This is a genomic window from Oceanobacillus sp. FSL K6-0127 (assembly GCF_037983385.1).
In the GTDB taxonomy this organism is placed as follows: Bacteria; Bacillota; Bacilli; order Bacillales; family Amphibacillaceae; genus Oceanobacillus; species Oceanobacillus profundus.
The window spans coordinates 2,998,916-3,056,586 of sequence record NZ_CP150287.1; the positions used below are offsets into that span (position 1 = coordinate 2,998,916).

At 37.3% G+C, this 57,671-nt stretch carries 60 protein-coding genes (2 of these 60 running past the window's edge); all 60 read right to left on the reverse strand.

Annotation, left to right across the window (positions count from 1 at the left end; translation table 11 throughout):
• A protein-coding gene (locus tag MHH64_RS14885; RefSeq protein ID WP_118888907.1) for an ABC transporter ATP-binding protein crosses the window boundary here: on the reverse strand, positions 1-1,005 show its 5' portion. Its footprint begins 534 nt before the window's first position; only the first 1,005 of its 1,539 coding nucleotides appear in the window; the start codon lies at positions 1,003-1,005; its stop codon lies off the left edge, out of view.
• A 337-nt stretch (positions 1,006-1,342) separates the two neighbouring features.
• Positions 1,343-2,458 (reverse strand): BMP family protein, encoded by a 1,116-nt coding sequence (locus MHH64_RS14890; protein ID WP_340001980.1) that lies wholly within the window; start codon positions 2,456-2,458, stop codon positions 1,343-1,345.
• A gap of 111 nt (positions 2,459-2,569) precedes the next feature.
• The gene (locus MHH64_RS14895) at positions 2,570-3,295 is read right to left on the reverse strand and encodes a GntR family transcriptional regulator (protein WP_095308738.1); all 726 of its coding nucleotides are present in this window, start codon (positions 3,293-3,295) and stop codon (positions 2,570-2,572) included.
• Between the two features lie 361 nt (positions 3,296-3,656).
• The gene (locus tag MHH64_RS14900) at positions 3,657-5,933 is read right to left on the reverse strand and encodes a DNA translocase FtsK (protein WP_340001981.1); all 2,277 of its coding nucleotides are present in this window, start codon (positions 5,931-5,933) and stop codon (positions 3,657-3,659) included.
• 199 nt (positions 5,934-6,132) lie between these two features.
• Positions 6,133-6,339: a YlzJ-like family protein gene (locus MHH64_RS14905; protein ID WP_095308734.1), complete on the reverse strand. Its 207-nt coding sequence runs from the start codon at positions 6,337-6,339 to the stop codon at positions 6,133-6,135.
• On the reverse strand, positions 6,336-7,064 hold the full coding sequence (locus MHH64_RS14910; RefSeq protein ID WP_118888909.1) for a ClpP family protease: 729 nt from the start codon (positions 7,062-7,064) through the stop codon (positions 6,336-6,338). Before MHH64_RS14910 ends, MHH64_RS14905 begins: the two co-directional genes overlap by 4 nt.
• Positions 7,065-7,154: 90 nt before the next feature.
• Entirely contained in the window at positions 7,155-8,021 is an 867-nt protein-coding gene (dapA, locus tag MHH64_RS14915; protein WP_095308730.1) for a 4-hydroxy-tetrahydrodipicolinate synthase, read from the reverse strand.
• 41 nt (positions 8,022-8,062) lie between these two features.
• Complete coding sequence (gene dapG / locus MHH64_RS14920) at positions 8,063-9,295, reverse strand: aspartate kinase (protein WP_095308728.1); 1,233 nt, start codon at positions 9,293-9,295, stop codon at positions 8,063-8,065.
• A 118-nt stretch (positions 9,296-9,413) separates the two neighbouring features.
• On the reverse strand, positions 9,414-10,460 hold the full coding sequence (locus MHH64_RS14925) for an aspartate-semialdehyde dehydrogenase (protein ID WP_095308726.1): 1,047 nt from the start codon (positions 10,458-10,460) through the stop codon (positions 9,414-9,416).
• A gap of 51 nt (positions 10,461-10,511) precedes the next feature.
• Positions 10,512-11,117, reverse strand: coding sequence for a dipicolinate synthase subunit B (dpaB, locus tag MHH64_RS14930; RefSeq protein WP_095308724.1), 606 nt, complete (start codon positions 11,115-11,117; stop codon positions 10,512-10,514).
• Positions 11,114-11,998, reverse strand: coding sequence for a dipicolinic acid synthetase subunit A (gene dpaA / locus MHH64_RS14935; protein ID WP_340001982.1), 885 nt, complete (start codon positions 11,996-11,998; stop codon positions 11,114-11,116). The genes dpaB and dpaA overlap by 4 nt, the downstream gene beginning before the upstream one ends.
• A 212-nt stretch (positions 11,999-12,210) precedes the next feature.
• Positions 12,211-13,050, reverse strand: coding sequence for a 3D domain-containing protein (locus MHH64_RS14940; protein ID WP_118888912.1), 840 nt, complete (start codon positions 13,048-13,050; stop codon positions 12,211-12,213).
• Positions 13,051-13,377: 327 nt separating this feature from the next.
• Positions 13,378-13,620: a YlmC/YmxH family sporulation protein gene (locus MHH64_RS14945; RefSeq protein ID WP_095308718.1), complete on the reverse strand. Its 243-nt coding sequence runs from the start codon at positions 13,618-13,620 to the stop codon at positions 13,378-13,380.
• Positions 13,621-14,002: 382 nt separating this feature from the next.
• Positions 14,003-15,226, reverse strand: a complete 1,224-nt coding sequence (locus MHH64_RS14950; protein WP_095308716.1) for a pitrilysin family protein — start codon at positions 15,224-15,226, stop codon at positions 14,003-14,005.
• A gap of 118 nt (positions 15,227-15,344) precedes the next feature.
• The gene (locus MHH64_RS14955; protein WP_095308714.1) at positions 15,345-16,289 is read right to left on the reverse strand and encodes a polysaccharide deacetylase family protein; all 945 of its coding nucleotides are present in this window, start codon (positions 16,287-16,289) and stop codon (positions 15,345-15,347) included.
• 221 nt (positions 16,290-16,510) lie between these two features.
• Entirely contained in the window at positions 16,511-18,622 is a 2,112-nt protein-coding gene (locus MHH64_RS14960) for a polyribonucleotide nucleotidyltransferase (RefSeq protein WP_340001983.1), read from the reverse strand.
• A 313-nt stretch (positions 18,623-18,935) separates the two neighbouring features.
• The gene (gene rpsO, locus MHH64_RS14965; RefSeq protein ID WP_067730023.1) at positions 18,936-19,205 is read right to left on the reverse strand and encodes a 30S ribosomal protein S15; all 270 of its coding nucleotides are present in this window, start codon (positions 19,203-19,205) and stop codon (positions 18,936-18,938) included.
• 146 nt (positions 19,206-19,351) lie between these two features.
• On the reverse strand, positions 19,352-20,290 hold the full coding sequence (locus MHH64_RS14970) for a bifunctional riboflavin kinase/FAD synthetase (protein ID WP_095308712.1): 939 nt from the start codon (positions 20,288-20,290) through the stop codon (positions 19,352-19,354).
• Between the two features lie 17 nt (positions 20,291-20,307).
• Positions 20,308-21,207 carry a tRNA pseudouridine(55) synthase TruB gene (gene truB / locus MHH64_RS14975; RefSeq protein ID WP_095308710.1) on the reverse strand — a complete coding sequence of 300 codons (900 nt, stop codon included), beginning with the start codon at positions 21,205-21,207 and terminating at the stop codon, positions 20,308-20,310.
• 87 nt (positions 21,208-21,294) lie between these two features.
• On the reverse strand, positions 21,295-21,639 hold the full coding sequence (gene rbfA / locus MHH64_RS14980; protein WP_095308708.1) for a 30S ribosome-binding factor RbfA: 345 nt from the start codon (positions 21,637-21,639) through the stop codon (positions 21,295-21,297).
• 47 nt (positions 21,640-21,686) lie between these two features.
• Positions 21,687-21,965 (reverse strand): DUF503 family protein, encoded by a 279-nt coding sequence (locus MHH64_RS14985; RefSeq protein WP_095308706.1) that lies wholly within the window; start codon positions 21,963-21,965, stop codon positions 21,687-21,689.
• On the reverse strand, positions 21,962-24,094 hold the full coding sequence (infB, locus tag MHH64_RS14990) for a translation initiation factor IF-2 (RefSeq protein WP_340001984.1): 2,133 nt from the start codon (positions 24,092-24,094) through the stop codon (positions 21,962-21,964). The genes MHH64_RS14985 and infB overlap by 4 nt, the downstream gene beginning before the upstream one ends.
• 20 nt (positions 24,095-24,114) lie before the next feature.
• The gene (locus tag MHH64_RS14995; RefSeq protein WP_095308702.1) at positions 24,115-24,414 is read right to left on the reverse strand and encodes a ribosomal L7Ae/L30e/S12e/Gadd45 family protein; all 300 of its coding nucleotides are present in this window, start codon (positions 24,412-24,414) and stop codon (positions 24,115-24,117) included.
• A complete protein-coding gene (locus tag MHH64_RS15000; protein ID WP_095308700.1) occupies positions 24,404-24,685 on the reverse strand; it encodes a YlxR family protein in 282 nt (93 codons plus the stop codon). Before MHH64_RS15000 ends, MHH64_RS14995 begins: the two co-directional genes overlap by 11 nt.
• Positions 24,686-24,698: 13 nt before the next feature.
• On the reverse strand, positions 24,699-25,799 hold the full coding sequence (gene nusA / locus MHH64_RS15005) for a transcription termination factor NusA (RefSeq protein ID WP_095308698.1): 1,101 nt from the start codon (positions 25,797-25,799) through the stop codon (positions 24,699-24,701).
• Positions 25,800-25,908: 109 nt separating this feature from the next.
• Entirely contained in the window at positions 25,909-26,379 is a 471-nt protein-coding gene (gene rimP, locus MHH64_RS15010; RefSeq protein ID WP_095308696.1) for a ribosome maturation factor RimP, read from the reverse strand.
• A 255-nt stretch (positions 26,380-26,634) separates the two neighbouring features.
• Entirely contained in the window at positions 26,635-30,924 is a 4,290-nt protein-coding gene (locus tag MHH64_RS15015; RefSeq protein WP_095308693.1) for a PolC-type DNA polymerase III, read from the reverse strand.
• Between the two features lie 171 nt (positions 30,925-31,095).
• Positions 31,096-32,370, reverse strand: a complete 1,275-nt coding sequence (gene rseP, locus MHH64_RS15020; RefSeq protein WP_095308691.1) for an RIP metalloprotease RseP — start codon at positions 32,368-32,370, stop codon at positions 31,096-31,098.
• Between the two features lie 288 nt (positions 32,371-32,658).
• Complete coding sequence (locus MHH64_RS15025; RefSeq protein ID WP_095308689.1) at positions 32,659-33,450, reverse strand: phosphatidate cytidylyltransferase; 792 nt, start codon at positions 33,448-33,450, stop codon at positions 32,659-32,661.
• 15 nt (positions 33,451-33,465) lie between these two features.
• The gene (locus MHH64_RS15030; protein ID WP_095308687.1) at positions 33,466-34,224 is read right to left on the reverse strand and encodes an isoprenyl transferase; all 759 of its coding nucleotides are present in this window, start codon (positions 34,222-34,224) and stop codon (positions 33,466-33,468) included.
• A gap of 245 nt (positions 34,225-34,469) precedes the next feature.
• Positions 34,470-35,027, reverse strand: coding sequence for a ribosome recycling factor (gene frr, locus MHH64_RS15035; protein WP_095308685.1), 558 nt, complete (start codon positions 35,025-35,027; stop codon positions 34,470-34,472).
• 3 nt (positions 35,028-35,030) lie between these two features.
• The gene (gene pyrH / locus MHH64_RS15040) at positions 35,031-35,753 is read right to left on the reverse strand and encodes a UMP kinase (RefSeq protein ID WP_095308683.1); all 723 of its coding nucleotides are present in this window, start codon (positions 35,751-35,753) and stop codon (positions 35,031-35,033) included.
• A gap of 306 nt (positions 35,754-36,059) precedes the next feature.
• On the reverse strand, positions 36,060-36,944 hold the full coding sequence (gene tsf, locus MHH64_RS15045; RefSeq protein ID WP_095308681.1) for a translation elongation factor Ts: 885 nt from the start codon (positions 36,942-36,944) through the stop codon (positions 36,060-36,062).
• A 97-nt stretch (positions 36,945-37,041) separates the two neighbouring features.
• Positions 37,042-37,818 (reverse strand): 30S ribosomal protein S2, encoded by a 777-nt coding sequence (rpsB, locus tag MHH64_RS15050; protein ID WP_095308679.1) that lies wholly within the window; start codon positions 37,816-37,818, stop codon positions 37,042-37,044.
• 186 nt (positions 37,819-38,004) lie between these two features.
• Positions 38,005-38,430, reverse strand: coding sequence for a hypothetical protein (locus MHH64_RS15055; protein ID WP_095308678.1), 426 nt, complete (start codon positions 38,428-38,430; stop codon positions 38,005-38,007).
• 13 nt (positions 38,431-38,443) lie between these two features.
• On the reverse strand, positions 38,444-38,683 hold the full coding sequence (locus MHH64_RS15060) for a hypothetical protein (protein ID WP_262366386.1): 240 nt from the start codon (positions 38,681-38,683) through the stop codon (positions 38,444-38,446).
• Between the two features lie 189 nt (positions 38,684-38,872).
• Positions 38,873-39,655 (reverse strand): FliA/WhiG family RNA polymerase sigma factor, encoded by a 783-nt coding sequence (locus MHH64_RS15065; RefSeq protein WP_095308674.1) that lies wholly within the window; start codon positions 39,653-39,655, stop codon positions 38,873-38,875.
• Positions 39,656-40,084: 429 nt separating this feature from the next.
• A complete protein-coding gene (locus tag MHH64_RS15070; protein ID WP_095308672.1) occupies positions 40,085-40,582 on the reverse strand; it encodes a chemotaxis protein CheD in 498 nt (165 codons plus the stop codon).
• Complete coding sequence (locus tag MHH64_RS15075) at positions 40,575-41,210, reverse strand: chemotaxis protein CheC (protein ID WP_118888915.1); 636 nt, start codon at positions 41,208-41,210, stop codon at positions 40,575-40,577. The genes MHH64_RS15070 and MHH64_RS15075 overlap by 8 nt, the downstream gene beginning before the upstream one ends.
• Before the next feature lie 3 nt (positions 41,211-41,213).
• Entirely contained in the window at positions 41,214-41,654 is a 441-nt protein-coding gene (locus MHH64_RS15080; RefSeq protein WP_095308742.1) for a chemotaxis protein CheW, read from the reverse strand.
• A gap of 52 nt (positions 41,655-41,706) precedes the next feature.
• The gene (locus MHH64_RS15085) at positions 41,707-42,750 is read right to left on the reverse strand and encodes a chemotaxis response regulator protein-glutamate methylesterase (RefSeq protein ID WP_095308668.1); all 1,044 of its coding nucleotides are present in this window, start codon (positions 42,748-42,750) and stop codon (positions 41,707-41,709) included.
• A 5-nt stretch (positions 42,751-42,755) separates the two neighbouring features.
• The gene (locus MHH64_RS15090; RefSeq protein WP_118888916.1) at positions 42,756-43,616 is read right to left on the reverse strand and encodes a MinD/ParA family protein; all 861 of its coding nucleotides are present in this window, start codon (positions 43,614-43,616) and stop codon (positions 42,756-42,758) included.
• Complete coding sequence (gene flhF, locus MHH64_RS15095) at positions 43,606-44,709, reverse strand: flagellar biosynthesis protein FlhF (RefSeq protein WP_251658739.1); 1,104 nt, start codon at positions 44,707-44,709, stop codon at positions 43,606-43,608. The genes MHH64_RS15090 and flhF overlap by 11 nt, the downstream gene beginning before the upstream one ends.
• Positions 44,706-46,742, reverse strand: a complete 2,037-nt coding sequence (gene flhA / locus MHH64_RS15100) for a flagellar biosynthesis protein FlhA (protein ID WP_303448198.1) — start codon at positions 46,740-46,742, stop codon at positions 44,706-44,708. The genes flhF and flhA overlap by 4 nt, the downstream gene beginning before the upstream one ends.
• A 98-nt stretch (positions 46,743-46,840) precedes the next feature.
• Positions 46,841-47,920 carry a flagellar biosynthesis protein FlhB gene (gene flhB, locus MHH64_RS15105; protein ID WP_095308660.1) on the reverse strand — a complete coding sequence of 360 codons (1,080 nt, stop codon included), beginning with the start codon at positions 47,918-47,920 and terminating at the stop codon, positions 46,841-46,843.
• A 1-nt stretch (position 47,921) separates the two neighbouring features.
• Positions 47,922-48,701, reverse strand: coding sequence for a flagellar biosynthetic protein FliR (gene fliR / locus MHH64_RS15110; protein WP_118888920.1), 780 nt, complete (start codon positions 48,699-48,701; stop codon positions 47,922-47,924).
• A gap of 3 nt (positions 48,702-48,704) precedes the next feature.
• Positions 48,705-48,974 (reverse strand): flagellar biosynthesis protein FliQ, encoded by a 270-nt coding sequence (gene fliQ / locus MHH64_RS15115; RefSeq protein WP_095308656.1) that lies wholly within the window; start codon positions 48,972-48,974, stop codon positions 48,705-48,707.
• A 50-nt stretch (positions 48,975-49,024) separates the two neighbouring features.
• On the reverse strand, positions 49,025-49,690 hold the full coding sequence (fliP, locus tag MHH64_RS15120) for a flagellar type III secretion system pore protein FliP (RefSeq protein WP_095308654.1): 666 nt from the start codon (positions 49,688-49,690) through the stop codon (positions 49,025-49,027).
• Positions 49,683-50,342 carry a flagellar biosynthetic protein FliO gene (locus MHH64_RS15125; protein ID WP_340001986.1) on the reverse strand — a complete coding sequence of 220 codons (660 nt, stop codon included), beginning with the start codon at positions 50,340-50,342 and terminating at the stop codon, positions 49,683-49,685. The genes fliP and MHH64_RS15125 overlap by 8 nt, the downstream gene beginning before the upstream one ends.
• A 16-nt stretch (positions 50,343-50,358) precedes the next feature.
• The gene (locus MHH64_RS15130) at positions 50,359-50,721 is read right to left on the reverse strand and encodes a response regulator (protein WP_095308650.1); all 363 of its coding nucleotides are present in this window, start codon (positions 50,719-50,721) and stop codon (positions 50,359-50,361) included.
• A 17-nt stretch (positions 50,722-50,738) separates the two neighbouring features.
• Positions 50,739-51,908, reverse strand: coding sequence for a flagellar motor switch phosphatase FliY (gene fliY / locus MHH64_RS15135; protein ID WP_303448201.1), 1,170 nt, complete (start codon positions 51,906-51,908; stop codon positions 50,739-50,741).
• Positions 51,898-52,893: a flagellar motor switch protein FliM gene (fliM, locus tag MHH64_RS15140; RefSeq protein WP_118888923.1), complete on the reverse strand. Its 996-nt coding sequence runs from the start codon at positions 52,891-52,893 to the stop codon at positions 51,898-51,900. Before fliM ends, fliY begins: the two co-directional genes overlap by 11 nt.
• Before the next feature lie 34 nt (positions 52,894-52,927).
• Positions 52,928-53,347, reverse strand: a complete 420-nt coding sequence (gene fliL / locus MHH64_RS15145; RefSeq protein ID WP_303448202.1) for a flagellar basal body-associated protein FliL — start codon at positions 53,345-53,347, stop codon at positions 52,928-52,930.
• Positions 53,340-53,558 (reverse strand): flagellar FlbD family protein, encoded by a 219-nt coding sequence (locus tag MHH64_RS15150; RefSeq protein ID WP_095308642.1) that lies wholly within the window; start codon positions 53,556-53,558, stop codon positions 53,340-53,342. The genes fliL and MHH64_RS15150 overlap by 8 nt, the downstream gene beginning before the upstream one ends.
• A 45-nt stretch (positions 53,559-53,603) precedes the next feature.
• Positions 53,604-54,395 carry a flagellar basal body rod protein FlgG gene (flgG, locus tag MHH64_RS15155; protein ID WP_095308640.1) on the reverse strand — a complete coding sequence of 264 codons (792 nt, stop codon included), beginning with the start codon at positions 54,393-54,395 and terminating at the stop codon, positions 53,604-53,606.
• Between the two features lie 84 nt (positions 54,396-54,479).
• Positions 54,480-54,851, reverse strand: a complete 372-nt coding sequence (locus tag MHH64_RS15160) for a TIGR02530 family flagellar biosynthesis protein (protein ID WP_118888925.1) — start codon at positions 54,849-54,851, stop codon at positions 54,480-54,482.
• Between the two features lie 12 nt (positions 54,852-54,863).
• A complete protein-coding gene (flgD, locus tag MHH64_RS15165) occupies positions 54,864-55,334 on the reverse strand; it encodes a flagellar hook assembly protein FlgD (RefSeq protein ID WP_118888926.1) in 471 nt (156 codons plus the stop codon).
• Between the two features lie 9 nt (positions 55,335-55,343).
• Positions 55,344-56,711 (reverse strand): flagellar hook-length control protein FliK, encoded by a 1,368-nt coding sequence (locus MHH64_RS15170; RefSeq protein WP_303448203.1) that lies wholly within the window; start codon positions 56,709-56,711, stop codon positions 55,344-55,346.
• Positions 56,712-56,737: 26 nt separating this feature from the next.
• Positions 56,738-57,325, reverse strand: a complete 588-nt coding sequence (locus MHH64_RS15175) for a hypothetical protein (protein ID WP_118888928.1) — start codon at positions 57,323-57,325, stop codon at positions 56,738-56,740.
• Between the two features lie 5 nt (positions 57,326-57,330).
• Positions 57,331-57,671, reverse strand: the 3' portion of a protein-coding gene (gene fliJ, locus MHH64_RS15180; protein ID WP_118888929.1) for a flagellar export protein FliJ. Its footprint extends 106 nt past the window's final position; only the last 341 of its 447 coding nucleotides appear in the window; the start codon falls outside the window, past its right edge; it ends in the stop codon at positions 57,331-57,333.

A 57,671-nucleotide genomic window follows, 5' to 3' on the forward strand; every position in this document is an offset into this window, starting at 1 on the left:
AACTCCACTTTCTGTTACCTTTCTTGGACTCTTATTCGTAATATTTTTATTTTTAAGCTTAATTCTCCCTGAAACTGCTTGACGCAATCCTGTTATTGCCTCAATCAGTTCTGACTGCCCATTGCCATCAACTCCGGCAATCCCGACTATTTCTCCACCACGTAATTCAAGGTTTAGTCCTTTTACTAAATCTACTTTTCTTGAATCTTTTACAACTAGATTTTCGATTGTTAAAACGGTATCTTTCGGTTCCGCCTGCTGCTTCTCCGTCTTAAAATGTACCTCTCTACCAACCATGAGGGATGCTAATTCATTCGTATTTGTCTGGGCAACATTAACAGTGCCAATCCCTTTTCCTTTACGAATAACTGTACATCTATCACAGACTTCCATTATTTCTTTGAGTTTGTGTGTTATGAGAATAATAGATTTACCTTCCTTAATAAGTGAACGCATAATTTCCATTAATTCATTAATTTCTTGAGGTGTTAATACTGCAGTTGGTTCATCAAAGATGAGTACGTCTGCACCACGATACAGTGTCTTTAAAATTTCCACGCGCTGTTGCATTCCGACTGAAATATCACTTATCTTTGCATCTGGATCGACCTTTAGACCATACCGGTCAGAAATTTCTTTAATGTCCTTTCTTGCTTTCTCGACATTAATAACACCTGTTTTTTTGGTTGGCTCATTACCAAGAACAATGTTTTGTGTAACGGTAAATGGTTCAACTAGCATAAAATGCTGATGGACCATTCCAATACCAAGATCATTTGCAATATTCGGATTTGTAATATTTGCCTTCTTTCCTTTGACCCGAATTTCTCCTTGCTCTGGTTGGTACAAACCAAATAAAACATTCATCAACGTGGATTTTCCAGCTCCATTTTCTCCTAACAGTGCATGAATTTCACCTGGCTTAAGCTGAATTGTAATATTATCATTTGCTACGATTCCAGGAAACTCCTTACGTATATTCAACATTTCAATTACATATTCCACTGGTCTTCACCCCTTTATTAACCACATCATCTTGACTGCATAGTTAGTTGTTATAAAATCATCAAATAAAAAGGACTACTGTTTCTAATCCTCTTTAGTTGAAGATCTTACTTAACATGATTGAAGAAGGCTAAAAGCGATTAGCCTTCTTCACTATTTATTAAAAGAGGTTCAAAAAGTCCGGTAAAAATGACACGTCGAGAACTAGACCATCGATTAAATACCGACACGTCCTGTGTCGAACATCGAAGTCACCACATCCTGGGGAAGCCCGGTACTCAAAACTACGCCTCCTCGAACTTCTCGGTCCTTTTTATCCTCCCTTTTGAACAGAAACTTAAAGTGCTTCAATGAATGAATCCAATTCTTCACTTGTTTGAGGTACTTTTATATCCCCACTAAGAATCTTTTCTTGCCATTCGTTAACAGCATTTTTGATATCTTCTGTATATGCATCTGTATTTGTTTCAGCAATGGAAATTCCATCTTCTTCAATTCCAAATTCTAAGTGTTCCCCACCAGGGAATTCACCTGCTTGCAGCATTTTAGCAACATCTTGAACAGCAACATCAACACGTTTAACCATGGAAGTTAATGTTACATTATGGTCGCCAATTTTACCTTCTTCATGCTGGTCAGCATCAACACCGATCACCCAAATTTCACGGTCCGGGTCATTTTGTTTAATATCTTTTGCCTGGTTAAACACACCGTTTCCAGTTCCACCAGATGCATGGTAAATTACGTCAACATCGTTGCTGTACATATTGGATGCAATTAATTTCCCTTTTGCAGCATCGTCAAATGTTTCAGCATATTGAACATCAACTTCAATATCAGGATTTACAGATTTTACACCTGCAATAAAGCCCGTTTCAAATTTTTTGATTAGAGGTGAATCAATTCCACCAACAAATCCTAGTTTATTTGTATTTGTTTTATTAGCAGCTGCAACACCAGCTAAGAAAGAACCTTCATGCTCTTTAAATGTAACACTTACTGCATTTGGAGCTTCTACCATATCATCTACGATTGCAAAATACGTTTCTGGAAATTGTTCTGCTGCTTTTTGAATATCCTCTTTCAAAAGGAAACCTGTACCAAAGATTAAGTTGTACTCATCACGAACCAGACGAGTAATGTTCGGCATAAAATCTGCTTTTGAAGCGGATTGTGCATAGTCATATCCGTTACCTTGCGATAGACCATTCTCTTCTCCCCATGCTTGGATACCTTCCCATGCAGATTGGTTAAATGATTTATCATCTACTCCACCCTGGTCTGTTACCATTGCGATACTGTAATCTTCTTCAGTTGCTGTATTATCTGCATTATCATTGTTATCGTCTGAAGCGGTTGTATCGTCCTCGTTTGAACCGCTTCCACATGCTGCTAAAACGATTCCAAAACTAAGCAATAAAGCAAACAATAGAATAAACTTACGATTCTTCATTTTAATGCCCCCTAAATTAGTTGAGATAGGTAAAACTAAAGTTGAACAAAAAATCACTGCAAACCCTTTCCTATTTTCACCCATCACCTCCTAAAAATTCAGTTTTTTAAGTCACACCCTTTTTCTAAGGACATGAAAACTAAAAACATCTGAACGAAAATAATTGGCTGAATATAGGATGGCTTCATCTTTGCTTGTATAGTGAATCTGTCTCAGCAATAGAAGTGATTGATCTGGTACACAGTCTAAAATACTGTATATTCGGTCATGATAGCTGATTGGTTCGATGTATGTAACTGCGTATGCAATTCGTTTACTTGCATAATTTTCTAAAAGTTCAAAGATAGAATCTACTTCATGCACTCGATCCAACGGTATTAAGTTTTCCGGTACCTTATCAATACAAAAAACGACGGGCTTATTATCAGCTGTACGGACTCTTTCAATTTTAGCCAGAGTATTCACTTTTCCTGGGGAAAATTTTGCTTTATCTTCATCTGTTGCTTCAATTAATTCTGTAGACAAATATTGTGAACCAGCAATTTTACCGGATTGCTCAATCATTTGAGTAACACTACTTAGCTCCTCAATACCTGATGAAAAAATTGGTTTCGAATTTACAAAGGTACCCACTCCATGTCTCCGCGTTACCACATTGTCTTCTTCAAGAATGCGAAGAGCCTCTCTTAACGTAGCTCTTGAAACGCCTAATTGTTTTGACAATTGATATTCTGATGGCAGCTTTTCTTTTTCTCTATACTTGCCATTCTCAATATCTTTTGTAATTTCGTCGATGACTTGTAAATATAGGTGCCTTGAATCCGTTTTAATCGACACAAAATCCCCTCTTTCCTCTAACTGCAATCCAAGAGATCTGACCTCTGACGTATGACTATTTGTCCGTCATTTATCTTACCACTATTAATTAAATAAATAAATAGAAATAGGATAAATTCCTTAAAAAAATCAACAAATTGTGACAAGGGAACTTAGTTTTCAACAAGTTTTTTAACGAAGACCGCGCAGGTAAGAGTTTTCTTCGTCACTATTAAAATAAGACAGGTGAGTTTACTCTTCACCTGTCTTATTAATAAAAAATACGTGGTTACTTATTTATACAATTTTGGTTTTTTGCTAGAAGCTAACACAATAGCAGAAGTGCTCGATTAGCGACGTTCGGATTGATACTAATAGAACGCTACATCGTTTTTTCCTCCGTTACCTGCGAAACTAACACAGTTCTAGGCTTACTTCCTTCGTACGGTCCAACAATACCGCGTGCTTCCATCGCATCAATCAATCGTGCTGCACGGGTATATCCAATTCGGAACCTTCGTTGCAGCATGGAGACACTAGCACTTTGCATTTCAATAATCATTTGTACCGCATCATCATATAATTCATCATCTACTTCTTCTACTGCATCATTTGTATCCTCTGGAATCATCTCTTCTTGATAAGAAGCTTTTTGCTGTTCAATACAATGGTCCACAACTCTTTCTACTTCTTCGTCGGACAAAAATGCACCCTGTACACGGGTTGGTTTAGAGGAGCCTACGGGCATAAACAACATGTCCCCCCTACCAAGCAGTTTCTCGGCTCCCCCCGAGTCAAGGATCGTCCTTGAATCCGTTTGAGAAGAAACACTAAATGCAATCCGTGACGGGATATTCGCTTTAATCACACCAGTAATGACATCAACCGATGGACGCTGTGTGGCAATTATTAAATGAATACCTGCCGCACGAGCCATTTGAGCCAATCGGGTAATCGAATCTTCCACATCATTTGAAGCGACCATCATTAAATCGGCAAGCTCATCTACGAGAACTACAATGTAAGGAAGTTGTGGCTGTGTTTCATCTGATCCTACATTATATTTGCGAATATATTCGTTATATCCTTCAATATTACGTGTCCCGGTGTCAGAAAATAAATCATATCTTCTTTCCATTTCAGAAACGACCTTTTTTAATGCTCTTGATGCCTTTTTAGGATCTGTTACTACTGGAGCCAATAGATGCGGAATACCATTATAAACATTCAATTCTACTTTCTTTGGATCAATCATCATCATTTTAACTTCATGTGGTTTTGTACGCATCAGGATACTCGTAATAATTCCGTTAACGCAAACACTTTTCCCGCTACCAGTTGCACCTGCAATTAACAGATGGGGCATCTTGTTTAATTCCCCTACTACAGCCTCACCAGATATGTCTCTACCTAATGCATAAAGTAGTTTGGAAGATTTATTATTCCACGTTTTATCGAGCACTTCTCGTAATGATACCATGGCAATCTCTTGGTTCGGCACTTCGATTCCAACTGCGGATTTTCCGGGAATTGGTGCTTCAATCCGTATATCCTTCGCTGCCAGTGCAAGTGCTAGGTCATCGTGAAGACTAACAATTTTACTTACCTTAACACCAGCTTCTGGATATACCTCATATTTTGTGACAGCTGGACCTACATGAACTTTTGTAATTCTAGCCTTAACACCAAAACTTTTAAATGTTTGTTCCAGCTTTCGAACAGTAGCTTGTATTTGTGACTTTTCCTTTTGCTGTGAATTATGAGCTGGATCAGCCAGTAAATTAGGAGATGGCAATATATATTCTGGGTTTTCTGTTTCTGTCAGTGCCATTTCCGGAACGTCGTCCGCTTCGTCCACTTCTTTCTTTTTCGCTTTTTCTTCTGCTACTGGTGCTTCATGAGCAGGCTCTTTTTCCGTATTGTCTGCGGCATAGGCAATATCTGTAAAATCATTAATTACTGGTTCTTCGTGCTGTATTGTTTCTATAACCGCTTCGTCCTGTAGTTTCCGTTCTTCCTTTTGCGGCTTTTTCGCTGCTCGAACATCCTTCCATTTGACAAACTGATTCTCAGCACTCTTTTTCATTCTCGAAAAGAGTTTAGAAAATAAGTCGCCAACGGATATATCGGTAATAAATATAAGACCAATTAATATAGAAAAAACAGCAACGATTTTTGAGCCAGCTAATGAAAATAAAAAATTACAAAATGTAAAAATGACTGCTCCTATCATTCCTCCGCCCGTTTGCACCACAGTACCGGCACCACTAACATAGTCTAAGAAATTATTCCAAGTTGTTCCGATAATGGACACATTTCCAGCTGTTACTAGTAAACTCTCAACCGTTTGTATATGTGACAATAGTAGAATACCAGCAAATAGAATATAAAAACCTACCATTTTCCTACTCCAGAAATTCGGGTATTTTCGTTTAACTAGTAGCAGAACACCAGTAATAAACAGAAAAACAGATGCAACAAAATACCAAATTCCAAGAAAGAATTGGAAGAAATGCTCCATCCATCCAGGTATTGCACCATCGCTTATTGCACTTGCTCCACTCCCGAAGATGGATAAAAAGATAAACAGCAGACCTAAAAGTTCCAACCGCATAGACCTCGTTTTTTTAGTGCTTTTTCGCTTTCTTTTTTTCGCCATTTTTTCACCTCTATCTACTCCAACATATATGAATAGTAAACCCTCACCAACAAAATGGCAAGGGTTTACTGAATAACTTAATTATACCATAAAAGTAGAGCCTCATTCAGTGGAGACTATTTCCTATCATATAATATTCGCTCTAGAAGATAGGCTAAGTCCTACTTCGCATATTAGGGTTTAAATTTCAATAGCATGTTTATGAAAGAATACTGCCAGGAGAAAATTCTTTCCGCAAATAATCTTGTGGATCAGTTGAAACAAGCTGCTGAATTTGATAAGAGCCATCCTTCGTTTTTATAGCATATATCATTCTTCCATCGTAAGCGATATGCTCCACATTTGAAAATCCTCCTTGTTCTACTGGAAAGATATCATGTTGAGCTAATGGCGTATACAATATCATTGTATGACACCGCCTTCTGCACCATTATTAGTTCCAATAAACGCTGTTAATTTACTCATGGCATCTTTTACACCACCGACCTGATCAATTAATCCGTATTCTACAGCGTCTTTTCCAACTACATTTGTACCAATATCTCTCGTTAAATTACCTTTTGCAAACATAAGATCTTTAAATTTCTCTTCCTTTATGTTTGAATGCTGGACGACAAATTGGATGACCCTTTCTTGCATCTTATCTAGATATTCGAAGGTTTGTGGTACTCCAATAACTAAGCCAGTTAACCGAACTGGATGAATCGTCATCGTAGCCGTTGGAACAATGAAGGAATAGTCTGTGGCTACTGCTATCGGTACGCCAATCGAATGGCCACCGCCAAGTACAATTGATACCGTTGGTTTTGAAATCGAAGCAATCATTTCAGCGAGAGCAAGCCCTGCCTCAACATCTCCCCCTACTGTATTCAGCAAAATAATTAATCCTTCAATTTTTGGATTTTGTTCAATAGCAATAAGCTGTGGTAATAAATGTTCATATTTAGTTGTCTTATTTTGCGGCGGCAGCTGGATATGTCCTTCTACTTGACCAATGATTGACAGAACGTGAATATTTGAATCAGGTGCTTGTGGAATATTAGATTGACCTAACTGTTGGATTTTCTCAACTATCGACGATGCATTGGGCTTGTCCTCTTGATTTTCATTTTCTTCTGGATTGTTATTCATTTACGAACACTCCTTTTTAAAAACTCACCTATAAAGGTAGTATGAACGTAAACATACAAAAAATACCGGCTAAAACCATAGCCGGTATTGTTATTTATCTAATAGAAGCTTCAACTTACTTATCTCTTCATCTGTTAAAGGAACTAGTGGCATACGTACACCGCCAGTTTCGATTCCTTTCAATTGCAGTGCTGCTTTAACAGGGCTGGGGCTTGGCGCTGTAAAAAGCCCGTTCATAATCGGGAGCAATTCACGATGTAGCGCTGCCGCTTCCTGAACCTGACCATTTTTAAATTGCTGAACCATTGTCTGCATTTCATTACCAATAACATGGGAAGCAACTGAAACGACTCCATCAGCACCAATTGCCAACATTGGTATCGTTAATCCGTCGTCTCCACTGTACACACTGAAATCATTCGGTGTATGTTCAATAATTTCCGCAACTTGATCAAGATCTCCACTTGCTTCTTTCATGGATACGATATTGTCAATTTGACTTAAATTAATAACAGTTTCTGCAGTTAAATTTACTACTGAACGTCCTGGTATATTATAAAGCATTATAGGCAAATTCGTTTCCTGGGCAATTGCAGAGAAATGTGTATACATTCCGCGTTGATCAGGCTTATTATAATAAGGTGTAACAAGCATGATCCCGTCAACACCACATTCATCTGCCTTTTTTGTCAAATCAATGGATGCCTCTGTGCTATTGCTCCCTGTTCCAGCAATAACAGGTACTCGCCTATCCACCTTCTTCACGACATACTTAAACAGATTAATTTTTTCTTCTGTACGCAGTGTGGGTGATTCTCCAGTCGTTCCTGCTATTACAAGTGCATCAGTCCCATTATCGATTAAATAATCAATCAATACGTTCGTCTGCGCAAAATCAATTTGCCCATTTTTATCAAACGGAGTGACCATCGCCGTCAATACTTCGCCAAAATTCATGAATGATCGATCACCTTTCTTATCTAAATTTGGTATCTTCTCTATCTTTGGAGTTCATTTATATGACTTAGCTCAAATACATCATGTAGTGCATTTACAGCTGTAATTAAATCAACTTGATGCACAAGAACCCAAATGGTTGTATGGCTATCGGCGGACTGTAATATTTGAACACCTGAATTCGTTAAAGCCTGAACGATTTTAGAAGCTACTCCTGGAACACCCGTCATTCCTGCCCCAACAGCCGAGACTTTCGCACAACCCTCTGTTACTTCTGGGTAGAATCCTAATACTTCCAAGATATGAACAGCTTTCTCAGTTAGTGCTTCAGGAACCGTGTAAACAACACCTGTTGGAGATATATTGATAAAATCAACTGAAATACCTGCTTCAGCCATTGACTTAAAGACTTCAGACTGTAATCGATAGGCTGATTCCTTTGTTTTTACTTTGATTTGAGTAATGGAGGACATATGAGCAATTCCAGTAATCATTCGATCTGGTATATCTACACCCATTTCAAGTACTCTTGATGAAGTAACCAACGTGCCTAGATCTTCAGAGTACGTTGATCTTATTCGCATCGGAATTTTCCCTTGCATCGCGATTTCCACTGCGCGGGGATGAATAACCTTTGCACCTTGATATGCTAAATTACATATCTCCGTATATGTGACGATTTTAAGTTGACGTGCGCTCTTAACTACACGGGGATCTGCAGTCATAATGCCATTTACGTCAGTAAAAATCTCAATTCGCTCTGCATCAAGTGCGACTCCTAGTGCAGCTGCAGTTGTATCGCTGCCCCCACGACCAATCGTTGTAATCTCACCAGCATAGCTTTGACCTTGAAAGCCTGCAACAACAACAACATCATGCGTTTCAAATTCTTTTAAAATACGTGTTGGATTTACTTCTTTAATACGTGCTTTATTGAAATCCTCTGACGTTAAAAAGCCTGCTTGTGATCCAGTTAATGCAGTTGCTGATATGCTGAATTTTTGAAGCTCATTTGAAAGTACAACAGCAGAAATTATTTCTCCACAAGACATTAGGAGATCCAATTCTCGGGCGGAGTTTTGATTACGCGGGTAATCAACTAGCCCTAATAGCGTATCTGTAGCATATGGATCCGGCTTTCTTCCTAAAGCGGAAACAACAACAACTAATTTATAACCTTTTATTAAAGCCTCTTTAATATGTTTCATTACATACTCTCTATTTTCTTCTGATTGAACAGAAGTTCCGCCAAATTTTTGAACCAATATTTGCATGATCACACCTCTATTATTACCAAATACCGGATACTTAGGAGGTCATAAACAGAAGGAACTGTATTTACATACAGATTCCCTCAATTGGTTTCGATTTAAACATTGAAATTATGACCTCTTAAAGCCAATTATTTTTTATTAAAGATTGGGCAATTTGAACCGTGTTAAGAGCAGCGCCTTTAAGAAGATTGTCAGATACGACCCAAAGATGGAATCCTTTGGCATTATCGATATCTTTACGAACGCGGCCAACAAAGACCTCTTCTTTATCTGCAGCACTTAACGGTGTTGGATATGTCTGTGTTTTGGGATTGTCTTCAAGTTCCACTCCATCAGCATTCTCAAGTTGTTTCCAAATATCCTCAACACGAACATTCTCTTGCTCGATTTCTATATAAATACTTTCTGCATGGGAGGTAAAGAATGGAAGCCTTACACATGTAGCAGCTACAGATAGTTCCGTATCATGCAGAATTTTTTTTGTTTCATTAATCATCTTCATTTCTTCAAACGTATACCCATTCTCTTCGAATATATCGATTTGAGGCAGAGCATTAAATGCAATTGGATAATGTCTCTCATCACCTGAAACAGGAAGTAAGTTTGCTTCCATTTTTTCATCATTCAGGTATTGTGCCGATTGAGTCTTTAGCTCTTCAACCGCTTGCGCTCCTGCACCCGATACTGCTTGATACGTAGAAACAATAATACGATTAATTCCATAAGCATCCTTTATCGGCTTTAATGCAGCAACCATTTGAATAGTTGAACAATTCGGATTAGCAATAATTCCGTTATGCTTCGCTATATCTTCATTGTTTACTTCCGGCACAACAAGTGGCACATTTTCTTCCATTCGAAATGCACTTGTATTATCAATTACAACTGCCCCACGCTTAACTGCTTCTGGTGCAAGTGCCTTGGATATTGAGCCTCCAGCTGAGAATAAAGCAATATCCACATCTTCAAAACTTTCCGGCTTCGCTTCTTCAATTGTAACCTCATTATTGTTAAATACTACCTTTTTACCTGCAGACCTTTTAGATGAGAGCAATTTAATTCTATTTATTGGGAAATTTTTCTCCTCTAATAATTGCATGATTTTCTGTCCTACTGCCCCTGTTGCTCCTACTACTGCGACATTAAATGCTGTTTTCTGTACCATTTACAATAACTCCCTCCAAAATCGAATATATCTTTTTTATCTTATAGCATTTTATTTTACCATATTTTCATCCATATAAGGAATAATAAGTGGTTGAAGTTGTTTTCCGTTTAATGCGTATTTCACACTATCTACAAGGTAATCTAATTTAGCTGCTAATGAGTTTGGTTTTTTAAACGGGTCATCTTGACCAAAGGGAATAAAATAAATATATTTACTGTTTAATAGCCGCATTAAGTTTATCCCATTTAACCCAAGTGCATCATTGGTCGTTACACCGAGTAAAACCGGATTTTGATTTCTCATTGTTGACTTAGCTGCCATTAAAACTGGGTTATCAGTTAATGCATTCGAAAGCTTACTTAACGAATTTCCTGTAAGTGGTGCGATTACCATACAATCAAGCGGATTTTTCGGTCCAAACGGCTCAGCTTCCGGAATTGTTTTGACTACTTTTTTCCCTGTGATAGCCTCAAGTCTTTCAATATGCTCTGTTGCTTTACCAAATTTCGTATCGGTGGTTTGAACCGTGTAGGATACAATTGGAATAACTTCTGCCTGCTCCTCGATGAGCTTCTCAATCTGCGGGAAAACCTGACTATGTGTATGATGGGATCCAGTTAAACCGAATCCAATTCGTTTCCCTGCTAAACTCATTCGGACTCCCTCGTTTCATCAAGAATCTGTGTTATAACATTCGCAAGTATTTTCCCAGCTGTTCTTGGGGCAACAATTCCAGGTAAGCTTCTCGCTAGAATTGCTTTGATTCCACGTTTTTCTGCAAAATCAAAATCCGTTCCACCAGGTTTGGATGCTAAATCGATGATAATTCCATTTGGCGGCAAATTTTGGATTACATCCTTCGTTACAATCGGGGCTGGAATTGTATTAATAAGTAAATCACAGTCATGGGTATGATCAGAAAGCTTTTCCAACGGAATCGCATGTAATCCCATTTCGGTGATTCTAGCTAAATCTCTAATACTTCTTGCACATACCGAAACCTTCGCTCCCAAAGCTGAAAACTTATTTGCCACTGTATTCCCAACCCTGCCGAACCCGACTACAACAACACGTGACGAGTGGATTGTATAATCTGTTTCTTCAAAGGCCATCATTATTGCACCTTCTGCTGTAGGTATTGAATTATAAATTGCTACGTCATCCCTATCCAGTAACGGTACCAAATCAATATTTGCCGCCGTTGTAGCTGAAGTTAAATACTCATTTGTTATTCCGGTAAAAACCAGGGTATTGCTTTTTAATTTCTTAAACCACGACTTTTCTATTTGGATCTGTTTATCTGAAAATACAGTTTCGATATTTCCGGACATATCTGTACCAGTTATTGGTAATATAATTGCATCTAACTTAGACGGTTCGAGTTCTTCAAAGTCCATTTGATTTGATCCTGTAAATCCCTGTTCCAGTTTATCAAAGCCAACTAACATCAAAGTGGTATCAGGTAATGTCTTTAGTTGCCTGATTAATTCTAAATAGCGTGCGTCTCCGCCAATTACAGCTATAAATTGACTCATTATTATATAGACCCTCCAGACATACTTCCTGTTTTCATTTTCTTTATAGCTTATGTGAACTCGCAGTGAGAGTGATTGTCTGAATAAAAAAAGAAAGCAAAAAGACAGATATCCTTATACGATATCTGTCTACACCTTTATTTCAAACCTTTTCTAACAGCTTAATTGCCTTCTATGTTATGGAAAGCTCTCTTTTGTATGTTATTCTCTAATCATTCCAAAATCGTTACTTCCACTACTTTTCTTCCCCAGTTATACGCTTGATCCTTTGTAGGTACATGAATATCTATTTTATTACCTTTTATTGCTCCTCCAGTGTCAGCAGCTACTGCATGACCATAACCTTCTACGAAAACCTTCGTACCGAGTGGAATAACATTTGGATCAACCGCAATCACCTTCTCATAAGGATTTGCTTTTAAATCAATACCTGTAGCTGTAATTCCTGAGCATCCAGAGCAATATGCAGTGTAAGCAGTTGCTTCAACTGAAATTGTTTTGCCATTCGGCTGTGTTGATTCGGATTCAGCGGTAGAATTGACCTCTTCTTCTGCTTCCAGCGTTACAACTTCATCTTCCGTTGCCTCTTCTGTTTCATTCTCTGGCACTGATTCTGCCTCTTTCATTTCAATTGTTGAGTCGGCATTTGCTTGTTCGGCTGCCACTTGTTCCGTGTTCAACTCACTAGCATCATTAACAACCAACTGCTGCCCAATGATGATTAAATCTGAATTAAGATTATTCCATGCCTTCAAATTTTCAACTGTAACATCATCACCATAACCTCTACTAATTTCACCCAAACTATCTCCTTTTTCTACGATGTAATATTCTGGTTCTGCCTCATCCAACTTTAACATTTGCTTTGGATGAATCAGCGAAGAATCCAATTCATTAATATCCTTTAATTTTTCTACAGTCGTATTGTTATGATGTGCTATTGTCCAAAGGTTATCTCCTTTTTTAACTTCATAATCAGTTGCTGCCGACACTGTTGTCGCAGTTACACCTGTAATAATTAAACCAATAATTAGAGCTACTATCTTTTTCATTATGTAGTCCCCCTCGTTTTAATTACTGTAACGTAATCGTACCACGGGGACGGATTATGTGCGGTTACGGCTTGTTTAAGAGTATATGTCTTAAATTACAAATACAAGTTTTTTCGATTAATCGGTTCTATTTGCTCTATCACGTGCATACAATAGAGTAAGGGTAGCTATGGATAGAAGAATAGAAACACAAGCACTCAGTTTTAGAGAAGTTATAATTAGAAGTCTCTTTACGTCTTTTAGTGCCTTGTGGCTGTTTCGGCTGCTCAGTACGCTAAACAAAAACAGGCATCATCTATTTGATACCTGCTCTTGCAACACAACTAACTATTCTAGCTTATCTGTTTCAATCATAATCATATCTTCTCCGATTTTCTTAATTGAGTTCCAGCGGATCTTCGTTTCTTCTCCTTCTTTTACAAGTCCAAACCACTTATAATTTGGAATAATAAATGCTTCTATCTGTCCAGTTGATTCATCGATTTCCAAATCTGTCTGCCCAAGCATGCCTAATCTTGTACCCTCATTGACATTGATTATTTCTTTATCACCCATATCACGAAACCGCATCTAATCACCTTCTCCTTTTCCTTTATACTTCATATATATGTTGTTTGAAGCAAGCTATGTATGATCATGTAGATGTTTAAAACATCATTCTTTCTATCTGGGATTAGGCGATCTAGTGGAAAACGGCAACTAATAATAAAAGAATATAACGGAAGAAAAATGTGAGTAGAATCTGGATTGGACAGAAAATTAATGACTCTATTGTCATTACACAGTATGTTTATAATAAAAACGAGCATTCCTCCTCTCACGGGGGAAATGCTCGTTTGAAAGACGTAAATTCACAAAAATTCTCGCTCAATAAGTAAATACATCTTACGTTTCATAGTAGCTTACTATGTCTCATGTATAGCTTAGAAAAATTCTCACATGTTCGAATAGCTTAAAGAACACTGGCAGGTGCGATTAATGCAGTTGAAGCTGGTTTATTAAATATTTTTTTGATAACTTTCCCAATAGAATCGTGATTCACTGCGTCAATTTCACGAATAATTTCATCTAGTGTGCGATGACGTTGTAATAACAATTCATTTCTGCCATTTCTTGACATTCTACTATTGGTGCTCTCTAAACCAAGCATTAAACTGCCTTTTAATTGCTCTTTGCTGTTTCGTAGTTCCTTATCGGTTAAACCTTTATTTATCAATATCTCCATTGTTTGATTAATTGTATCCTTTAATAAAGAAAGCTGTTCCTTGCCAGTACCCGCATAAATTGTAAGCAAACCATTATCAAGGAAAGTGGAATGATAAGAGAATACAGAGTACGCTAATCCTTGTTTTTCACGGACATCCTGGAATAATCTGGAGCTCATACTTCCACCAAGTACATTATTCATTATAATAAGGCTATAAATATGTTCGTCCCCTAATGGAAGCCCTTCAAAACCGAAACAAAGATGTGCTTGCTCCGTGTCCTTATTGCGCTCAATAGAATTTGCATAGAAAGCTGGTTTTAAAATTTTTGTTTTCTCTGCTGGTGATTCATATGCACCAAAGTAATCCTCAATCTTATAAATGAAGGAATCATCCACATTACCCGCTACGGAAACCACCACATTTTCAGGAGTGTAGCGTTGTTTTACATACTCTCTTAATGTTTCTGGCTTAAATGATTTTAAATGTGCTTCTGTCCCAAGAATGGAATACCCTAATGGATGATCTCCATAAGAAGCCTTTGCCAACAAATCATGGACAATATCATCTGGCGTATCTTCATACATTTTGATTTCTTCAAATACAACTTTTTTCTCGCGTTCCATTTCCGCTTCATCAAATGTTGAATTGAAGAACATATCTGCAAGAATTTCTAACGCATAATCCTTATGTGTATCCAATACTTTTGCATAAAAACACGTATATTCTTTGGATGTGAATGCATTTATTTGCCCGCCGATGGAATCAAACGCTTCTGCGATGTCTTGAGCAGTTCTTGTTTTTGTACCTTTAAAAAACATATGCTCTAAAAAATGGGATATCCCATTATTTTCAACTGATTCATTTCTAGAACCAGTTAATACCCAAATACCAATCGTAACTGAACGAACTGCTGGTATTTTTTCTAACACAATTCGCACACCATTTTTACTAATGTGTTTATCTATCAATATTCTTCCTCCTAAAGTAACGAGATCTATCAAAGGAGCGAAACATCATAACACTCCAGGACTAATTTATCGCTTTGGCATTTCCCTGTTTAAGCACCAAAACGTGAAAACCAACGCCTTACCTTTCTTCACTAAGCAGCATGTCAATTGTTCCTAATCTGTAACCACTTTCTCTTACTAATTGAATTAGCTGTTCTAATCCATTTGCTGTGGCAGGTGTAGGGTGCATCAATATTGTAGCACCAGGGTGAATTTTATCCTTCACCCGGTTAATCATAACAGAAACTGATGGATTCTTCCAATCAATCGTATCCACTGTCCAGAGAATCGTTTCCATATTTAAATCTTCTGCAGAATAGACAACTTGGTCATTATAACTTCCACTAGGCGGGGCAAACCATTTTGCCTTCTTACCAGTAATAGCAGTTAGAATCTGGTTTGTTTGACTTATTTGATCAATCATCGCTTGATTAGAAAGTCTAGCCATATCAGGATGATTATAAGCATGGTTACCAATGACATGACCTTGTTCATCTATCATCTTTACGATTTCTGAATTCTGTTGTGCCCATTTACCTTCAATAAAAAAAGTAGCCTTAACTTGATTTTCCTTCAATATGCGAAGCATTTCCGGTATATGCTCTTCACCCCAAGACACATTTATGAAAAAGGCCACCATATCCTTCTCTGGATGACCACGATATATAGGCGAGCCATCGAGATCCATAAGGCTAACTTCTGGAGATATTTGATCAAATACGAGCTTTGACTCATCGAATATTCCAGTTTCTTTCATCTTTTCATAAGATTTTTCGATGTTTACTTCTAAACCATTTCGACCTGCAGTTTTTTTCCAAACTCGATCAATATAAGCATCTTGTGGCTTCACTGAATATAATTCTTTCTTTTCTTGTATTTCCTGGTATAAAGCATCTTTTTGGTTAATCACTTGAGATCCCATTGCAGCTAAATTTATAGTAAATGGATTATAATCGACTTGAAATGCTGTCGCTAAAATTAATAAAAAGACACAAAGATTTACATATTTACGATAGCTTCTCATAGACACCCCTCCCCTTACATTTCTATGCAAAAGTGGGACAAGTATGAAAAAATAAATCTCGAAAAAGCGAACTCTTAAATAGAAAGAAGCATATCGCCATTATTTTTGCGTACACTTAACGTGGTGAGGTACTTATTAGTTTAACCACTATCCATCAAATAATAATGCTAGAATATAAAAAAAGAAACTGAAATCTCAGCTTCCTTCTTTTACAATTATCTTTATTTTGCTTTTTCTGCTCTTTCCTTTTCTTCTAGCAGTACAGCTTTACGGGAAAGATTTACTCGACCTTGGCGATCAATTTCTTTTACTTTTACCATAATCTGATCACCAATCGATACGGCGTCTTCGACTTTATTGGTACGTTCTTCCGCTAGTTCAGATATATGGACTAATCCATCTTTACCTTTAAATAGCTCTACAAAGGCACCAAATTTTTCAATACGTTTAACTGTACCTAAATACATTTGACCTACTTCTACCTCACGAACAAGATCTTCAATGATTTTTTTCGCTTTTTCATTCATAGAAGCATCTATAGATGAAATGAATACACTACCGTCTTGCTCGATATCAATTTTAACACCAGTTTCATCAATAATTTGATTAATCTGCTTACCGCTTGGTCCAATAACATCACGGATTTTATTCGGGTTAATAGACATGGTTAAAATTTTCGGCGCGAATTCAGAGAGCTCTGTTTTTGGTTCACCGATTGTAGCAAGCATGGAATCTAAAATCTGCATACGTCCTTTTTTAGCTTGGGTTAATGCTTCTTCTAAAATTTCTCTAGATAAGCCTTCAATTTTAATATCCATTTGCAATGCTGTAATTCCTTCTGCTGTTCCGGCAACTTTAAAGTCCATATCTCCCAAAGCGTCTTCCATTCCTTGGATATCTGTCAAAATTGTGTAGTCTTCTCCTGATTTAACAAGTCCCATTGCAATTCCAGCAACTGGTGCCTTAATTGGTACACCGGCATCCATCATCGCTAACGTACTAGCACAAATACTTGCTTGGGAAGTAGAACCATTCGATTCTAAAACCTCGGATACGAGACGAATCGTATAAGGGAAATCTTTATCTGAAGGAACAACTTTTTCAAGTGCTCGTTCACCTAATGCACCATGACCTATTTCACGACGACCAGGTCCTCTAATTGGGCCAGTTTCTCCAACGCTGTATTGTGGGAAGTTATAATGATGCATAAAGCGTTTCGTCTCTTCTAGATCTAAACCATCTAAGATTTGTACGTCACCTAAAGCTCCTAATGTACAAATACTAAGCGCTTGGGTTTGTCCACGTGTAAACAATCCTGAACCATGCGTTCTTGGAAGGACATGAATACGTGAAGAAAGCGGACGAATTTCATCTGGCTTACGACCGTCTGGACGAACTTTTTCTTTCGTAATCAGTCTACGCACTTCTTCCTTTACCATTTTATCTAAAATGTTCTTCACCTGTTTAATTTCCTCAGGCTCAGCCTCTTCATATGCCGCTAACACCTCTTGTTTTACTTCGTTAATGGCATCTTCTCTTGCATGCTTTTCTTGTACTTGAATTGCAGCAATTAGCTTATCCTTTGCATCTGCTTCAATTTTGGCTTGCAGAGCTTCATCTAGTTCAAATAAGGTAATCTCTGATTTTTCTACGCCAGCAGCTTTAACGATTTGCTCTTGAAATGCAACAAGACGTTTAATCTCCTCATGACCAAACATGATCGCCTCTAGCATTACTTCTTCCGGTACTTCATTTGCCCCAGCCTCTACCATGTTGATCGCATCTTTTGTACCTGCAACCGTTAATTCAATGTCGCTCTGCGCTTCTTGCTCAACAGTTGGATTAATAATAAATTCACCATTTACTCTACCTACATGAACACCTGCAATTGGTTCAGCAAACGGGATATTCGAAACGCTTAGTGCAATCGATGATCCAACCATTGCTGCAATTTCAGATGAACAATCCTGATCCACACTCATAACTGTACTGATCACTTGAACTTCATTTCTGAAGCCATCTGGGAAAAGTGGACGAATTGGACGGTCAATTAAACGAGATGCTAAGATTGCCTTCTCGCTCGGACGTCCCTCACGTTTAATAAATCCTCCTGGAATTTTACCTACCGCATATAATCGTTCTTCATAGTTAACGGTTAAAGGGAAAAAAGGTAAATCCTTAGGTTCTTTCGATGCAGTGGCAACAGCTAGTACCGAAGTATCGCCATAATGAACCATACATGCACCATTCGCTTGCTTTGCTAGTTCTCCAATTTCTACTGTGAATTTCTTACCAGAAATTTCAGTAGAGAAGACTTGTTTTTCTTCAGCCATTAGTCGTAGTGCTCCTTTCAATACAACTTTCCTTATAAGCATTATTAATAGATATCATCCTATAAATAGGTTTCCTCCTTTAGAATAAACTAAAGATGTTAAGGAATCAAATGCGAGAAAGCACTTGATATACTAGAAGAATCCCTATTTATACTATGTTTAGCTTTATGTAATCTAAATAGTCAATAATAGGTAAATTAAGAAATATAACCAAACCCTATTATACATATACTATTACTATTCATGTAGCTTGACATGTAAAAATACAACTTTGAATGAATAGAAAAAGCAGGATTTCTCCTGCTTTTTAAAATTATCGGCGTAAGCCAAGTTTTTTAATTAATTCACGGTAACGAGTAACGTCTTTGTTACGTAGATAAGTAAGCAAGTTACGACGTTTACCAACCATTTTCAAAAGACCACGACGTGAATGATGATCCTTTTTGTGAACACGTAAATGTTCGTTCAGCGCATTGATATCTTCCGTTAGTACAGCAATTTGTACTTCTGGAGAACCAGTATCTGTTTCGTGAACTTTGTATTCATTAATAATCTCGTTCTTACGTTCTTGTGTGATAGCCATTTGGCGCACCTCCTAATAAAATATAATAACCCCAGTCTCCTAGCAAACGTCGGAGTTACGATTTGCCAAGGGATGGTTTTACCTTACTAAGCATAACGCTTCCGCAAGAAAAAATCAAGTGTTCAAGCTAGTTTCTTTCATAAATATTAGTCCGAAAAATAGTCACGAATATTCTTCTCGTCTAGCTCTATCTGCGCAATTAATGCTTCAGCATTATCAAATTTCACTTCTTCTCGAATATATTTATGCCATTCAACCTGTAATTCTTCGCCATATAGATCATTGCTATAATCGAAAATATTAACCTCGACTGATAAATCTTTCCTGTCAGCTGTAAAAGTCGGGTTCGTACCAATACTCGCCATGCCTTCATATACTTCATTCTTATACATGACACAAACAGCATAGATTCCGGGTTTTGGCAGCAACACTTCTGCGTGCAGTTCCAAATTGGCTGTAGGATAACCTAGCTCTCGTCCTCTTTGGGCCCCTTTAATCACAATTCCACTAAATTTCAGCGGGTGGCCTAGTAAATGATTTGCCTCATCTACTAACCCATTTTGCAGTAATTTACGGATTCTTGTAGAGCTTACCTTTTCATCATTGGATATTATTTTATCAATTATTGTATAACTGAATTGTCCACGAGTAAACTCTTCAATATTTTCCATATTACCTTGCCCTTTATGACCAAATGAATAATCAAAACCACCTACTAGGTGTTTTATATTAAGTCCTATAATAAAATGGTCAATAAAAGCTTGTGGTGATAATTTTGATAGCTCTTGATTAAATTGAATAATATATACCCGATCCACCTGAAGCTTTTGCAATAACTCCTGCTTTTCCTTCATCGGGGTAATATATTGTACACGCTCTGTCCCCTTTTTTAAAACGACTGACGGATGTGGATGAAATGTAATAACAGCACTTTCCATATTTCTAGCTTTCGCTTCATCGACAGCTGTTTGAATCACTTGTTGATGTCCTCGGTGAATACCATCAAAAAAGCCAATTGCACAAACTGTCTCCGGCAATTCCCCTAACGCTAATGTATGCGGGTAGGTTAATTCAATTGTTCTCATACTTTTTCACCTGCACTTTATGATCTTTCACTGAAAACGCGAACAGGTTTTATTTGTTCAGCTTTATCAGGATGATGTTGATAGATTGCTAATAATTCATTGTGATGCATTACGACAAAAGGATCTTCGAGCTCAGTATCCTTTGGTTTAGCTAGTTTTTGTCCATTCATTACTTTCCGTTTCGTCTCCTCATTAACATATAGCCGATTCAAATGAGAAAGTCCGTCTATAATTGGGTGTAACAAACGATTCTGTTCGTTCTGTTCAACCGCCTCTTCTATCATAGCAAATGAAATTGCATTTTTCTCGGAAAATGTCCCAGTTTTAGTTCGGACAAGTGCAGACATATGTGCAGGATATCCAAGCTTTGCCCCAATATCAACACAAAGCGTTCTAATGTACGTTCCTTTAGAACAAACTACTTTTAAACGAATTGTATGAGCTATCGGATCAATTGACAGTCTTTCAATTTCGTAAATTGTAACTTTGCGCTTTGGACGTTCTACTGTTTCATTTGCTCGAGCATACTCGTATAGCTTTCTTCCATTCACTTTTACAGCAGAATACATCGGTGGGATTTGCGTAATTTCACCTGAAAAATCTTTAAGTGTCTGATTAATTATCGATTCAGCTGGAAATTCCATTACTTCTTTTTGATCAACGATGCTTCCGTGCGCATCTTCTGTGTCTGTTGCAAACCCAAGCTTCACTTCAGCAATATACGTTTTTTTTGTATCCGTAAGGAAGGGAACAATTTTCGTAGCTTGTCCTATACAAATTGGTAATATGCCTTCCACTTCTGGATCAAGTGTACCTGTGTGACCCACTTTCTTTGTTTTAAAATACCTTCTACATTTCATAACACAATCATGAGATGTATACCCTTTTGGCTTCCATAATGGTAAAATGCCTTCCACTGTACTAGCCTCCACTAACTTCTTTGTATGTATTCGAATATGGGAAAATCTGACCTGTTTCTAAGTGGACAGGTCAGATTTCGAGAATTATTCTTTATTTAAGTCTTTTAAAATGGAATCAATTCGATTTCCATACTCGAATGCTTCATCAAATTCAAATGTAAGTTCTGGTGTTTTACGTAGACGAATGCGACTACCAATTTCAGAACGGATAAATCCCTTTGCTTTTGCTAAACCAAGCAAAGTATCCTGTTTTTGTTTCTCATCACCTAATACAGAAATAAAAGCCTTTGCTTGTTGGAGATCACCCGTTACTTCTACGTCTGTTACTGTAACAAAACCAACTCTAGGATCTTTAATCTTTCTTGCTAGAATGTCACTTAATTCTTTTTTCATTTGTTCAGCTATTCTGTTTGCTCTTAATTCAGCCATTTTATTCACCTCTAGAATAACGTGAGACTTTAAAGTGGGTTTCACTCTTAAAGTCTTTCCACATTGGTAATCGTACGTTCAAGTTCGGTAAATCCATCAATCGTCCCAAGAGCAGCGTGGATTACTTTTTCTGCATGAACATAATCTGTAGAAATTGTTACAATACCAATTTTTGTTCGCTGCCACAGGTCATGGTAATCCAATTCTGTAACAGCGACATTAAAATTGTTCTGTAGTTTTGCAAGCACTTTTTTGATAATCGTTCGTTTAGCCTTTAGAGAATGCCCATCATACATGATACACTCTACTTCAGCATAGACAATCATTTGCGCTCAATTTCCTCCATAACGAAAGCTTCAATAATATCGCCTTCTTTAATATCATTGAAATTCTTAATTGTAATTCCACACTCATAGTTTTGTGCAACTTCTTTTACATCGTCTTTAAAACGTTTTAACGCAAGTAGTTCTCCTTCATAGAGGACAACACCATTACGGATTATCCTTACACTTGCATCTCGTGTGATTTTACCGTCTGTAACATAGCTTCCTGCAATGGTACCAATTTTAGAAACCTTAAACGTTTCTCGGACTTCTGCCTGTCCGATAACTTTTTCTTCGAATTCAGGATCCAGTAGACCTTTCATCGCTGCTTCAATTTCTTCAATCGCACTATAAATAACACGGTGCAGACGGATATCTACTTTCTCTGATTCTGCTGCTTTTTTCGCATTAACATCTGGTCGAACATTAAACCCAATTACAATTGCATTGGATGCAGATGCAAGAATAATATCGGATTCCGTTATAGCCCCTACACCTGTGTGAATGATTTTAATTTTTACACCCTCGACTTCAATTTTACGTAATGAGGAGGCTAGTGCTTCAACAGATCCTTGTACATCTGCTTTTACAATAATATTCAAGTCTTTCATTTCACCTTGCTTAATTTGTTCGAATAAATCATCCAAGCTAACTTTTGACTGTTCGCCGCGGCTAGCAATCAAATGTTGCTGCTGGCGAGCTTCCCCAATTTGACGTGCTTTCTTTTCATCGTCAAACACAAGGAATTGATCTCCAGCCTGTGGCACATCATGCAGTCCCGTAATTTCAACCGGTGTAGATGGACCAACTTCATTCACACGCTTACCGATATCATTTACCATTGCACGTACACGTCCATACGTATTTCCAACAACAATTGCATCTCCTACTCGTAAAGTTCCGTTTTGAACAAGTAATGTCGATACAGATCCTCTACCTTTATCTAATTGCGCATCAATAACGGTACCAAAGGCATTTGCTTTTGGATTTGCTTTTAACTCTTCTACTTCGGCAACGAGCTGAATCATCTCTAGTAAATCATCGATACCTTGATTATTTTTTGCAGAAATATTAACAAATATTGTATCTCCGCCCCAAGCCTCAGGAACCAATTCATATTCCGTTAGCTCTTGCATCACGCGATCCGGGTTAGCCGCTTCTTTATCAATTTTATTTACCGCAATAATAATTGGAACCTCTGCAGCTTTTGCGTGATTAATTGCTTCTACAGTTTGAGGCATAACACCATCATCTGCTGCTACTACAAGAATAGCAATATCTGTAACCTGTGCTCCACGGGAACGCATGCTTGTAAACGCTGCGTGACCTGGTGTATCAAGGAATGTGATTTTCTTCCCATTCGTTTCAACTTGGTATGCACCGATGTGCTGTGTAATCCCACCAGCTTCTCCTGCTGTAACTTTTGTGTGGCGGATTGAATCAAGTGTTGTCGTTTTTCCATGGTCAACGTGACCCATTATCGTTACAACGGCTGGTCTTTCAATTAGATCCTCTTCTTTTTCTTCCACAACATATTTATCAAAATCAGTATCTTCTAAAATAATTTCTTTTTCTACTTCTACATTATATTCACCACAGATTAATTCGATTGCATCATCATCTAAGTCTTGGTTTTTTGTTGCCATGACGCCAAGAAACATTAACTTTTTAATAATTTCTGCAGCTTCTTTATTTAATTTAGATGCAAGTTCACTTACCGTCAGCGTATCGTTATAGACAATTTTTGATGGTGTTTCTTTGATGACAACTTTTTGTTCATTTTGAACCGGCTGATTACCTCTTCTTGGACCTTTTTGTTTCTTTTTATTCGTTTGCTGTTGCTTTTGTTGCTGGCCTTTAGGCTGGGAATGATTTTTCCCTTGTTTAGCCGATGGATTAGAGTGCTTTTTCGCTTGATTACTTCCTGGATTATTTTTCGAATTTTTCACATCTGGTTGAGCTTGCTTCGATTTACTAGCATTGAATTTTTCATCTAATTTTCGAACTGTATCATCTGAAATCGTTGACATGTGATTTGACACTTCTATATTTAAGTTCGTTAAATAGTTGATTATTTCCTTGCTTGACGTATTATTTTGTTTAGCATATTCATATACACGTATTTTACTCATACGTTCACCCCCGAATTTGATTACCCGAGTAACGATTTTATTTTCGCAGCAAATCCCGTATCTAAGATTGCAATCGCCACTCTGTGGGATTTTCCAATAGCATTTGACAATGTTTCTCGATCATCTGCTATTCTATAAGGTACTTCATAGTAATTACATTTGTCTGTTAGCTTTTTTTTCGTCTGTGGCCCAATATCCGAAGCTATGATAACAAGCTTTGCACGATTGGAGCGAATATCTTTCAGAATCGTTTCTTCTCCAAGAGAACATTTTCCAGCACGATAAGCAAGACCAATCATATTTAAATAGTTATTTTTCATTGGGTTTACCATCAATTAATTGTTTCAGTTCTTCGAAAATAGCCGGATTTACTTCTGTATTTAACGTTCGATTCAGTATATTTGATTTCTCTGCTTTTAAAACAACATCCAAATTACGCGAAAGGTATGCGCCACGACCATTTTTCTTTCCAGTGGGATCCACAAAGACCTCTCCTTCTTTGTTTCGGACAATCCGAATAAGATCCTTTTTCGGTTTCGTTTCATTAGTGACAACACATTTTCTTTCAGGTGCTTTTCTTTTCTTCACCATATTGGAGTCCCCCTTATTCAAACAAATCCTCATTATTGTCAGAATAGGATTCTTCTGTTTCCGTTTTTAATAGACCTTCTTCTCGTGCTTCTGTTTCACTTTTAATGTCGATTTTCCAGCCTGTCAACTTAGCAGCGAGTCTCGCATTTTGACCACGTTTCCCAATTGCCAGGGATAGTTGGTAATCAGGTACAATAACAGTTGTAGATTTTTCTTCTTCATTAACTAATACTTTAATAACCTTAGAAGGACTAAGCGCGTTCGAAACATAGACAACTGGATCTTCTGACCACTCCACAATATCGATTTTTTCTCCTTTTAATTCATCAACAATTGCTTGCACACGCTGGCCGCGCTGGCCGACACAGGAACCAACCGGATCTACTTCCGGGTCACCGGCATATACGGAGATTTTAGAGCGGTCACCGGCTTCTCTGGCTACCGATTTAACTTCGACTGTTCCATCAAATATCTCTGGTACTTCCATTTCAAACAAACGTGTTAGAAGACCAGGATGTGATCTTGAAATATAAATTTGTGGTCCCTTGCTTGTATTCTCTACTTTCGTAACGAATACTTTTAAACGATCGTGTACATGATATTCTTCTGTTGGCATTTGTTCAGCCTCTGCTAGCTTTGCTTCAATTTTGCCAAGATTAACATAGACAAATCGTGCGTCTTTCCGTTGAATAATACCCGTCATAACATCCTCTTCACGGTCAATATATTCAGAGAAGATGACGCCTCTCTCTGCTTCCCTAACTCGTTGTGTAACAACTTGCTTTGCAGCTTGGGCAGCAATACGTCCGAAATCCTTCGGTGTTACTTCTACTTCAATAATATCTTCAACCTCGTAATTTGGGTCAATTTTTCTTGCTTCGTCAACTGAAATTTCCAGCTGAGTATCTTCCACTTCTTCTACGACTGTCTTTCTAGCGTAAACACTCATTTTACCTGATACTTCATTAAGTTCAACTCGAACATTTGTAGCAGATTTAAAGTTTTTCTTATATGCAGAAATCAAAGCGGCTTCCAATGCTTCCATTAAAATTTCCTTTTCAATTCCTTTTTCCTTTGCTAAATTATCAATCGCATCAAACAACTGATTGCTCACCTGTTTTTTCCCCCTTTTAAATTAGTTGAAAACTTGGCCGATTACCAAGCCTGATAACGAAAGCCTTCGTTGTACGTAAATGATTTCCTGACAAGCTATTTAACATTTACTAGAACGTTACCGCTAATCTAGCTTTTGCTATTTTGTCAAATGATATTTCTACCTGCTTTGTACGCGTTTTTACTTTGTATTCAATCGTAGCTATATTGTCATGGAAGGTTTTTAGAATACCTTCAAATTGTTTTTCCCCATCAATAGGCTCGTATAACTTGACGAATACATTCTTTCCGATATTTTTTTCAAAGTCTTCTGTCGTTTTAAGCGGACGTTCCACTCCAGGCGAGGAAACTTCCAGGAAATATGCTTCTTTAATCGGGTCTGTTTCATCCAATTTTTCACTTAACTGTTCAGAGACTTCTCCGCATTCAGCAATATCAACACCGCCAGCTTTATCGATATATACACGAAGGAACCAATTTTTACCCTCTTTTACATATTCGATATCTACTAGTTCAAGGTCCTTTTCCTCAACAATAGGGAGTACCAATTCTTCTGTCGTTTTAATTACTTGGGAGCTCAATTTCCATCCTCCTTTATTAACTGTAACTATATTACTTATTATGAACTATCTTCCCCAAATTCATCTGTGTACATCCAAATCAATATAAAACCCCTGCCTAAAATTGGGGCGAGGGGGAATTGTCCAGGTGGATAATCAGATATGAAGAAAGAGTGGGTGTGCACCCACTCTTTAGACCGTTCGTATCCTTACTTTCCAAAAAATAGTATAGCATAAAGTCTTAGCTTGTGCAAGAATAACTACATTGCTTTACGACTAAAATAAAGAAAGCTGATTTTTTTCTTCCATTCCTTCAAGACATCCATGATTATCAAGGTATTCTAATACTGTTTTAGAGATTTTACTTCTTTCTCTTAAATCCTCTTTTGACAAAAACTCCCCTTCTTCACGTGCTTTCACTATATTTAAGGCAGCGTTTGTTCCTAGCCCATCCACTGCATTAAATGGTGGAAGTAAAGAGTTCCCATCTACAATAAAGTCAGTTGCACTCGATTTATAAAGGTCTACTTTTTGGAATGAGAAACCACGCTCACACATCTCAAGAGAGATTTCTAATACAGTAAGTAAACTTTTTTCTTTTGGTGCAGCATCATTCCCCTTAGCAACAATCTCATCGACCCGATTCCGAATTGCTTCAGACCCTTTAATCATTGTATCCAATTCAAAATCATCTGCACGAACTGTAAAATAAGCAGCATAAAACAGAATGGGATGGTGTACTTTGAAATACGCGATACGAACTGCCATTAGTACATATGCAGCTGCGTGAGCTTTCGGAAACATATATTTAATCTTTTTACATGACTCGATATACCAGTCCGGAACACTATGCTTCTTCATTTCGGTAATCCATTCGTCTTTGAGTCCCTTTCCTTTACGAACAAACTCCATAATATTAAATGCAAGTGATGGTTCCAAGCCTTTATGCATTAAATAAACCATAATATCATCTCGGCAACCAATAACATCTGGTAATTCACAAATACCATCATTAATCAGATCTTGAGCATTGCCCAACCATACATCCGTACCATGTGATAGACCTGAGATAATAAGCAACTCGGCAAAAGTACTTGGCTTCGTGTCCTCAAGCATTTGCCTAACAAATTTTGTCCCAAACTCAGGTACCCCGAGGGTTCCAGTCTTACAATTAATTTGTTGTGGTGTGACTCCAAGTGACTCTGTTCCCGAGAAAATTTTCATTACTTCAGCATCATCTGTCGGAATCGTCATTGGATCAATGCCGCTCAAATCTTGCAGCATACGGATAACTGTTGGATCATCATGTCCGAGAATATCTAGTTTTAACAAATTATCATGAATAGAATGGAAATCAAAATGCGTTGTTCGCCATTCACTGTTACGATCATCTGCTGGAAATTGAATTGGTGTAAAATCGTAAATTTCTTTGTCATCTGGCACTACAATAATTCCGCCGGGATGCTGTCCAGTAGTCCGTTTTACACCAGTACATCCTTGTACAAGACGGTCCACCTCTGCATTTTTATAAACTAACTGTTTATCAGAAGCATAACCTTTTACATATCCATAGGCCGTTTTTTCAGCAATTGTACCAATCGTACCAGCACGATATACGTTATCGACTCCGAATAGTTCCTTCGTATAGTTATGTGCCCTTGGCTGGTATGCACCGGAGAAGTTTAAATCGATATCTGGAACTTTATCACCTTTAAATCCTAAGAATGTTTCAAACGGTATATCCTGACCATCTTTTTTCAATGCTGTATCACATTTCGGACAGTTCTTATCTGGTAAATCGAATCCACTTGCAACAGAACCATCTGTAATAAATTCGTTGTAATGACATTCTCCGCAAATATAATGGGCAGGAAGTGGATTTACCTCCGTAATTTCTGTCATTGTTGCAACAAAGGACGATCCAACAGATCCCCTCGAACCAACAAGATAGCCATCATCTAAAGACTTCTTAACTAGCTTATGGGAGATTAGGTAAATAACCGCGAACCCATTCCCTATGATACTTTCCAATTCTTTCTCAAGTCGATCGACTACAATCTGTGGTGCAGGCTCCCCATATATTTTCTTCGCTCGTGTATAGCAGAGGTCCCGCATTTCTTGTTCTGCACCCTCAATGGTTGGTGTAAATAAACCATCTTTCACAGGTGATAAGTCCTCTAACTCATCCGCCAATGCATTTGGATTGGTCACAACAATTTCACGTGCTACTTCTTCGCCAAGAAACTTAAAGCAGTCTAACATATCATTTGTTGTTCGAAAAGGGGTGTCTGGTAACGTTTGTCTGTTCAATGGATTACCAGCCTGTGAGGCAATTAAGATTTGCCGGTATAATTTATCATGATCGTCCCTATAATGCACATTGCCTGTTGCAACAACTTTTTTGTTCATCCTGTTTCCTAAATCAACAAGCTTTTTAATTATATCAATAATCTGCGACTCGTTTTGCACAAGATCTTTTTCCACGAGATGAGCATAATTGGCTGGCGGCTGAACTTCAATGTAATCATAAAACTCAGCAACCTCTTCTGCTTCCTCCGTAGATTTTTGCATCATTGTTTCAAAAACTTCACCTTTATCACATGCTGTTCCGACGATAAGCCCTTCGCGAAACTTTTGTAAAAGTGATCTTGGTATCCGTGGTACTCGATAAAAATAATTAATATGTGCATAGGAAACAAGTTTATATAAGTTTTTCAGGCCCTCTTGTGTCTTAGCTAGAAGCGTAGCGTGAAATGGACGAGAACGCTGATAAGCATTACCCTCTCCCATATGGTTATTTAATTGATTGTGATTTCGAATATCTTTTTCTAACAATTTTTGAACAAGCTTCCAGAGCAGGTAACCAGTGGCTTCTGCATCGTAGATAGCGCGGTGATGTTGTGTTAATTCAATATCTAAATGCTTACACAATGTATTTAATCGGTGATTCTTTAATTCGGGCAGAAGGAATCTAGCAAGCTCCAGTGTATCCATAACCGGATTTACCGCTTTTTCATAATTAATTCGTTTCAGTCCCTGGTTTAAGAACCCCATATCAAAGCTTGCATTATGGGCAACGAGTATATCTTCTCCCATCCAAGCATGGAAATCCTTTAAAACCTCTTCGACTTCTGGTGCATCTTTGACCATATCATCCGTTATCCCAGTTAATTCGATGGTCGTTTGTGATAACGGATGGTGTGGGTTTGCAAATGCCTCAAATCGGTCAACAATTTCACCTTTATGGATTTTCACTGCTGCAAGTTCAATTATGGTATCGTAAACAGCTGATAGCCCTGTTGTTTCAACATCAAAGACTACAAATGTATCATTTTCCAAGTCTCTGTCCGAATCGTTATATGCTATCGGCACACCATCATCAACAAGGTTCACTTCAACACCATAAAGGACTTTAATATTATTTTTCTTCCCTGCTGCATGTGCTTCAGGGAATCCCTGCACACCAGCATGATCTGTAATTGCAACCGCACGATGTCCCCATTTTGCAGCCTGTGTAACTAATGTTTCTGGAGAAATAACAGCATCCATTTGACTCATCGTCGTATGCGCATGCAGTTCAACTCGTTTTGCATCAGCAGGTGCATTATCCATCCGTTCATCGACCTTAATCTCATGGATATCATTAGCCATCATTGCAAGTTCATTGGTATACATATCTGTTTGAATACTACCTCTTGCTTTAACCCACATCCCTTTCTTAACAGATGCAAATTTAGCTGCGTCCTCATCGTTTTTAGAGAACATTTTTATTTGTAATGAATCTGTATAGTCCGTTGCCTTTATAATTAAAAGACTTCTTCCAGAACGTAATTCGCGTACTTCTGCTGAGAAAATATAACCTTGTACCGTTATACGACGCTCCTCTTCCAGAATCTGTTCCATCGTAATCGCATCGTCTTTAATATTATATCCAATCATGAACGGTCCATTATCTTCACTGTCTTTTTGCTTGTCCCGTTTCACTTTCTCTTGTACGGTCTTTTGAACAAGCTGCTGATCCTCAAGTGCTTTTTGTTCTCTAAATTTCTGCATATCCATCGCATCTGCTTTTACATGGATATCAAGACTATAGGAAAGTGCACCAACGCGCGAACAAAATGTTTTAAACTCTGGTTCTAATCTTCGTTTGAGCGCACTTGCTTCCGCATCATTTCTCGCAGTTAACATAATCTTATTATTGTTAACTTCTGGATTCTGAGTTTGTACAAGCTCCTTATAAGCAGGTGATATTTGCGTCATTGAAGTAACAAAGTGTTTCCAATAACCACTAATCGTATTACTATCGCAAGCTTGTTCATTTGCCAGCACTGTTAGCTCTACATTTGCTATCTGTTGGAACGACTCCTTCAATTTAACCGAGAAAACTTGATATACATCAATTGGTAAGATACGCGCAACACAAATATAAAAATGCCAAGTCTTTGTATTTTTATAAACTTCTAATTTATCTAGGTAGCTATCTTGAAAATAGTCTACTATGTAATCATCGGATAATTGCAGCTGCTTCAATAATAAACTCATTTTTTCTTTTTTCGATATATCCATTTATTATGCCTCCTCCAGCTAAACAATTACATAGGTTGTTTATCTTATCTTGAACAACCCTTACAGGAACAATGTAAACCCTTGTCAGAAATAAGACAAGGGTTTTCACTTCGTAACGTACCTATTTATTTTCTCATGCATCAACTGGCTACAATAACCGAAAGTTTTCTTTTATAAAAATAACCGTTGAATGTCGTTCCATGTTACAACAATCATTAAAAGCATTAATAATGCAAATCCGACGAAATGGAAGATACCTTCCTTTTCTGGCGCAATTGGTTTTCCGCGTAAAGCTTCCAAACCAACAAACAAGAGTCTTCCACCATCAAGGGCAGGCAGAGGAACTAGGTTCACTATTCCGAGATTAACACTTAACATTGCTGTCCACAACAAGAGGTTCATAAAGCCAGTCTGTACAACTTGATCTGTTGCATCATAGATTCCAACGGGACCTGACAGTAAATCAAGCGAAACCTGACCAGTTACAAGCATCAATAAATTCGTTAAGATTAATCTTGTTATTTCATAGGTTTGTTCAAAGCCATATGTCAATGTTCCAAGAACTGTTTTCTCAAATGCTTGACGGACTCCTATTTGACCAATAGAAATTGGTTCTCCTTGTTGATCCACTGTTTCAGCTGTATTGGGAACAACAGTTAATTGCTCTTCAGCACCATCTCGCAGGACAACCATGCTTAATTCTTGTCCTGGATTTTCTCTTACGACTGAAGTAAACTCTTCCCATGTAGAAACTGCAGTTTCCCCAATTCGAATCACTTCATCATCTGCTTGAAATCCTGCTTCTGCAGCTGGTGAATCAGCTTGTATCTCACCCATTATTGCTTCATCAACCGGAGTCCCTTGTGCAACTCCTAAGATAATAAAAATAACAATCGCTAAGATAAAGTTCATCATAGGTCCTGCAAACAATTGCATTGCTCGCTGACCAATAGATTTCGATGCAAATTGACGATCATATGGTGCAATTTGTGTCTCACGCTCGTCCATAATAAAAAATGCTTTTTGGTCAACTTCAAAGTGTAGCTTCTCATCTTCATCACCGATCTCATATCCTTGAATAATCAATCGATGATCAAGATCAACATGCTCTACTTCAATCACTCTGGCATTTGGATGTTTGGATTTGTTGTTGACGATTATTTTATTTACCTTACCTTCATCATTAAATTCAAGCCCGATGTGGTGTCCCGGCTTTAACTCTATGATTTCAGGATCTTCACCTGCTACTCGTACATAGCCACCCGCCGGAATGAGACGAATTGTGTATAACGTTTCATTCCTTACAAAGGAGAAAATTTTCGGCCCAAATCCAATTGCAAATTCCCGAACAAGCATACCTGCTCGTTTTGCAAAGATCATATGGCCCCATTCGTGGATAAAAACGAGTAATCCAAACATAAAAATAAATGCAATTACAGTGGTCAATAGAAGCACCTTCCTTTATTGGAGCAAATCTGTTTTTAGTAAATGAAATTCAAAAAATGTGAAGAAAATGAACATCGAGATCTGGCTTAGACATCCAATATCAGCATACAATAGTACGTTGAGATGTTAGACAACCTCGATTCTTTTCACCCTCTTTTCTTTGAACACATTTGAAATGAAACTAGTACTCCGATAAAATTATATTCTTACTTTTAGTTAAGTTTAACCTCTTTTTCATAAGTTGTACAAGTTTTTGTGTGAAACAAGCTTGTCACCTTATCAATTATTCTAAACAAAGTGAATAAAATGGAGCAATGGAATAACAAATAGCATGCTGTCAAATCGATCTAAAATACCACCGTGTCCAGGTAATATTTTACCGGAATCTTTAACTCCATAATTGCGTTTCAATGCAGATTCAACTAGATCACCAACTTGTCCAAATATGGAAGCAAGAATCGTGACACCAACTACTGTTAGCATTGAATGGCGGAATGGTTCCACGAGGTGAAAAATGATAGCGACAGTACAAGCGAGCACAATCCCACCTAATGCACCTTCAATTGTTTTATTCGGGCTAATCGTTGGCCATAATTTACGCTTTCCAAAAGCTCTGCCAAATAAATACGCACCTGTGTCAGTAGACCAAATTATGAAAAATGCGTAAAGAATATTACTTAATGCTTGATTTCCATCTCTCGTCTCCAGTAAATAATAGAAACCAAGACCTACATAAAAGCAGGCTAAAAGAATAAAACCTACTTGATCAAATGTAAATTGATTTTTAACTAGTACCGTATATGCTAGTAACAATAAAATGATTAATGCAATCATTTCAAATTTAGAAAACCAACTTATTGTAAGTAGGATAGATGAGCTAGGTATTAAGATTAGCCATAATAATAATACAGCTAATAGATAAGGTACAAAATAGCTCCCTATGTTGCGCATCCTAATCAATTCCACTAACCCTACAGATGCCAATACATATACAAATATTGTAAACGGAAGTCCGCCAAAAATGACGAAGGGTAAAAATATGGCTAGTGCAATTAACGCGGTTATTGTTCGTTGCTTCATAAACCTTTCATCACCTTAAATACCTCCATATCGTCTTTTTCGCTGCTGATATTCATACAATGCGTTTAAGAAGGTTGTTTCATTAAAATCTGGCCAAAGATCATCTGTAAACCAGAATTCTGTATATGCCAGCTGCCAAAGAAGGAAATTACTCAGTCTTTGTTCGCCGCCAGTACGAATAAGCAAGTCAGGATCAGAAATACCATTTGTATATAAATACGTTGAAAATAGGTTTTCATCCAGTGAATCAATCGATATTTTCGAGCAATCTAAATCACTCATTATACGTTTAACGGCATGCATAATTTCAAGCCTACTTCCATAATTCAAAGCAAAGTTTAAAAGCAGGCCGTCATTATTTTTTGTTTTTTCCTTTGCATATTGAACTGCATCCTTTGTATGCTTAGGAAGTGCATCAAAATCGCCAATTGTTTCAATACGAACATTATTTTCAATAAGCCCCGGTAAATAAATATGCAGAAACTCTTTCGGGAGTCTCAAAATAAAATCAATTTCCGATTTCGGCCTTTTCCAATTTTCTGTGGAAAACGTATATAATGTAAGGATTTTAATATTAGCTTTCACTGCAGCTTTCACAATTTTATTAACAGTACTAACGCCTTCTTTGTGCCCTGCTATACGTGGAAGCCCGCGTTTTTGTGCCCAGCGTCCATTTCCATCCATAATAATTGCAACATGATCCGGAGCGCTTTCTAGGTTTGCCATTTCTGTTTCTTTTGATTGTTTATTAAAAAAAGGAATTTTCATCGACATAGTCTGTCCCCCGAATGTTGTTCATCTATACAATCCTTTTAACATAATTATTACGAACGAAAAGGAATGATTACATAGTGCCAACAAGATGAATCTACATTATAACTTGATCATACTTTTTTATTATACCGATAATTTGGATAGAATACAAAAGCTCTCTTAAATAAGAGAGCTTTTACAACTTACTCTGAAATTTAATAATACATCCATGAAAAGAATGGATATAAACGTTTAACAGACAACCGTTAAACTTCCATAATTTCTTTTTCTTTGTTTTTTGCAAGCTGATCAATTTGTTTAATATGATCATCGGTTGATTTTTGAACATCATCCTGCAGACCGCGTAGATCGTCTTCTGTGATTTCACCATTTTTCTCAGTTTTTTTCAAGCTATCATTCGTATCACGTCTTATGTTACGAATCTGAACTCGTGATTCTTCCGCATATTTCCCAACAACTTTAACTAAGTCTTTTCTTCGCTCTTCTGTTAGTGGTGGAATGCTAATACGAATCATATTTCCATCATTTGATGGTGATAAACCAAGGTCGGCAATTTGAATTGCTCTTTCGATATCAGCAAGTGCTGTTTTGTCATAAGGAGTGATTGTTAAGAGTCTTGCTTCCGGAGCTCCGACATTCGCTAACTGGTTTAATGGAGTTGATGCACCATAATAGTCTACATAAACACTGTCTAACAGACTAGGGTTTGCTCTGCCAGCTCGAACAGATGCTAGATTTTTGGAAAACGCTTGGACAGCTTGTTCCATCTTTTCTTTCATTTGTTTTAGAATTGTTTGTGACATATTCTATTTCCCCCTTATTGTCGTGCCGATGGTTTCACCCTCGACAACTCGTTTAATATTTCCTTCTTCCGTTATAGAGAATACAATTAATGGGATATCATTATCCATACATAATGAGGATGCTGTGGAGTCCATTACCCCAAGACCTTCATTAAGCATTTCCAAATATGTTAGGCTTTCATACTTTTTGGCATCCTTATTTGTTTTAGGATCATCCGTGTACACACCGTCAACATTATTTTTAGCCATTAGAATTACTTCTGCTTCAATTTCAGCAGCTCTTAATGCTGCAGTTGTATCAGTTGAAAAATAAGGATTGCCTGTTCCTGCTGCGAAAATGACAACACGCTTTTTCTCTAAATGGCGAATTGCTTTTCTCCTTATGTATGGTTCCGCAACTTGGCGCATTTCAATGGAAGTTTGCACTCTTGTTTGAATTCCAATCGTTTCAAGGCCATCTTGCAATGCGAGTGAATTCATTATTGTTGCTAACATTCCCATATAGTCAGCTGAAGCACGATCCATTCCCATTTCGCTTCCTACTTTACCACGCCAAATGTTCCCTCCACCGACAACAATAGCAACCTCAACACCTAGTTCTGCTACTTCTTTAACTTGTTCTGCGATGGACGCGATTGTTTTTGGATCAATTCCATAACCCTGCTCACCACTTAAGGCTTCACCACTTAATTTTAACACAATTCTACGGTACCGTGCTGTTGTCATAATAACCTCCATAGAAAATTAATAATTATTTTGCTAATTATGTCTAAAAATGTTTGTAAAACGGTTATAAAATAGGGAACACATACATGTTCCCAATTTTAACCTTGTATACATAATCATTTAAGAGGATGTCAAAAAGTCCGGTAAAAAAGACACGTCGAGAGCAGTAGATCTTTGACTAAGTACCGACACATCCTGTATCGAACGTCGAAGTCAACACATCCTGTGTAACCCGGTACTCAAAACTACGCCGCCTTGAACTTCTCGGTCCTTTTTAGCCTCCTTTTTGAACACGCACCCTAAGTCTTATTTTTTAATTTGGCTCATTACTTCATCTGCAAAGTTTTCTTCGCGTTTTTCCATTCCTTCTCCTACTTCATAGCGAACGAATGATTTAACAGTTGCACCTTTATCAGCAACATATTTTTTCACTTTTTGGTCTGGATCTTTAACAAAGCTTTGTTCTAAAAGGACGATCTCTTCAAAGAATTTCCCTAAACGACCTTCAACCATCTTTTCAACGATATTTTCAGGTTTTCCTTCATTTAGTGCTTGTGTTTTTAATACTTCACGCTCACGATTTACTTCTTCTTCAGAAACTGCATCACGTGAAACATAACGAGGGTTTACAGCTGCAACATGCATGGAAACATCTTTTCCAACTTGCTCATCTGTTGTTCCTTCAATTAAAGATAGAACACCAATACGGCCACCCATATGAAGGTACGCACCAAATGCATCACTATCTGTTTTTTCTACAACTGCAAAACGACGTAAAGAGATTTTTTCACCAATTGTTGAAACGGCTCTGTTAATAATCGTTTCTAATGACTCACCTTCACCGTTTAGCTCTTGTCCAAGTGCTTCTTCAACAGTTGCAGGTTTTTGCTTCACAATATGTTGTGCTAATTGAGTAAGTAGCGTTTTAAATTGATCATTTTTTGTAACAAAATCTGTTTCACAGTTCACTTCAAGAATTGCAGCTGTATTGTTATCAATTTCAATATGTGTAAGTCCCTCAGCAGCAATACGATCTGCTTTTTTAGCAGCTTTTGCAATACCTTTTTCACGTAGGTAGTCAATTGCTTTATCCATGTTACCGTCAGTTTCTTGTAGTGCCTTTTTACAATCCATCATTCCAGCACCAGTTTTTTCACGTAATTCTTTAACCATTTGAGCAGTAATAGCCATTGCATTGTCCTCCTTTGAATATTAACCCTTTTGATTTCAGTCTTTAAAAAAGGTGATAAAAGGTTTCCATCCTCTTATCACCCCACCTTTTCTAAGATTACTCTTGAGTTGAATCTGCAGCAGCTTGAGCAGCTTCTTCTACAACTTCTTCTGTAGCATCTTCTGCTTTTTCTTCTACAACTTCAGTTTCTTCACCCTGTTTTACTTCTAAAATAGCATCTGCCATTTTTGAAGTCAAAAGTTTAACCGCACGAATTGCGTCATCGTTTGCAGGGATAACATAATCAATTTCATCTGGATCACAGTTAGTATCTACAATTCCGATGATAGGAATGTTCAATTTATGCGCTTCAGCGATAGCAATACGCTCTTTACGTGGATCGATAACGAACAATGCATCTGGAAGCTTTGTCATTTCTTTAATTCCACCTAAGAATTTCACTAAGCGATCTTTTTCTTTTAGTAAATTAACAACTTCTTTTTTCGGTAGAACTTCGAAAGTTCCGTCTTCTTCCATACGCTCAATTGATTTCAAACGATTGATACGTTTACGGATTGTTTGGAAGTTAGTAAGTGTACCACCTAACCAACGTTGGTTAACATAGTACATACCAGAACGAATTGCTTCGTCTCTTACAGAATCTTGTGCTTGTTTTTTTGTTCCTACAAAAAGAATAGTTCCGCCATTTGCAGCGATATCCTTTACATAGTTGTATGCTTCATCAACCTTTTTAACTGTTTTCTGTAAGTCGATGATATAGATACCGTTACGCTCCGTGAAAATGTATTTTTTCATTTTCGGATTCCAACGGCGTGTTTGGTGTCCAAAGTGTACACCTGCTTCTAACAATTGCTTCATAGAAATTGCTGACATTTTAATTCCTCCTAATGGTTTTTTTCCTCCGTTCAGGTCATTTTTGTATGTAGACTATTTATAAAATAGCACCAAACATACAAATTACTGAACGTGTGTTTTATAAAACTTGTTCATTCTATGAAAATAAACATAGTATTTACACCAAAAGTTACTATACCATAATGATTTGTTGATATCAAGCTTTTACTGCATCTTTTCATGTAATTTTATAATTATTTCTGCCTCTGTCTTACCACAATTTAATTCTTTAGCTATTTCATCAACTGGAACACCCCGATTATGCAGTTGCAAAACCCTGGATTCCAGAGATGCAACCACGGTATCTCCAACATCGTCTGGGATAGGAATATCGTGAGATTTTTCGTATTCCTCAGTTTCTGGTTCTTCCTGCTTTGTATGCGTTTGATCAGTCTTTATATTGCGATCCTCTAATAGTTGCTGTAATCGGTTATTTTCTGCTTTAACCTCTTGTAAGTACGTATCAAATAACGCTATTATCTCATTCAGATCTTGTGTCTTTACGTTTTGTAACTGTTTGAAAAACATATAGATTGCAATAAACGTAATAAAATGCAATAAAAAACTGATAATGATTAAGAATGAAACCATATTCTTTCTCCTTCTATCCGTTAAAATCGATCTGACTTCCTAAATAAGGATGGTTCATTTTGTACTCTTCTTCACTTTGCTCCAGTTGAGTCTTTTTGTTAATGAGGTTTTTCGAATGCTGTTCTTTATTCTTTACTTTCTCGGTTTTTTCAAATTCATTAACCCGCTTCCGGGTTCGTTCTTCTTGTTTCCTTTGAGTCTGTGCCAATGATTCCTGGAAATGCTGTCCCTGCTTTACCATATTATCCTGCATCTTCCCAGCATCCTGCGTTCTAGGAAGTGCAACCTGCATTTCAATGGATTTCCAACTCAGAAGCTATCATTCCTTTTTGTTTAGTCGTAACGCTAAGGTTGAATCTAAATTTTGTCGTAAAGAAGCTGTGTGCATCTGTACTTCCATCAATATGTTGTTTGCACTGGAGATTCTTGATATGTTTTCAATTCAATTAGCAAATACTTGCATTTTATTTAACGTTTTTCGCAGCTTAAAAATAGACCGTTTGTGGATTTGCGATATTCTGGAGGTTGTTAGCCCAAGAACCTGTCCTATTTCTGTAAAGGTTAATTCTTCATTATAAAACAGACTGACAACAAGCTGTTCATTTTTGTTTAACATTTTTATCCCTTGAACGAGTTCGTTATTTAATTCATTTTTCGTTAGATGACTCTCGGGTAATATCGTGGAATTATCGGGAATCGAATAACCAATTCCTTCTTTCAATTCACTCGAATTACCTTTTGGCTTTTCTTCAATTGAAAGAATGTTACCAAAGAGTGAGTCTTTAATAGCGGTTTCCACTTCTTCTATCGACATCCCCAACATTTCGGCTATTTCACCTGCAGTCGCTTCTCTATGATGTTTTTGTTCATATTGCTCTGCTGCTTGTTCAACTTTTTTTGCTTTTTCTCGTATTGATCTAGGAAGCCAGTCTTCTTTTCTTAATCCATCAATAATCGAACCTCTAATTCGAAAGGAGGCATACGTATCGAATTTCAAATCACGAGTTGGGTCAAATTTTTTCAACGCGTCATAAAGCCCAAGAAGTCCCAAGCTTTTGACATCTTCTTTACTTACGCTTTTTGGGAGTTGGCTTGAAATACGTTCCGCATGGAAATTGACGAGATACATGTAATTGACAATTAATTCATTCGCTGCTTCACTGCTTTTATTCGTTATCCAGTCATTCCAAAGCTTATCTTCAAGAAGGGAATTTCCTGATTTCATTTTTTCTACGCTCCTCCTTTTCCGTTAATAAATAAGTATTCACTCAATCATTTGTGCAATAAATAGCTTATCAGATCCTTATAAAACGAACGTTCTTTTCTAAATATCAGACTGGATATGTTTCCATTACAATAGTTATTGTTTACAGCATAAAATATATAAACTTCGAATTAACACATAATGTTTGTGCGTATATCCGCTCCGAAAATATACTTCGCACGCCTTAGGGGGGGCTGGTGAGCCTCCACCCGGAGCGATCCCGGACGGCGATCATTGCTCAGATTAAGCAAATAATCATTAGTCCGTAGTTTCTACCAACCGCGACTTTAAAAAGTTAACCTAAAACCAAAAACAAGTGAAACGGATATAGTTAACTTGCTTAATTTGATCAAAAACAAACGTCTATTCCTCATTATGAAAGTTGAGAATTTAAATATAAAATTCCTTTTTATTCACTTGTCGTATCTTTAATTGACTTGTTTCTGGATCGAACTCAATTGTTCTTCCAGCATTTCCGCCTACGTCGGATGCAACAACAGGAATCTTAAGTTCTGCCAGTTGTTTTTCGACCGCTTCAACATTTCTTGGTCCAATTCGCATAATATCTGAACCTGAACTTAATTGAAACATCTGAGCACCACCTGCCAGTTTCGCTTTTAGTGCATATTTTCTTGCACCTCTTTCAAGCAGCAAGTTAATGAGATAAGGAATTGCTGTATCTGCATATTTGTACACATTCAATTTAGCTTGCTTTGCCAAGGCTGAATCCGGAAGCAAGATATGAGAAAGCCCCGCAATTTTTTTCGAAGAATCGTAGACGATCACACCAACACATGAACCTAAACCTGAGGTTCGAATTAAATCAGGAACTTGCACAACTTTTAAGTCAGCAATTCCAACTTTGACTACTAAACCTGTTTCATTCATAATCATTTATTCCTAACGCATCAAATATTTTAGCGAAAGATTCAGGGTCTGGTAATAAAAAGAAATTCCCCTGAATACCTTGATTTGTTCCATCATGACTAATTTCTGTATTAATAACAATGGCATAATCAGAAACTTGCGAGAGCTCCAGCAAACCAACCGTTAACACCGCTCCTGCCATATCGATTCCAAGATATGGGACAGAAGGCTGCATATTAATATTTGTAAAATCTGATAGAGCTGTTAGATATGATCCTGTTACAATATTGCCGATTTCTTGTAATGCTGAAAGCGCTATTTCATTTTCTTGCTCTGATTGGAGCAAGGTAAACCCCGGATCATTTGTCAATTCTCGTACAAAATACTCAGCTTCTTCAATTGTAAATATTAAATAAACTGTACCTGGAGCCTCTCCTTGAATGCGAAATAATAAGCAAACAATTGTGTTCTCAGAGCCACCAGTTAATTCCATGATTTCATCAAATCCAGCAATACGAACAGAGGGTACCTTCATCTCAATTTTTTTGTTTAATAGGATAGAGAGCGAACTAGCTGCATTTCCCGCACCAATATTTCCTATTTCTCTAAGCACATCTTTCTGCATCGTTGTTAACTGTACAAATTCCATTGCTTAGCCTTCCACTGCATTAAGCACATCAATATCCTGGAAGGATAGTACTTTTTGCAGATCAAGTAGAATAAGTAAACGGTTATCTACTTTGGCAACACCTTCAATATAATCAGCATTAACGGTACCAATAACCTCTGGTGCAGGCTCAATTAGTTCTTCAGGAATATCAATAACATCATTTGCTACGTCAACAATCAGACCTACTTCCATCTCGTTTATTTGAGCAATAATAATCCGTTTATTTGCATCAAAATCAGTTTCTTCCATACCAAATCGTAATCGTAAGTCAATAATCGGAATTACGACTCCGCGAAGATTTATTACTCCCTTCACATATGGTAAAGTTTGGGGTACCCTAGTTATTGGTTGTTGCCTCTCGATAGACCCAATTTGATTAACAGGAACCGCATATTCTTCATCCTGCAATTGAAATACAATCATTTTTCGATCTTGTGTCGATGCCTTTTCCAATTTTATTCCTCCTAGTAAATCTCTATTTTGTTAAGTTAGCAAGTATTGAGCCAAATTGATTTAATGAAAGTTCTTGGTTAACATATCCTGTCTGAACAGCTGCTTTAGGCATACCATATACAATCGATGTTTCTTCCGATTCAGCTAGGACAATCGTATTGGGATCCTGCTTTTTCATTTCGATAATACCGGCCGATCCATCATTTCCCATTCCAGTCAATACAATTGCGATTTTGTTTATTCGTTTCAGACCAGCTATCGAGCAAAATAATGTATCTACTGATGGACGGTGCCCTTTGACAGGAGCATCCTTTGATAAACTGATTGCAAGTGAAGTGCCAATTTTATTAATTGTCATATGAAAATCACCAGGAGCAATGTAAGCAGTACTGTTTTCAATAATTTCACCGTGCACCGCTTCTTTCACACGAATTGGACTAAGTGTATTAAGACGTTCAGCTAACGATTTTGTAAAGCGGGCAGGCATGTGCTGGACAATTAAGATTGGTACAGTAAATGAATCTGAAATACTTGTAAGCACTTGTTGAAGTGCCCTAGGCCCTCCTGTCGATGTACCAATCGTTATGATTGATTTATCATAGTATTTTTGGATCGGAGCTTCCATCTGACAATCAGTCGCTTTGTGCAATTGCTTCTTATTCAAATTAACTTGTGAAGCCGTAACAACTTTCGAAATAATTTCCTGTTGGATATTTCGTATATCTAATGAGATAGCTCCAGATGGTTTTGTAATAAAATCAACGGCGCCATTCGATATAGCCTGAATCGCTTTTGTTGTACCCTCTTTCGTTTCACTTGAAAGCATCACAACCGGAGTTGGATTTTCCCTCATAATAATCGAAAGTGCTTCGATCCCATCCATTACTGGCATATGCACATCCAACGTTACGACGTCTGGTTGTAGTTCTATAATCTTCTTTATTCCATCTTCTCCATTACGACCAGTTGCGATCACATTCACTCTAGGATCGCTTGCAAGAATATCGGAAATCACTTTTCTCATAAAAGCAGAATCATCGATAACAATAACGCGAATTTGCTTCATAATAACTACCTCTCCATCAAATGTTTTAATCGTTGAACGAAGGAAGAAGGTGTTCGGTTCACTTGTTTTGTATGTGTTACATAATTGTATGTAATATCTTTTAATGCTTTAGCTGCTTTGGATTTTTCATTATATAACGTGTAAGGAATCTGTCTTACAATTGCCTGTGTAACAACCCTATCATCAGGAATAATCCCAATCGATTGAATTTCTACTTTTAAAAACTTGGTCACAACAGCTTTAAATCGTTCTAATGCTTTCAAACCATCTTGATAATTGGATGCACGATTTAATATGACATGTAAAGGCATATCCTGTTTGCGATTGACGACATGCTTTATCATCCCGTATGCATCTGTAACGGATGTTGGTTCCGGTGTTGTAATCACAATACATTCATCTGAGGCAAGAATAAAAAATAAGCTGTCCTCCGTAACACCTGCACCCATGTCAAATAAAATATAATCATAAATTAAGGACAATTCCTTGTATTGTTCGTAAAAATAATCATGGTCTGATTCGTCCATCTGGAAGAAATTTGACAATCCAGAACCTCCTGCAATATACGCTAGCCCTTTTGGTCCTTGTTCAATTACATCAAGTATAGATAAACGTTCTTCAAACAAATTAACAATCGTTTTCTCTGCTCGGCTACCTAGCAAAATATCGATATTTCCCATTCCAACATCCAAGTCGAAGAGTAATACCTTTTTGCCGTTGTTTATGAGTTGCAAAGAGAAATTTAACGCAAAATTGGACTTACCTACGCCACCTTTTCCACTTATAACTGCGACCGTTTTTGCGTTATTTGGATGGTTGCGACTATCAAGCTTTCTCCTCAGCCCCTCTGCTTGATCATGCTTCATCATAATCACCTACCAGAAGATTACGTATTACTCGTTTATCTGCTTCGAGCAAATCATCAGGGACATCTTGACCATTTGTCAAATAAGCAATTCCAACTTGCTTTTCTAGAGCAATATTTAGTAAACTGCCATATTGTCTTGTTTCATCCAGTTTTGTGAAAATGACACCCGCTATCGAAAGGTGCTCGAATTGCTCGTAGATTTCTACAATATCCTTAGGCTTTGTTGTTAAAGATAACACAAGATAGGTTTCCATCATGGACATATCAATCGTTTTTTTCAATTCATTAATATATTTCGGATCACGAAAGTTCCTACCAGCTGTATCAACAAAAATTGCATCATAACTCGAAAATTTAGTAATCGCCTGATGGTAATCATCAATACTGTAGGCAACCTCAAGTGGCACATTTAAAATTCGCGCATAGGTCTTTAATTGCTCCACTGCAGCAATTCGATACGTATCAGCTGTTACGAAAGCAACTTTTTTATCACTTTCAAGCATCATCTTAGCCGCAACCTTTGCAATCGTAGTCGTCTTCCCTACTCCTGTTGGACCTACAAATTGAATAATCTTCTTGTTTAATGGAATGGGTGCTAAAACGTTGCTTAGTCTCTCTTCTATTATTAAACCGATATTATTCATGATAACATCTATTTCTGTGTCACCTTGCTTCTCTAACACCAATTCCACAATTTCCTTGGCCAGCTTAGGGTGAACCTCTTGATCAATCAAATGTTCATAAGCTACTTGATAAGAAGGGGAGAAACTTAACCCTCCCTGTCGAGACTGAACTTCAATCATTTTTTTCAGGTTTTTAATTTCCAGTAGTACATGCTCATTTTCTAACTTTGGTTTATTTGTTTTATTCATTCGAGGTTGTTCTGCCACTTGCTCAGGATTTTTCTTAGGTGTTAGTGGACTAGGATCAAGAGCCGCCACAACTTCAATCTGTTTCTTCTTAAAAAAACCAAACATCCCACGTTGTTGAATTTCTTTTGAATTAAGAATTACTGCATCAGGACCAAGTTCTTTTCGAACCTGATTCATTGCCTCAGGCATAGTGTCTGCTATATATTTTTTTACCTTCATGCTACATTCACCACCCCAACACTTTGTACCTGTACATCTGGTTCAAGTTCGTTATAAGAAAGCACAATTACTTGCGGTAAGAATCGATCAAGCAATTGCTTTAAATACATTCGAATGGCAGGTGAGCAAAGTACAATGGTAGACTCTTCTTGAAGTGCAAGTTTCTCTGCCTCTGTATGAATCGTCTTAATAATTTCTTGCTGGGAGTCTGGATCAAGCGCTAAATAATTGCCATGTTCCGTTTGCTGTATATGATCAGCTATCAGCTTTTCAACTTTACCTGAAACTGTAATCACCTTCATCTGCATATCCTCACCTGCATACTGATTCGTAATCTGTGAAGAAAGTGCTTGTCTCACGTATTCCCCAAGAAGCTCTGTGTCATTCGTCATTTTCGAAAAATCAGCTAATGTTTCAAAGATAATTGGCAAATTACGAATGGAAATATTTTCTCTCAGCAATTTAGCAAGAACTTTTTGCACATCGCCAATTGCAAGTGGTTCAGGGGTTACCTCGTCAACCAAAATTGGATAGCTTTCCTTCAAATGATCGATTAATTGTTTCGTTTCCTGTCTGCCTAACAATGTATGTGCCTGTCGCTTAATTACTTCTGTAATGTGTGTCGATACAACAGATGGTGGATCTACCACCGTATAACCAGATAGTTCTGCTTCATCCTTGTTTTCTTCACTAATCCATTTTGCAGGCAAACCAAATGCCGGTTCCTTCGTATCTATTCCATCAAGAGTATCATCGCTGAAATCTGGAGCCATTGCTAAATAGTGATCTAGTAAAAGTTCACCCGATGCGACTTCATTTCCTTTAATTTTTAATCGATATTCATTTGGGTTTAGTTGAATATTATCTCGAATCCGGACAACTGGAATAACAATCCCGAGTTCAATTGCAAGCTGTCTTCGAATCATAATAACTCGGTCCAGTAAATCGCCGCCTTGATTCGTATCTGCCAGAGGAATTAGTCCATAACCGAATTCAAATTCAATTGGGTCCATACTTAGAAGGCTGACAACATTTTCAGAAGACTTCATCGCAGAGCTCTCTGTTTGATCCTCTTCTTCTTCTGTTTGTATTTCCGGCGGCATCTTGGATTGCTTTTCCAGAAAGTAACCGCTCAATGCTAATATAGACGCTAACATTGTCGTTAAAAAGAAATTAATCGGAGTTAGGCCAAGAAGAAAAATCGTACCCGCCGCAATATATAATAATTTTGGGTATTGCAGTAATTGGCCTGTTACTTCTGAGCCAAGATTTCCGTTACCAGCTGATCGCGTCACAACAATTCCTGTAGCGGTTGACATAAGTAATGCTGGAATCTGACTGACTAAACCGTCTCCCACAGTTAAACGAATAAAAGTATTAACAGCTTCTCCAAAAGGCATTCCCATTTGTACAATCCCAATTATTAAACCGAATACAACATTAATTAGAACAATAATGATTCCTGCAATTGCATCACCCTTAACAAATTTACTCGCACCATCCATCGAACCATGGAAATCGGCTTCCCTTTCCACTTTTTCACGTCGCTCTCTAGCTTGACTTTCGGAAATCAAACCAGCATTTAGGTCTGCATCAATACTCATTTGTTTACCTGGCATCGCATCAAGTGAAAATCGCGCAGCTACTTCAGAGACACGTTCCGAACCTTTTGTAATAACAAGAAAGTTTATAATAACCAATATGATAAATACAACAAAACCAACAAGTGGATTATCTCCAATTACAAATGATCCAAAGGTATCAACTACTCCACCAGCATCTGCTTCCGCTAGAATTGACCTAGTGGTCGAAACATTTAACGCAAGCCTGAATAAAGTTACGAGTAAGATAATTGTTGGAAATACCGAAAACTGTAATGGCTCCTGTGTATTCATCGATACTAAGATAACCATTAGCGCTATAATAATATTTACTAAAATCAGCACACTTAACAGCCAACCCGGTAGCGGGATGACCAGCATGATGATTACTAATATAACTGCTAAAAGTACTGATAAATCCCGCGCTTTCATTTATGTCTCTCCTTACTTGCTGTTTGGTGTGCCCGAAATTTTAAAGCCGTGTATAGCTTAGTTCCCAAGACAGCCACGCCCAGTCGTTTATATACTTTTTAAATCTTTTTCTCTAATCGATATACATATGCTAGTACTTCTGCAACAGCCTTAAAGAATTCTTCCGGTATGATATCCCCTATCTCTGCCGCACGATACAGCCCTCTTGCTAATGGCCTGTTTTCAACGGTAATTACGTCATTTGCTTTAGCTATTTCTTTTATTTTTAATGCTATTTGATCTGTACCTTTTGCAAGTATATAAGGAGCATTAGCCTTTTCTTCGTCATATTTAATTGCTACTGCATAATGCGTAGGGTTTGTAATAATAACATCCGCATTTGGTACCTCACTCATCATTCTTCTCGTTGCAATCTGCCTTTGTTTTTCCTTGATTTTCGATTTAATTAAAGGATCCCCTTCAACATTCTTATATTCGTCCTTAATATCCTGCTTGGACATCCGCATATTTTTTTCGAAATCAAACCGTTGATAAGCATAGTCAAACACCGCTAATAATAATAAAGCTATAATTGCTGCAAACGCCATAACACTCGTAACTCTTCCAAAGAAAGCTAATGCATTTTCAGCGTTCGTAAATGCCGTCATCAGCATTTCATCTTTATAAAGCCAAATCACAGAGAATGTTATCCCGCCAATACAGGTGATTTTTAATAAGGATTTTAATAGCTCAACAAGTGCTCGGATTGAAAAAATCCGTTTTGCTCCTTGAATCGGATCAATTTTCTTTAGATCAAACTTTAATGGCTCTGTTGTGAACAAAAAACCTACTTGCATTAAGTTAGAGGCGAAACCTGCGACAATTGCGATTAACATTATAGGTGCAAGCATCTTTGCTGCTTCGACCGTTGCGCTGTTCAGTATTTGCTGAACAGTATTCTCCGTTAATTCCCAGTCGATAAATTCAATAAAAGTACGCTCATATATTCCTGTCATATGCTCCAAAATAAATCCGCCAAACAAAAACAATGTAGAAAAACAAAATAATAATAAAATTGCTGTATTTATGTCCTGGCTTTTTGCTACTTTTCCTTTTTTTCGTTCATCGAGACGCTTTTTTGGAGTAGCTTTTTCTGTTTTTTCACCTGCAAAAAATTGTAAATCAAGTTTCAAGTGCAAATTAAGCACCTCCGAAAAGCTGCATTAGTCCACGCATCGTTTCAAACATTGCTGTAAAAAGGTTTCTTGCCAGCGTCACATACAAAGCTAGAAACACTAGGATCGCAAGAAAACTAACTAATATTTTAAGCGGCAGCCCTACAACAAACACATTCATTTGCGGTACAGTACGCGCAATAATTCCAAGTGCCACATCTACCAAAAACAAACAGCCAACGATTGGAATTGCTATTTGGAAAGCGATAATAAACATACTATTAAAAGCTGTAATGACAAATTCTGCAATTGAATTATTCTGAAATGGAATAAATGTTTCCAGCGGAATAAAACGATAACTATTAAATATTCCATCAATAATCAAATGATGCCCATCAACCGCTAATAAAAATAATAGTGCAATCATATATAAATATTGTCCTGTCAATGGACTTTGTGCTCCTGTTTGTGGGTCCACCACATTCGCAATCGCAAATCCCATTTGAAAGTCAATAAAACCACCAGCTACCTGTATTGCAGATACGATAATAAATGAAATGAGGCCAATTAGTACTCCAACTAACACTTCTTTAACTATTAGAAAAATATACATTTCGTCGACGACCAGTTGGGAAGCATCGACTGTATAAAACATAATCATTGCTAGAAAGAAGCTAAAACCTATTTTAAATGGTAATGGCACTGTTCGATAAGAAAATAACGGCATCGTAACAAAAAATGCCAATACCCGTACGAATATAAGCAGAAAAACTGGTAGACTCGTAATAGAAATTAAATCAAGCATGATTTACCCTACAAACTGATTAATATTTTGAAAAATAGAGGATGCAAATTCAACCATTGTCGTAAGCATCCACGGTCCAAAGAAGATCAGCCCTATAAAAACAGCGACAATCTTTGGGATAAAGGCTAATGTTTGTTCTTGTATTTGCGTCGTTGCCTGAAAAATACTTACCAACAAACCGACCGCAAGAGCTAATATAAGCAATGGGCCTGTAACAAGTAATATTGTATAAACTCCTTGCTCAGCCAAGGTCAATACGAATTCACTGCTCATAAGTAGAAGCTCCTTTCTTTACTATACTCACATTTAAAGTGCGTGAACCTCTAAAAACCATTAAGTAAGGATTGCGTTATTAAATACCATCCATCCACCAACACGAAGAGTAAAATTTTAAACGGCAACGAGATCATAACTGGTGGAAGCATCATCATTCCCATTGACATCAGAACACTTGCCACAGCCATATCAATAATCAAAAATGGGATAAAAATCATAAAGCCCATTTGGAATGCCGTTTTTAATTCACTTATTGCGAAAGCAGGAACTAATGTAGTTAGAGGAATATCTTGTACCGTTTCAGGTGGCTCTGTTTGCGTATAATCAAGAAATAGAGCTAAATCCTTTTGCCTCGTATGCCTTGCCATAAAATCCTTTAAAGGTGCACTGGCATTTTCATATGCCTCATCCAAAGTAATTTCTTCATCAAAAAGTGGCTGTAGCGCTTCTTGATAGACCTCACTGAATGTAGGAGCCATAATAAAAAAAGTAAGAAATAGGGCTAAACCAATGAGTACTTGGTTTGGCGGCATCTGTTGTGTTGCTAAAGAAGTCCGAACAAATGAAAGCACAATAATTATTCGCGTGAAGCTTGTCATTAAAATCAATATTCCTGGCGCTAGCGAAAAGATGGTTAGTAAAAGTATTAACCGAACAGACGTGGATACATTAGCTGGATCCGAACTAGAAAATATATCGATAAATTCATTCATGTGTATCTTCCTTGTGCTTATTAATCATATTTTTTCGGCTTTGCTTCAAATTGTTTAGTTCATTTGAGAAAAGCTTCTTAAATTCACTGCTAGACGATTGATTTGTCTGATCTTTTTTGGAAGAAACAAAAGGTGACAACAACGAACTGATTGGAAAACTATCTTGAGTATCTTGATTATTACGTACAATATCTTGCTTTACTTCGTCGTCAGTAATCTCTTGAAGCAATTCAACATTTTCTCCTACACCAACTAAATAAAGTCTTTTTCCAATTCGAATGATTTGAATAGAACGATTTTGTCCTACAGATATCCCACCTAAATTTTCTAGTGCCTTCACCTGGTTGAAAAGTTTGTTTCGTTTATTTAAAAACTTAAGCAGCACATAAATTAATCCAAGAACTAGTAATAATGCAAAAAACATTCTAACTAATTCAAACGCCATGGAACTGGACTTATTATTACCCGTTAGTAAATCACTATCATTTTCGTTTTCTTCCAATTCGTTTTTTGGAATTTCATCATCTTCACAATCAGCTTCCTCCCCCAGACATTCCAACACACTGTTTGGTGCTGCATCCGTCTGGAGGGAGAAAAATGATAGAATAAGAATGGTACTCAAACAGAAACTGTAAAGAACTTTTTTCTTCAACCTGCTCACTCGTTTCTTAGTTTAAAGCTTTTTGAATCGCTTCGATTACCCTATCTGCTTGGAATGGCTTTACAATAAAGTCTTTTGCTCCCGCTTGAATAGCGTCAATCACCATTGCCTGTTGTCCCATCGCAGAACACATAATGATTTTAGCGTCTGGGTTAACTTTCTTTATTTCTTTTAATGCTGTAATTCCATCCATTTCTGGCATCGTAATATCCATGGTCACTAAATCAGGTGTCAATTCTTTGTATTTTTCAACCGCCTGCGCTCCGTCCTGTGCTTCCCCAACTATTTCATAACCATTCTTTGTAAGGATATCCTTAATCATCATTCGCATAAATGCTGCATCATCCACAATTAAAATTCGTTCTGCCATTTGGTTATTCCCCCTAATTATTTTAAATTCCTAATCCGGTCATACTGACTAATAATATCTGTAACACGAACACCGAAGTTTTCTTCAATCACAACAACTTCACCTTCAGCTACAAGTTTATCATTTACTAGAATATCAACCGGTTCACCTGCTAGCTTATCAAGCTCAATAATAGAACCTGAAGCCAGTTCAAGTATATCGTTAATTGATTTTTTTGTTCGGCCAAGTTCAACGGTAACTTTTAATGGGATATCAAGTAACATATCAAGGTTACGTTGCTGACCAGTATTCAGCTCAACCTTTTCAAAATCAGAGAAAGCTGCCTGATGCACCTCTGCATGTGAGCTTGTAACTTTATGACCCAAATATTGCGGTTCAGCTGGGTCATCTCTTGTTTCTGCTTGTAAGGAGTTATTATAAACAGCCTGCTCCTGCTGTTTAGCTACACTATTCTCAGTAACCGGGATTTCAGCTTCAAGCGTCGCAGCGCTCTCCTTTTTCTCAATTGCGTGTTCTTCCGACCCATTTAACAGCTCTTTAACTAGCTCTTTTGCAAAGCGCAACGGAATTAATTGCATCATATTCGAATTGATCAGATTCCCAACAGCTAGTTTAAAAAACACCTTTACATAGACTTCTTCATCAAAAACATTTTCGTTTTTAACTCCAGTTACTTCTTCATCCAATATTGAAGGCGGAGAGATATCAACGCGTTTATTAAACACGGTTGACATACTCGTTGCAGCTGCACCCATCATTTGATTCATCGCTTCCTGAACTGCGCTTAAATGGATTTCATTCAATTCACTATCTGGATTTGTCCCATCACCACCAAGCATAATATTTGCAATAATAGCTGCGTCCCCAGCTTTTATAACAAACACGTTTTTTCCCGTAAATCCCTCTATGTAATTCACTTGAATACTTACTGGCTCAAAGGTAAATTCATCACCAATATCCGTTCTTTCTATGACGTCTACTATTGGTGTTGTTATTTCCACCTTCTGATTTAATAAAGTGGAAAGTGTGGTGGCAGAGCTACCAAAAGAAATATTACCAATTTCTCCCAGTGCATCAATTTCAATATCGGAAAGATAGCTTTGCTTATTTTCATCTGACTTGTCTTCATCAGAAATATTCAATAGCGCATCAATTTCTTCCTGTGAAAGCATGCCATCATTCATCATATTGCTCACCCCTTTTTATTTCATCTAATATTTGTACAGACATTTTATTTTTATACTTGCCTGGCTGCACAAGGAATTTAACTTCATTATTAATAGTAAGTCTTAGCGGTAAATCGATTTTCTGATCTAGTGTAATCACATCATTTTGCTTTAGTGCCAAAAACTCATTGATTGCAATCGCACCCTCACCAAGAATCGATTTTACTTCAACTTCAGTTTGCTTTAAGTTCTTCGACATTTTATTAAATGCTGTAGCATCCCGATTTTTTTTCTCCGCTTGCATCCAATAATGCACAGAGAGCTTTGGAATAATTGGCTCCAAAATTATATGTGGGATACAAATATTAATCATACCAGTTGTTTCCCCAATTGCAGCTGTCATCGAAACGACGACAACCGTATCATTTGGTGCAACCATCTGTAAAAATTGAGGATTTTCTTCAAACTCTTCTAATCGTGGCTTTATTTCTGTTACAGAAGCCCACGATTCTTCTAATGTATACACAGCTTTTTCGAAAAATTGACGTAGTAATAACTTTTCGATTTCCGTTAAATTGTTGTTTTTATTAATCGTGTTACCTTTTCCGCCTAGAATTCGGTCAAGCAATGCATAACCAATATTTGGATTAACCTCCATGATTAAATTACCATCTAACGGTTCAACACTATAAATATTTAATATTGTCACTTTTTGTATTGAGCGTACGAACTCTTCAAATGGCACCTGATCAACAGATGTAACCGAAATATTAACATACGTTCTTAGCTGCGATGAAAAATAAGTTGTTAGCATTCTTGCATAATTTTCATGAATTCTAGAGATGCTTCTTATCTGATCTTTAGAGAAACGCAATGCGCGTTTAAAATCATACACGCGTACTTTTTTCTCTTGCTCTTCTTTTTTTAGTTCTTCAGCATCCATTTCACCTGAGGTTATCGCAGATAATAGTGCATCTATTTCATTTTGTGAGAGAACTTCATCCATTAATCATACCCACCTCCTATTAGGAGCTTTCATTCTATTGAAGTATTTTGTTGATTGTATATACTTCTGTGATTTCTCCTTCTTCCACTAGTTCGTTTAAACTTGATTTAACAACTTGCTCTAACTCGGAAAGTCCGGATTTAAAATCTTCTTCTGTTTTCGTTGCAAGCTCTTTAATAATAATATTTTTCAATTGGAAATCACGCTTTTCAACCTCTTTTAATGTTTCTTTCCCATCCGTTACAATTTGAAACTGAATTCTAACAAATGCTCCATCTGCTAAATCGGTTGTGATTTCAGGTGATTCATAGGAATAGTTTACAATGTCATCAATCGATTGTGCATCACCTTTTTTATTTTCGCCTGCCACATTTAATACAACTACTAATGAAGCAATTGCAATAACTAATAATACAACAAGTGATGTAATCATTGTCTTTACTAACTTACTCATCCTCTTCACCAGCCTTTATTTGAACTCGTGCTAATCCTATTTGTTGGTAGTATTCTGTAATTTTTTGTATAACATCATCGGCTTTGTTCTTTACAACAATTTTCTTTCCATTAATTAAGGAAATCGTTGTATCTGGCAGCGACTGAACCTGTTCAATTAAAACGGCATTTAGTACAAATTCATCGTCATTCAGCCTTTTTAAAGTAATCATGTATATGGCGGGAGTACAGGTTTAAGCATACTCCCTACCCCCTTATTATCGTTTTAAGTTTACTAGCTCTTGAAGAATCTCATCAGATGTTGTGATAATTCTAGTATTTGCCTGGAAACCACGCTGTGCTGTAATCATTTCTGTAAACTCTTCTGAAAGGTCAACGTTTGACATTTCAAGTGAGCCACTTATGATCGAAGCTGCTCCATTCTGTTCAGGAGTAACTGTACCGTTATAACCTGCATTAGGTGAATCTAAGTATAAATTGCTACCGTCTTTTACTAACCCGGCAGGATTCGAAAAACTTGCCAGCGTTATTTGCCCAGCTTCTTGTGTTGCACCAGCAGCATCAATATAGTTTATCGTACCGTCTGTTTGAATACTGAAGCTTTGCGCATCAGTTGGTATTGTTATATTTCCATTAGCACCTTGAAGATACAATCCATTCGGATTAACAATCGCGCCATTATCATCTAAATAGAAATTTCCAGCTCTTGTATAATACGTTGTACCCCCTTGTTCCTGCAATACAAACATTCCATCACCTTCGATTGTCAAGTCAAGCGGGTTATTTGTCACCTGCTGAAATCCTTGTGTGTGAATGTTGCTTATTGTACCAAGCTGAGAACCAAGCCCAACCTGTGTAGCATTGACTCCCCCACGAGTAGCAGTTGCACCTTGTGCACCTGTTGTTGTCTGACTCATTAGATCTTGAAAAGTCACATTTGCTTTTTTATACCCTGTTGTATTAACATTGGCGATATTATTTCCGATAACATCTAATTTCGTTTGGAAATTTTTCATACCTGAAATACCTGCATACATTGAACGTAACATTTTTTTATCCCCTTTTTTATGGTTATTTTGGTTAGCTGTATCTAGCATTCAACAGCTTATATTGGCCTCCCATAAGGGTCCAGCCTAGTCATTTATTAGAATGGTTCCATTGATATTTGTAAAAATTCTACTTGTTGCTTCCTCACGATTCATTGCTGTCACTACAGTATGATTTTTTGCATTAACAAGCAATGCTGCATTGTTCATGACGATAAGTGAATCTGTAATCCCCTTTTTCTTAGCTTCCTGCATTTTCTCGCCGATTATTTCCCATTGCTGCTCATCAATTTGAATATTTCGCTCTGCTATTCGCTGTGATGCATGTTTACTTATTTTCAATCCTTGTTCCTGTGATAAAATATCCTTAAATGGAATGGGTGATTGCTTAGACTTAGGTCCATTGATTGCTGGAAACTGTAATGCATGCTGTGGGACTTGATGAATCCGATGATCCATAACCTTTCCCCCTTATTCCGTTATCCTATCTCCGGCTTCTTCTTTTGTACCTGGATCGCTAACTTGAATAATCGCATCCGCGTATATTTTTTCTCCATTTTCAAGCTCCAATATTGCCCATCCTTCATGTTGACTAACAGCCACTACTTTACTAGTTACTTTACCAAGCTCCTTACCTGTCTCTTGGTCCACATCCATATATGATACTTCCTGACCAATCATATGACTGTATTGGATTACAGGAGAGACCAACTGACTTTGTACGAGCATTTCGATTGAATTAGACATGTTCATCATCTGCTCCAATGATGAAAAAGTGGCCATTTGTGATACAAATTCACGATCGTCCATCGGATTTGTAGGATCCTGATTTTGTAACTGCGTCATTAGTATTTTTAAAAATTCATCCTTACCAAGGCTTGCGCTCGGTGTTCTGGTCTTTGGCTGGTTACTTAAATATAACGATGGATCAATTGTTGTCATTTCCTCCACCTACACCTTCTCATTTAGAAGCAGCTCTTCAAACTGTCTCTCAAAGCTATCTTCTGTTTGTTGATTATCCTTATGATCGGATTGATTCGATTGCTGCTGTTCCTGTTCTTTTAACTGTTTATTTTCTTGCTCTTCCTGCAAATTTGTCGTTTGCGGCAAATTTGCATCTTGCTTCTCCACGACTACTTGGTGCGGGGAAAACATATTCTTAAGCTGATGTATGTTTGATTCTAACATCTCTTTTGCAGTAGCAGTGGTAACTAAAATTTTTACCAATACTTCACCATTTACCTGTGTAAAACGAACCATTAATTCCCCCATATTATCGGGTCTTAACAATACTGTTAAATGGTTCCTCTGGTTGGGCAAAGCCGACAATTTAGTTGATTCCATAATTTTTTCAAACTGGTCCATTAACTGCTGATCCGGGCTTTGAGTCGGTTGTAGTTGATTAATATGAATCACATGTTGCTCTAGTTTTGAAATCGGCACCGCCTGGTTCGTCTGACTTGTCATAACAACTAAATTTTCTTTTTCAATTGCACTACCAAGCCATTTCGCTATATCCTTAACTGTTACATTTGAATCTGCATTGTACCGTTGCATTCCAGAAAAATGCTCTCGCTTTTGGAATGAATCAAATATGTAATTCCATATTTTCGACTCTCTCGTTTCTTGCTTATTCCCTGCTGTTAATTCATTCATCTCTTCGCCATTTACTGCCGTTACCCCAGCTATCAATGTATTTGGATTTACTTGCTCTTTATTTACATGCTGTCTTTGTTGTAACAAGGTAAACCCTGCTGTATCTCTGTCTGTCACAGACGTTAGGTTTGCTTGTAACCGTGTTAAATCCTTCCATTGATGAAGCAATTCCAATACTTTTGATGAGGCATCCCGAACATCTTCGTCTGTATCTAATTTGGAGATTAATTTTTCAATCTGCTCAAGCAAAAAGGCTAGTTGTTCCTCAACATCTGTATTACTCGTTCCACTTTCAGGATTTACTATTGGAAATCCATGCAATTCGCTAGATAGTGAGACTTCTTCCTCCACGTCAGGAAAAACAGATGAAGGTTGCAGGATAAAGACATCTTGATTCTCCACCTCATTATTTAAGCTTGCAGTAGCTGAATTCGCTACATTTTCTGTATCATTTCCACTGTTGATTCGTTGTAACAGATTCTCTAGAGCAACCTCTTTTTTCATTGAAGACAGTTCCTGATTTTCATGCTCAGATACATTAACAATGTTCTCATCTAATATACGGTGAAATGATGAAACATCCCCTCGTAAACCGGATTTCATTTGCGTATTTGTCAACTTTGCTGGCTGTACCTGTTGTAGAAACACCGCGACACTATTCAAATTCTCACCTCCTTCCAATAACTTTTTTAATTTTCATTTGAGAGAAGCAATTGTGTTAGCTCTGCTGCCTGTTCAGGATTCATCGCACCTAGTATCGTTGCACGATGTTCGTTAGATAGTTCCTGCAAAATTGAAACCGCCGTATCTGTCTCTAAATTTTCAATAATAGGGGCTGCTTTAGAGCCCTTCATTTCTTCAAATGAATCAATAATTGTAGAAAAAGATTCATCTGAAGAATCTTCCTCTAACAATTCTTCATCAATCTGTGCATCTTCTAAACTATTTTCCAAACGAACAATATCTTGGTTTTGATCATTTATTGTAGCTTCCAATTCACGAATCGTTTCATTTAAGCTTGTAATCTCTTCATCTTTCTCATTTACAATTGCTTGTGCCCGCGAATCATCTTGTACAGGCTTTGCTTCATCTGATGCTACTAGATTCGATATGATTGGCATTGAACTAGCTTGTTGCTTCGTCCAATCGATAACATTAAATCCTGCAACCCCCATAATAATAACAACTAGAGTAATGATGATGATTAACGGAATTACAACTGCAAATAAAAACCAGAGAATTGGATTCCTTTTTTTCTTTTTCGTAGTCTCAACCATTTATTTCACCTATTTTTTTGGCTTAAAAATTGTGTTATTGAAATTTCATCCATAAAAGCATCTTCCATCTTTTTTTGTATAGTTGCTTTTGTTTCTTTTCTTACTTCAATTAGTTTCTCGAATTTCTTTACTTCCACGTGCGCATCTGACAGCAGATGTTGTTTTGATTCCATATCTGTTCTAGCCTTTTGAACACGAGACTGCAAATTATTAATTTGTCTGTTTAGTTGCTCAATGTAATTGGCTTGCTCTTTTATTCGGTCAATCGGTGTTAGTGAGTGAAAAAATTGATCATATGAATCCTCAGCACGTTCTTTTTTTCGTAAAATTTGATACAGCTCTGTAG

Bases quoted from the DNA above. Each gene is read 5' to 3' on its own strand.
- MHH64_RS14890 (WP_340001980.1), bottom strand. From the start codon at position 2,458: ATGAAGAATCGTAAGTTTATTCTATTGTTTGCTTTATTGCTTAGTTTT.
- MHH64_RS14900 (WP_340001981.1), bottom strand. From the start codon at position 5,933: ATGGCGAAAAAAAGAAAGCGAAAAAGCACTAAAAAAACGAGGTCTATG.
- MHH64_RS14905 (WP_095308734.1), bottom strand. From the start codon at position 6,339: ATGATATTGTATACGCCATTAGCTCAACATGATATCTTTCCAGTAGAA.
- MHH64_RS14910 (WP_118888909.1), bottom strand. From the start codon at position 7,064: ATGAATAACAATCCAGAAGAAAATGAAAATCAAGAGGACAAGCCCAAT.
- dapA (WP_095308730.1), bottom strand. From the start codon at position 8,021: ATGAATTTTGGCGAAGTATTGACGGCGATGGTCACTCCGTTTGATAAA.
- dapG (WP_095308728.1), bottom strand. From the start codon at position 9,295: ATGCAAATATTGGTTCAAAAATTTGGCGGAACTTCTGTTCAATCAGAA.
- MHH64_RS14925 (WP_095308726.1), bottom strand. From the start codon at position 10,460: ATGGTACAGAAAACAGCATTTAATGTCGCAGTAGTAGGAGCAACAGGG.
- dpaB (WP_095308724.1), bottom strand. From the start codon at position 11,117: ATGAGTTTAGCAGGGAAACGAATTGGATTCGGTTTAACTGGATCCCAT.
- dpaA (WP_340001982.1), bottom strand. From the start codon at position 11,998: ATGAGTCAATTTATAGCTGTAATTGGCGGAGACGCACGCTATTTAGAA.
- MHH64_RS14940 (WP_118888912.1), bottom strand. From the start codon at position 13,050: ATGAAAAAGATAGTAGCTCTAATTATTGGTTTAATTATTACAGGTGTA.
- MHH64_RS14945 (WP_095308718.1), bottom strand. From the start codon at position 13,620: ATGCGGTTTCGTGATATGGGTGATAAAGAAATAATCAATGTCAATGAG.
- MHH64_RS14955 (WP_095308714.1), bottom strand. From the start codon at position 16,289: ATGAGAAGCTATCGTAAATATGTAAATCTTTGTGTCTTTTTATTAATT.
- MHH64_RS14960 (WP_340001983.1), bottom strand. From the start codon at position 18,622: ATGGCTGAAGAAAAACAAGTCTTCTCTACTGAAATTTCTGGTAAGAAA.
- rpsO (WP_067730023.1), bottom strand. From the start codon at position 19,205: ATGGCTATCACACAAGAACGTAAGAACGAGATTATTAATGAATACAAA.
- MHH64_RS14970 (WP_095308712.1), bottom strand. From the start codon at position 20,290: ATGAGAACAATTGAATTAACCTACCCGCATACATTAGCGTTAGGGGAA.
- rbfA (WP_095308708.1), bottom strand. From the start codon at position 21,639: ATGGCTGAATTAAGAGCAAACAGAATAGCTGAACAAATGAAAAAAGAA.
- MHH64_RS14985 (WP_095308706.1), bottom strand. From the start codon at position 21,965: ATGATTGTCTATGCTGAAGTAGAGTGTATCATGTATGATGGGCATTCT.
- infB (WP_340001984.1), bottom strand. From the start codon at position 24,094: ATGAGTAAAATACGTGTATATGAATATGCTAAACAAAATAATACGTCA.
- MHH64_RS14995 (WP_095308702.1), bottom strand. From the start codon at position 24,414: ATGAAAAATAACTATTTAAATATGATTGGTCTTGCTTATCGTGCTGGA.
- MHH64_RS15000 (WP_095308700.1), bottom strand. From the start codon at position 24,685: ATGGTGAAGAAAAGAAAAGCACCTGAAAGAAAATGTGTTGTCACTAAT.
- MHH64_RS15015 (WP_095308693.1), bottom strand. From the start codon at position 30,924: ATGGATATATCGAAAAAAGAAAAAATGAGTTTATTATTGAAGCAGCTG.
- MHH64_RS15025 (WP_095308689.1), bottom strand. From the start codon at position 33,450: ATGAAGCAACGAACAATAACCGCGTTAATTGCACTAGCCATATTTTTA.
- MHH64_RS15030 (WP_095308687.1), bottom strand. From the start codon at position 34,224: ATGTCGATGAAAATTCCTTTTTTTAATAAACAATCAAAAGAAACAGAA.
- frr (WP_095308685.1), bottom strand. From the start codon at position 35,027: ATGTCACAAACAATTCTAAAACAAATGAAAGAAAAGATGGAACAAGCT.
- pyrH (WP_095308683.1), bottom strand. From the start codon at position 35,753: ATGACAACAGCACGGTACCGTAGAATTGTGTTAAAATTAAGTGGTGAA.
- tsf (WP_095308681.1), bottom strand. From the start codon at position 36,944: ATGGCTATTACTGCTCAAATGGTTAAAGAATTACGTGAAAAAACTGGT.
- rpsB (WP_095308679.1), bottom strand. From the start codon at position 37,818: ATGTCAGCAATTTCTATGAAGCAATTGTTAGAAGCAGGTGTACACTTT.
- MHH64_RS15055 (WP_095308678.1), bottom strand. From the start codon at position 38,430: ATGGTTTCATTCTTAATCATTATCAGTTTTTTATTGCATTTTATTACG.
- MHH64_RS15060 (WP_262366386.1), bottom strand. From the start codon at position 38,683: ATGCAGGATAATATGGTAAAGCAGGGACAGCATTTCCAGGAATCATTG.
- MHH64_RS15065 (WP_095308674.1), bottom strand. From the start codon at position 39,655: ATGAAATCAGGAAATTCCCTTCTTGAAGATAAGCTTTGGAATGACTGG.
- MHH64_RS15070 (WP_095308672.1), bottom strand. From the start codon at position 40,582: ATGAATGAAACAGGTTTAGTAGTCAAAGTTGGAATTGCTGACTTAAAA.
- MHH64_RS15075 (WP_118888915.1), bottom strand. From the start codon at position 41,210: ATGGAATTTGTACAGTTAACAACGATGCAGAAAGATGTGCTTAGAGAA.
- MHH64_RS15080 (WP_095308742.1), bottom strand. From the start codon at position 41,654: ATGATTGTATTTCAATTGCAGGATGAAGAATATGCGGTTCCTGTTAAT.
- MHH64_RS15085 (WP_095308668.1), bottom strand. From the start codon at position 42,750: ATGAAGCAAATTCGCGTTATTGTTATCGATGATTCTGCTTTTATGAGA.
- MHH64_RS15090 (WP_118888916.1), bottom strand. From the start codon at position 43,616: ATGAAGCATGATCAAGCAGAGGGGCTGAGGAGAAAGCTTGATAGTCGC.
- flhF (WP_251658739.1), bottom strand. From the start codon at position 44,709: ATGAAGGTAAAAAAATATATAGCAGACACTATGCCTGAGGCAATGAAT.
- flhA (WP_303448198.1), bottom strand. From the start codon at position 46,742: ATGAAAGCGCGGGATTTATCAGTACTTTTAGCAGTTATATTAGTAATC.
- fliR (WP_118888920.1), bottom strand. From the start codon at position 48,701: ATGCTTGATTTAATTTCTATTACGAGTCTACCAGTTTTTCTGCTTATA.
- fliQ (WP_095308656.1), bottom strand. From the start codon at position 48,974: ATGAGCAGTGAATTCGTATTGACCTTGGCTGAGCAAGGAGTTTATACA.
- fliP (WP_095308654.1), bottom strand. From the start codon at position 49,690: ATGAATGAATTTATCGATATATTTTCTAGTTCGGATCCAGCTAATGTA.
- MHH64_RS15130 (WP_095308650.1), bottom strand. From the start codon at position 50,721: ATGGCAGAACGAATTTTAATTGTGGATGATGCAGCATTTATGCGAATG.
- fliY (WP_303448201.1), bottom strand. From the start codon at position 51,908: ATGATGAATGATGGCATGCTTTCACAGGAAGAAATTGATGCGCTATTG.
- fliM (WP_118888923.1), bottom strand. From the start codon at position 52,893: ATGGATGAAGTTCTCTCACAAAATGAAATAGATGCACTATTATCTGCG.
- fliL (WP_303448202.1), bottom strand. From the start codon at position 53,347: ATGAGTAAGTTAGTAAAGACAATGATTACATCACTTGTTGTATTATTA.
- MHH64_RS15150 (WP_095308642.1), bottom strand. From the start codon at position 53,558: ATGATTACTTTAAAAAGGCTGAATGACGATGAATTTGTACTAAATGCC.
- flgG (WP_095308640.1), bottom strand. From the start codon at position 54,395: ATGTTACGTTCAATGTATGCAGGTATTTCAGGTATGAAAAATTTCCAA.
- MHH64_RS15160 (WP_118888925.1), bottom strand. From the start codon at position 54,851: ATGGATCATCGGATTCATCAAGTCCCACAGCATGCATTACAGTTTCCA.
- flgD (WP_118888926.1), bottom strand. From the start codon at position 55,334: ATGACAACAATTGATCCATCGTTATATTTAAGTAACCAGCCAAAGACC.
- MHH64_RS15175 (WP_118888928.1), bottom strand. From the start codon at position 57,325: ATGGTTGAGACTACGAAAAAGAAAAAAAGGAATCCAATTCTCTGGTTT.